This is a genomic window from Streptomyces sp. NPDC046349 (assembly GCF_055587885.1).
Window position 1 is genome coordinate 209,850 of record NZ_JBVJFK010000006.1, and the last position, 56,207, is coordinate 266,056.

53 protein-coding genes, 1 tRNA gene and 1 pseudogene are annotated in these 56,207 nt (G+C 69.4%); 26 read left to right on the top strand and 29 right to left on the bottom strand.

Annotated features, from left to right (window positions below):
- From ACZ6JS_RS16270 to ACZ6JS_RS16285, 4 genes are all read left to right on the top strand, one after another.
- A partial coding sequence (locus ACZ6JS_RS16270) for a D-alanyl-D-alanine carboxypeptidase family protein (RefSeq protein ID WP_469298416.1) occupies window positions 1-2,318 on the top strand: 2,318 nt, incomplete at its 5' end.
- 190 nt (window positions 2,319-2,508) lie between these two features.
- Entirely contained in the window at window positions 2,509-4,410 is a 1,902-nt protein-coding gene (locus ACZ6JS_RS16275; RefSeq protein WP_469298418.1) for an MFS transporter, read from the top strand.
- Window positions 4,411-4,504: 94 nt separating this feature from the next.
- Window positions 4,505-4,708 (top strand): hypothetical protein, encoded by a 204-nt coding sequence (locus ACZ6JS_RS16280; RefSeq protein ID WP_469298420.1) that lies wholly within the window; start codon window positions 4,505-4,507, stop codon window positions 4,706-4,708.
- A gap of 161 nt (window positions 4,709-4,869) precedes the next feature.
- Window positions 4,870-6,198, top strand: coding sequence for an ATP-binding protein (locus tag ACZ6JS_RS16285; RefSeq protein WP_469298421.1), 1,329 nt, complete (start codon window positions 4,870-4,872; stop codon window positions 6,196-6,198).
- Here ACZ6JS_RS16285 and ACZ6JS_RS16290 read toward each other — a convergent pair.
- The 6 genes from ACZ6JS_RS16290 to ACZ6JS_RS16315 all read right to left on the bottom strand — a co-directional run bounded on the left by ACZ6JS_RS16290 (window position 6,101) and on the right by ACZ6JS_RS16315 (window position 11,670).
- Entirely contained in the window at window positions 6,101-6,949 is an 849-nt protein-coding gene (locus ACZ6JS_RS16290; RefSeq protein WP_469298423.1) for a nitroreductase/quinone reductase family protein, read from the bottom strand. The two genes, ACZ6JS_RS16285 and ACZ6JS_RS16290, sit on opposite strands and share 98 nt — an antisense overlap.
- Before the next feature lie 233 nt (window positions 6,950-7,182).
- Window positions 7,183-7,255 (bottom strand) — tRNA-Arg (locus tag ACZ6JS_RS16295).
- Between the two features lie 396 nt (window positions 7,256-7,651).
- The gene (locus ACZ6JS_RS16300) at window positions 7,652-9,127 is read right to left on the bottom strand and encodes a hypothetical protein (protein WP_469298425.1); all 1,476 of its coding nucleotides are present in this window, start codon (window positions 9,125-9,127) and stop codon (window positions 7,652-7,654) included.
- On the bottom strand, window positions 9,120-10,058 hold the full coding sequence (locus tag ACZ6JS_RS16305) for a hypothetical protein (protein WP_392596005.1): 939 nt from the start codon (window positions 10,056-10,058) through the stop codon (window positions 9,120-9,122). The genes ACZ6JS_RS16300 and ACZ6JS_RS16305 overlap by 8 nt, the downstream gene beginning before the upstream one ends.
- 225 nt (window positions 10,059-10,283) lie before the next feature.
- Complete coding sequence (locus ACZ6JS_RS16310; protein ID WP_392596007.1) at window positions 10,284-10,946, bottom strand: hypothetical protein; 663 nt, start codon at window positions 10,944-10,946, stop codon at window positions 10,284-10,286.
- Window positions 10,947-11,208: 262 nt separating this feature from the next.
- Window positions 11,209-11,670 carry a hypothetical protein gene (locus ACZ6JS_RS16315; protein WP_469298427.1) on the bottom strand — a complete coding sequence of 154 codons (462 nt, stop codon included), beginning with the start codon at window positions 11,668-11,670 and terminating at the stop codon, window positions 11,209-11,211.
- Window positions 11,671-12,203: 533 nt separating this feature from the next.
- Here ACZ6JS_RS16315 and ACZ6JS_RS16320 point away from each other — a divergent pair.
- Both ACZ6JS_RS16320 and ACZ6JS_RS16325 read left to right on the top strand, forming a co-directional pair.
- Window positions 12,204-12,527 (top strand): helix-turn-helix domain-containing protein, encoded by a 324-nt coding sequence (locus ACZ6JS_RS16320; protein ID WP_063890625.1) that lies wholly within the window; start codon window positions 12,204-12,206, stop codon window positions 12,525-12,527.
- A 102-nt stretch (window positions 12,528-12,629) separates the two neighbouring features.
- The gene (locus ACZ6JS_RS16325) at window positions 12,630-13,025 is read left to right on the top strand and encodes a hypothetical protein (RefSeq protein ID WP_469298429.1); all 396 of its coding nucleotides are present in this window, start codon (window positions 12,630-12,632) and stop codon (window positions 13,023-13,025) included.
- Here the strand turns inward: ACZ6JS_RS16325 and ACZ6JS_RS16330 are convergent.
- Both ACZ6JS_RS16330 and ACZ6JS_RS16335 read right to left on the bottom strand, forming a co-directional pair.
- Window positions 13,003-14,241: an MFS transporter gene (locus ACZ6JS_RS16330; RefSeq protein WP_469298430.1), complete on the bottom strand. Its 1,239-nt coding sequence runs from the start codon at window positions 14,239-14,241 to the stop codon at window positions 13,003-13,005. The two genes, ACZ6JS_RS16325 and ACZ6JS_RS16330, sit on opposite strands and share 23 nt — an antisense overlap.
- Before the next feature lie 5 nt (window positions 14,242-14,246).
- Window positions 14,247-15,605: an NAD(P)-binding domain-containing protein gene (locus tag ACZ6JS_RS16335; RefSeq protein WP_469298432.1), complete on the bottom strand. Its 1,359-nt coding sequence runs from the start codon at window positions 15,603-15,605 to the stop codon at window positions 14,247-14,249.
- Between the two features lie 104 nt (window positions 15,606-15,709).
- On the opposite strand from ACZ6JS_RS16335, the gene ACZ6JS_RS16340 reads away from it, so the two are divergent.
- From ACZ6JS_RS16340 to ACZ6JS_RS16350, 3 genes are read left to right on the top strand one after another with little or no spacing between them, the layout of a single operon-like run.
- Entirely contained in the window at window positions 15,710-16,768 is a 1,059-nt protein-coding gene (locus ACZ6JS_RS16340) for a flavin-containing monooxygenase (protein ID WP_469298434.1), read from the top strand.
- A gap of 42 nt (window positions 16,769-16,810) precedes the next feature.
- Entirely contained in the window at window positions 16,811-17,182 is a 372-nt protein-coding gene (locus tag ACZ6JS_RS16345) for an ArsR/SmtB family transcription factor (RefSeq protein WP_469298435.1), read from the top strand.
- Between the two features lie 5 nt (window positions 17,183-17,187).
- A complete protein-coding gene (locus tag ACZ6JS_RS16350) occupies window positions 17,188-17,676 on the top strand; it encodes a GNAT family N-acetyltransferase (RefSeq protein ID WP_469298437.1) in 489 nt (162 codons plus the stop codon).
- A 4-nt stretch (window positions 17,677-17,680) separates the two neighbouring features.
- Here the strand turns inward: ACZ6JS_RS16350 and ACZ6JS_RS16355 are convergent, their stop codons facing one another.
- Genes ACZ6JS_RS16355 through ACZ6JS_RS16370 form a run of 4 tightly spaced genes read right to left on the bottom strand, consistent with a single transcriptional unit; the run spans window position 17,681 to window position 21,275 of the window.
- Window positions 17,681-19,045 (bottom strand): hypothetical protein, encoded by a 1,365-nt coding sequence (locus ACZ6JS_RS16355; RefSeq protein WP_469298439.1) that lies wholly within the window; start codon window positions 19,043-19,045, stop codon window positions 17,681-17,683.
- 51 nt (window positions 19,046-19,096) lie between these two features.
- The gene (locus ACZ6JS_RS16360; RefSeq protein ID WP_469298441.1) at window positions 19,097-20,134 is read right to left on the bottom strand and encodes an ArsO family NAD(P)H-dependent flavin-containing monooxygenase; all 1,038 of its coding nucleotides are present in this window, start codon (window positions 20,132-20,134) and stop codon (window positions 19,097-19,099) included.
- On the bottom strand, window positions 20,131-20,916 hold the full coding sequence (locus tag ACZ6JS_RS16365) for an aquaporin (RefSeq protein WP_469298443.1): 786 nt from the start codon (window positions 20,914-20,916) through the stop codon (window positions 20,131-20,133). Before ACZ6JS_RS16365 ends, ACZ6JS_RS16360 begins: the two co-directional genes overlap by 4 nt.
- Window positions 20,917-20,960: 44 nt before the next feature.
- The gene (locus ACZ6JS_RS16370) at window positions 20,961-21,275 is read right to left on the bottom strand and encodes an ArsR/SmtB family transcription factor (RefSeq protein WP_469298445.1); all 315 of its coding nucleotides are present in this window, start codon (window positions 21,273-21,275) and stop codon (window positions 20,961-20,963) included.
- Window positions 21,276-21,345: 70 nt separating this feature from the next.
- On the opposite strand from ACZ6JS_RS16370, the gene ACZ6JS_RS16375 reads away from it, so the two are divergent.
- From ACZ6JS_RS16375 to ACZ6JS_RS16390, 4 genes and pseudogenes are all read left to right on the top strand, one after another.
- Entirely contained in the window at window positions 21,346-21,777 is a 432-nt protein-coding gene (locus ACZ6JS_RS16375) for an arsenate reductase ArsC (protein WP_469298447.1), read from the top strand.
- Between the two features lie 7 nt (window positions 21,778-21,784).
- Complete coding sequence (gene trxB / locus ACZ6JS_RS16380; RefSeq protein WP_469298449.1) at window positions 21,785-22,768, top strand: thioredoxin-disulfide reductase; 984 nt, start codon at window positions 21,785-21,787, stop codon at window positions 22,766-22,768.
- A 115-nt stretch (window positions 22,769-22,883) separates the two neighbouring features.
- Window positions 22,884-23,078: pseudogene (locus tag ACZ6JS_RS16385) on the top strand (SCO4225 family membrane protein); the annotation flags it as partial.
- Between the two features lie 70 nt (window positions 23,079-23,148).
- Window positions 23,149-23,295 (top strand): hypothetical protein, encoded by a 147-nt coding sequence (locus ACZ6JS_RS16390; protein ID WP_469298807.1) that lies wholly within the window; start codon window positions 23,149-23,151, stop codon window positions 23,293-23,295.
- 231 nt (window positions 23,296-23,526) lie between these two features.
- On the opposite strand, the gene ACZ6JS_RS16395 is transcribed toward ACZ6JS_RS16390, so the two are convergent.
- From ACZ6JS_RS16395 to ACZ6JS_RS16405, 3 genes are read right to left on the bottom strand one after another with little or no spacing between them, the layout of a single operon-like run.
- The gene (locus ACZ6JS_RS16395) at window positions 23,527-24,216 is read right to left on the bottom strand and encodes an ATP-binding cassette domain-containing protein (RefSeq protein WP_469298450.1); all 690 of its coding nucleotides are present in this window, start codon (window positions 24,214-24,216) and stop codon (window positions 23,527-23,529) included.
- Entirely contained in the window at window positions 24,204-26,039 is a 1,836-nt protein-coding gene (gene pstC, locus ACZ6JS_RS16400; protein ID WP_469298452.1) for a phosphate ABC transporter permease subunit PstC, read from the bottom strand. Before pstC ends, ACZ6JS_RS16395 begins: the two co-directional genes overlap by 13 nt.
- A gap of 2 nt (window positions 26,040-26,041) precedes the next feature.
- The gene (locus ACZ6JS_RS16405) at window positions 26,042-26,950 is read right to left on the bottom strand and encodes a phosphate ABC transporter substrate-binding protein (RefSeq protein WP_469298454.1); all 909 of its coding nucleotides are present in this window, start codon (window positions 26,948-26,950) and stop codon (window positions 26,042-26,044) included.
- A 263-nt stretch (window positions 26,951-27,213) separates the two neighbouring features.
- Between ACZ6JS_RS16405 and ACZ6JS_RS16410 the strand changes: the two genes are divergently transcribed.
- Window positions 27,214-27,639, top strand: a complete 426-nt coding sequence (locus ACZ6JS_RS16410) for an ArsR/SmtB family transcription factor (protein ID WP_469298455.1) — start codon at window positions 27,214-27,216, stop codon at window positions 27,637-27,639.
- A gap of 22 nt (window positions 27,640-27,661) precedes the next feature.
- Here the strand turns inward: ACZ6JS_RS16410 and ACZ6JS_RS16415 are convergent, their stop codons facing one another.
- The 5 genes from ACZ6JS_RS16415 to ACZ6JS_RS16435 are packed head-to-tail and all read right to left on the bottom strand — an operon-like array spanning window position 27,662 to window position 31,901.
- Complete coding sequence (locus ACZ6JS_RS16415) at window positions 27,662-28,369, bottom strand: glutamine amidotransferase-related protein (protein WP_469298457.1); 708 nt, start codon at window positions 28,367-28,369, stop codon at window positions 27,662-27,664.
- A complete protein-coding gene (locus ACZ6JS_RS16420) occupies window positions 28,366-28,713 on the bottom strand; it encodes a hypothetical protein (protein WP_469298459.1) in 348 nt (115 codons plus the stop codon). Before ACZ6JS_RS16420 ends, ACZ6JS_RS16415 begins: the two co-directional genes overlap by 4 nt.
- The gene (gpmI, locus tag ACZ6JS_RS16425; protein WP_469298460.1) at window positions 28,710-30,239 is read right to left on the bottom strand and encodes a 2,3-bisphosphoglycerate-independent phosphoglycerate mutase; all 1,530 of its coding nucleotides are present in this window, start codon (window positions 30,237-30,239) and stop codon (window positions 28,710-28,712) included. The genes ACZ6JS_RS16420 and gpmI overlap by 4 nt, the downstream gene beginning before the upstream one ends.
- Entirely contained in the window at window positions 30,236-31,546 is a 1,311-nt protein-coding gene (aroA, locus tag ACZ6JS_RS16430) for a 3-phosphoshikimate 1-carboxyvinyltransferase (protein WP_469298462.1), read from the bottom strand. The genes gpmI and aroA overlap by 4 nt, the downstream gene beginning before the upstream one ends.
- Window positions 31,547-31,583: 37 nt before the next feature.
- Window positions 31,584-31,901: a hypothetical protein gene (locus tag ACZ6JS_RS16435; protein WP_469298464.1), complete on the bottom strand. Its 318-nt coding sequence runs from the start codon at window positions 31,899-31,901 to the stop codon at window positions 31,584-31,586.
- A 617-nt stretch (window positions 31,902-32,518) separates the two neighbouring features.
- On the opposite strand from ACZ6JS_RS16435, the gene ACZ6JS_RS16440 reads away from it, so the two are divergent.
- On the top strand, window positions 32,519-33,427 hold the full coding sequence (locus ACZ6JS_RS16440) for a LuxR C-terminal-related transcriptional regulator (RefSeq protein ID WP_469298466.1): 909 nt from the start codon (window positions 32,519-32,521) through the stop codon (window positions 33,425-33,427).
- Between the two features lie 112 nt (window positions 33,428-33,539).
- Here the strand turns inward: ACZ6JS_RS16440 and ACZ6JS_RS16445 are convergent, their stop codons facing one another.
- From ACZ6JS_RS16445 to ACZ6JS_RS16455, 3 genes are all read right to left on the bottom strand, one after another.
- Window positions 33,540-35,087 (bottom strand): GNAT family N-acetyltransferase, encoded by a 1,548-nt coding sequence (locus ACZ6JS_RS16445; protein ID WP_469298468.1) that lies wholly within the window; start codon window positions 35,085-35,087, stop codon window positions 33,540-33,542.
- Window positions 35,088-35,162: 75 nt separating this feature from the next.
- Entirely contained in the window at window positions 35,163-35,360 is a 198-nt protein-coding gene (locus ACZ6JS_RS16450) for a hypothetical protein (RefSeq protein ID WP_469298470.1), read from the bottom strand.
- A gap of 261 nt (window positions 35,361-35,621) precedes the next feature.
- The gene (locus ACZ6JS_RS16455) at window positions 35,622-35,972 is read right to left on the bottom strand and encodes an ArsR/SmtB family transcription factor (RefSeq protein ID WP_469298472.1); all 351 of its coding nucleotides are present in this window, start codon (window positions 35,970-35,972) and stop codon (window positions 35,622-35,624) included.
- Window positions 35,973-36,083: 111 nt separating this feature from the next.
- Here ACZ6JS_RS16455 and ACZ6JS_RS16460 point away from each other — a divergent pair, with 111 nt between their 5' ends.
- Entirely contained in the window at window positions 36,084-37,136 is a 1,053-nt protein-coding gene (locus tag ACZ6JS_RS16460; RefSeq protein ID WP_469298473.1) for a permease, read from the top strand.
- Window positions 37,137-37,236: 100 nt separating this feature from the next.
- On the opposite strand, the gene ACZ6JS_RS16465 is transcribed toward ACZ6JS_RS16460, so the two are convergent.
- Entirely contained in the window at window positions 37,237-37,542 is a 306-nt protein-coding gene (locus ACZ6JS_RS16465) for an ArsR/SmtB family transcription factor (RefSeq protein WP_469298475.1), read from the bottom strand.
- A 191-nt stretch (window positions 37,543-37,733) separates the two neighbouring features.
- Here ACZ6JS_RS16465 and ACZ6JS_RS16470 point away from each other — a divergent pair, with 191 nt between their 5' ends.
- Together ACZ6JS_RS16470 and ACZ6JS_RS16475 are read left to right on the top strand one after the other, a co-directional pair.
- Window positions 37,734-37,907, top strand: coding sequence for a hypothetical protein (locus ACZ6JS_RS16470; RefSeq protein WP_469298476.1), 174 nt, complete (start codon window positions 37,734-37,736; stop codon window positions 37,905-37,907).
- Between the two features lie 42 nt (window positions 37,908-37,949).
- Entirely contained in the window at window positions 37,950-39,203 is a 1,254-nt protein-coding gene (locus tag ACZ6JS_RS16475) for a pyridoxal phosphate-dependent aminotransferase (protein WP_469298478.1), read from the top strand.
- A gap of 7 nt (window positions 39,204-39,210) precedes the next feature.
- Here the strand turns inward: ACZ6JS_RS16475 and ACZ6JS_RS16480 are convergent, their stop codons facing one another.
- Window positions 39,211-40,290 (bottom strand): hypothetical protein, encoded by a 1,080-nt coding sequence (locus tag ACZ6JS_RS16480; RefSeq protein WP_469298783.1) that lies wholly within the window; start codon window positions 40,288-40,290, stop codon window positions 39,211-39,213.
- A 793-nt stretch (window positions 40,291-41,083) separates the two neighbouring features.
- Between ACZ6JS_RS16480 and ACZ6JS_RS16485 the strand changes: the two genes are divergently transcribed.
- Window positions 41,084-45,238, top strand: coding sequence for an NACHT domain-containing protein (locus ACZ6JS_RS16485; RefSeq protein WP_469298479.1), 4,155 nt, complete (start codon window positions 41,084-41,086; stop codon window positions 45,236-45,238).
- 43 nt (window positions 45,239-45,281) lie between these two features.
- Here the strand turns inward: ACZ6JS_RS16485 and ACZ6JS_RS16490 are convergent, their stop codons facing one another.
- Together ACZ6JS_RS16490 and ACZ6JS_RS16495 are read right to left on the bottom strand one after the other, a co-directional pair.
- On the bottom strand, window positions 45,282-45,809 hold the full coding sequence (locus ACZ6JS_RS16490; protein ID WP_469298480.1) for an NUDIX domain-containing protein: 528 nt from the start codon (window positions 45,807-45,809) through the stop codon (window positions 45,282-45,284).
- A 1-nt stretch (window position 45,810) separates the two neighbouring features.
- Window positions 45,811-47,166, bottom strand: coding sequence for a tetratricopeptide repeat protein (locus ACZ6JS_RS16495; RefSeq protein WP_469298482.1), 1,356 nt, complete (start codon window positions 47,164-47,166; stop codon window positions 45,811-45,813).
- 192 nt (window positions 47,167-47,358) lie between these two features.
- Here ACZ6JS_RS16495 and ACZ6JS_RS16500 point away from each other — a divergent pair, with 192 nt between their 5' ends.
- The 7 genes from ACZ6JS_RS16500 (at window position 47,359) to ACZ6JS_RS16530 (ending at window position 54,047) form a co-directional block, all read left to right on the top strand.
- On the top strand, window positions 47,359-48,108 hold the full coding sequence (locus tag ACZ6JS_RS16500) for a hypothetical protein (protein WP_469298483.1): 750 nt from the start codon (window positions 47,359-47,361) through the stop codon (window positions 48,106-48,108).
- Between the two features lie 77 nt (window positions 48,109-48,185).
- Entirely contained in the window at window positions 48,186-49,097 is a 912-nt protein-coding gene (locus ACZ6JS_RS16505; protein ID WP_469298485.1) for a phosphotransferase family protein, read from the top strand.
- Window positions 49,098-49,790, top strand: a complete 693-nt coding sequence (locus tag ACZ6JS_RS16510) for a class I SAM-dependent methyltransferase (protein ID WP_469298486.1) — start codon at window positions 49,098-49,100, stop codon at window positions 49,788-49,790. It abuts the gene before it with no gap.
- 14 nt (window positions 49,791-49,804) lie between these two features.
- Window positions 49,805-50,383: an HAD domain-containing protein gene (locus tag ACZ6JS_RS16515; protein ID WP_469298488.1), complete on the top strand. Its 579-nt coding sequence runs from the start codon at window positions 49,805-49,807 to the stop codon at window positions 50,381-50,383.
- Window positions 50,384-50,458: 75 nt separating this feature from the next.
- Entirely contained in the window at window positions 50,459-51,115 is a 657-nt protein-coding gene (locus ACZ6JS_RS16520) for a hypothetical protein (RefSeq protein WP_469298489.1), read from the top strand.
- 72 nt (window positions 51,116-51,187) lie between these two features.
- The gene (locus tag ACZ6JS_RS16525) at window positions 51,188-52,276 is read left to right on the top strand and encodes a helix-turn-helix domain-containing protein (protein WP_469298490.1); all 1,089 of its coding nucleotides are present in this window, start codon (window positions 51,188-51,190) and stop codon (window positions 52,274-52,276) included.
- Between the two features lie 394 nt (window positions 52,277-52,670).
- Window positions 52,671-54,047 carry an acyltransferase family protein gene (locus tag ACZ6JS_RS16530; RefSeq protein WP_469298492.1) on the top strand — a complete coding sequence of 459 codons (1,377 nt, stop codon included), beginning with the start codon at window positions 52,671-52,673 and terminating at the stop codon, window positions 54,045-54,047.
- A 66-nt stretch (window positions 54,048-54,113) separates the two neighbouring features.
- Here ACZ6JS_RS16530 and ACZ6JS_RS16535 read toward each other — a convergent pair whose 3' ends face one another.
- Both ACZ6JS_RS16535 and ACZ6JS_RS16540 read right to left on the bottom strand, forming a co-directional pair.
- Window positions 54,114-54,260, bottom strand: a complete 147-nt coding sequence (locus ACZ6JS_RS16535) for a hypothetical protein (protein WP_469298493.1) — start codon at window positions 54,258-54,260, stop codon at window positions 54,114-54,116.
- Window positions 54,261-54,369: 109 nt separating this feature from the next.
- Complete coding sequence (locus tag ACZ6JS_RS16540) at window positions 54,370-56,010, bottom strand: hypothetical protein (protein WP_469298494.1); 1,641 nt, start codon at window positions 56,008-56,010, stop codon at window positions 54,370-54,372.
- Between the last annotated feature and the right edge of the window lie 197 nt (window positions 56,011-56,207).

Consider the following 56,207-nt stretch of genomic DNA (forward strand, 5'->3'; position numbering starts at 1 on the left):
CGTCCGAGGCGAAGGCCGAGGCCGCGAAGCCGTCGGCTGCGGCCGGGGATGCGGAGCCCGAGCGGGCGGACAGTGAGCGTACGGCCGTGTTCCGGGCGGCGAAGCCCGGTTCCGCCGGTGCGGGCAAGCCGTCGGCGGAGGCCGAGGAGCGCCCGGCCGCGTCCGGTTCTGTGGCCGGTGGGTCGAAGCCGTCGGCCGGGGCCGCCGAGGCCGCCTCCGGTGGGTCGGCGTCCGAGGCGAAGGCCGAGGCCGCGAAGCCGTCGGCTGCGGCCGGGGATGCGGAGCCCGAGCGGGCGGACAGTGAGCGTACGGCCGTGTTCCGGGCGGTGAAGCCGGGCTCCGCCGGTGCGGGCAAGTCGTCGGCGGAGGCCGAGGAGCGCCCGGCCGCGTCCGGTTCTGTGGCCGGCGGGTCGGCGTCCGCCCCGAAGCCGTCGGCTGCGGCCGACGAGCCCGTGGACAGTGAGCGTACGGCCGTGTTCCGGGCGGTGAAGCCCGGTTCCGCCGCGCCGGCGGCGGGCAAGCCGACAGGCGATTCCGGCCAGCGGTCGACTGCGCCGCGTGAGGCCGCTTCCGGTTCCGGTTCCGGCGAGGCGAAGCCTGGGGCCGTGGAGAAGCCGAAGCCGTCGGCTGCGGCAGGCGAGCCGGCGGACAGTGAGCGCACCGCCGTGTTCCGGGTGCCGAAGGTGGACGCGTTGAAGCCCGATGGCGGGCAGAAGTCGAAGCCCGCCGCCGTGAAGCCGGGCTCCGCTTCTCCTTCCGCTTCGGCCCAGGCGCCGGCCGCGGCCGCCGCCCCGGCCGAGGACAGCGAGCGCACCGCCGTCTTCCGCGCGCCGAAGCCGGCGGCGCCGGGGCCCGACGCCCCCGAGGCCAGCACCTTCGTGCCGCTGCGCACCGACGGTGACGTCACGACGGAGGCCAGGCCGAAGCCCCCGGTCCGGCCGACCCCGTCGGTCTCGGCGTCCGCCTCGACTGCCACCGAGCGCCTGGACCACGGCGACCGCAGCGAGCGGACCACCCAGCAGCCGCTGCCGCCCAAGCCGCCGCTCGACATGCTGGCGGACCTCACGAACAATCCGCCCCCGCCGCCGAGCCCGCTGCGCACCGCCGTCCGCCGGTTCAAGATCTACGCGCCGCTGGTCGTGCTCCTGGGGATCATCCTGGCCGTCGTGCAGCTCGTACGCCCGCTGCCCGAGCCGAAGCTCGTGATGACCGCGAAGTCCTCGTACACCTTCGAGGGCACGATGCCGCAGCTGCCCTGGCCCAGCGAGGGGCAGGCGTACATGGCGGCCGCGGGCCTCGGCACGCTCGGCCAGTCCGGCGAGCAGAAGCCGGTGCCGATCGCGAGCGTCACCAAGTCGATGACGGCCTACATCATCCTGCGCGACCACCCCATAAAAAAGGGTGAGCAGGGCGCGATGATCGACGTCGACAAGACGGCCGAGACCGAGGGCAAGAAGAACGACTCCGTCAACAACGAGTCCACCCTCGACACGGTGAAGGAGGGCGACAAGATCTCCGAGTACGACGCGATCGCCGCCCTCATGATCCCGTCGGCCAACAACATCGCGCGGCTCCTCGCGCGCTGGGACTCAGGTTCCCAGGAGGCGTTCGTCAAGAAGATGAACGACACCGCCAAGGAACTCGGCATGACCAACACCACGTACACGGACCCGTCGGGTCTGGACGCGACCACGGTCAGCACCGCCGAGGACCAGGTCAAGCTGGGCCTGAAGCTGGTCGAGATCGAGACGCTCCTCGACATCACCAAGAAGCCGAACTGGGTCGACCCGTCCGGCAAGAGCTGGCGCAACTGGAACGGCCTGACCGGATCCGGCGGAGCGCTCGGCATCAAGACCGGTACGACGACGAAGGCGGGCGGAAACCTCCTCTTCGCCGCGCAGAAGAAGATCGGCAACACCAACCAGCTGATCGTCGGTGCCGTCCTCGGCCAGCACAAGCCGTCGATCATCGACACCGTGCTCGCCGCGAGCAAGCAGCTGATGGTCGGGACCCAGAAGGCCCTCGAAGGCGCGACCGTCGTGAAGAAGGGCGACGTCGTGGGCTATGTCGACGACGGACTGGGCGGCCGGACGCCGGTCGTCGCCACCGCCGACGTGCAGGCGATCGGGTGGGCCTCACTGACCGTGACCGTGAAGCTCGCGGACGGCGGTGGCGCGATGCCGCAGACCGCGAAGGCCGGCACCGAGGTCGGCGTGCTGACCGTCGGCGAGGGTGCCAGCCAGGTCAAGGTGCCGGTGGCGCTGAAGAGCGACCTGGCCTCGCCCGGCATCGGCAGCAAGCTGACGCGCATCGGCTGACCGCCGTCCGCGTCCGTCCGCGTCCGTCCGCGGACGGCGCGGGTACGAGCGCTGATCCGGCGCCCCGGGCAACCCCGGGGCGCCGGTGCGCGTCTAGCGAATGTCCGCCCGGTCCCGCCGACCGGACGCGGCCAAGGGACCCGGGACGCCAGATGCGTGCCGGCGGGGATCCATGTTGGGGAGTGCGGCAGTGACCACCGCTGAGCAGCAGGGCCGGCCCAGGTCCGCCATCCCGTCGGCCGACGGTGACGGCGACGGCGACGGCCCGGGCCGTAGCGCCGTGCCGCCGCAGCAGGGGCCGCAGGGGCAGGCCCGGCGGCGCACACGCGCCCTCGACCCACTGCGCCAACACCCGGTGCTCGTCGCCACCCTGCTCGCCGCCGTCCTGCACGTCGTCTGGTTCTTCGCCTTCGCCAACAGCGGCGGCGACCTCGCCGCGCAGGACGCCTGGGCCGAGTTCGTGGGCCGGCATCCCGACTCGGCCTACAACCTCGCCTGGTACGGCGGCATGCACCCCGTCTCGTACAGCGTGGTCTCGCCGTACCTCATGCACATGCTCGGCGTGCGCACCACGATGATGATCGCGGGCACCGTCTCGGCCGGGCTGCTCGCCCTGATCCTGACCCGCTGCCGGGGGGCCGTACGCGAGCCGGTGTGGCCAGCCCTGGCCGGGGCGTACGGGCTGTTCTGCAACGCGCTCTCGGGGCGGGTCACCTTCGGGCTGGGCGCGATGTTCGCCCTCGGGGCGGTCGCCGCGGTCTTCTGCTGGCCCCGCAAATGGGCGCGGCGGCGCTGGGCCAAGGCCGCCGTGGCGGCCCCGCTGGCGGGGATCGCGACCGCCGCCAGCCCCGTCGCGGGCCTCTTCCTCGGGGTGATCGCGGCCGCGCTGTTCCTGAGCGGGCGGCGCCCGGGTGCGTACGCGCTGGGGCTGGCCCCGGTGGCCGTGGTGGGGCTGTCGGCCTGGCTCTTCCCGTTCTCCGGGACGCAGCCCATGAAGATCGGTTCGGCCGGGCTGCCGTTCCTGTTCGGGCTGCTGATCTTCTTCCTCGTACCGCGGCGCTGGAAGACGGTCCGGATCGCCTCCGCGGTCTACGCCCTCGGGGTCTTCCTGACCTGGGCCATCGACTCCCAGGTCGGATCGAACGTCACCAGGATGGTGATGCTGTTCGGCGGCGCCGTGCTGCTGGCGGCCCTCCCGTACGAGGTCCCGCGCTCGCGGCGCTGGTACGGGGTGCTGCTCGCCTTCATCGGGCTGAACGCCTGGATCACCACCAACAGCATCACGGACATCGTCCGCACCACCCCGGTCGCCGCCTGGAACCGGGAGCTCGCCCCGCTCGTGGACCAGCTCCAGAAGGCGGGCGCCGACCGCGGCCGGGTCGAGGTCGTCCCGGTCAGCAGCCACCGGGAGTCCTCCGCCTTCCCGTCCTACGTGAACCTCGCGCGCGGCTGGAACCGGCAGGCCGACCTGGAGCGCAACCCGCTCTTCTACGACGACACCCTCACCGCCGACAGCTACCGGGCATGGCTGGAGCGCTGGGCCGTGCACTACGTGGTGCTGCCGGCCGACAAACCCGACTCGGGCGGCGAGGACGAGGCGAAGCTGGTGCGCGCCGGGCTCCCGTACCTCCAGCAGGTGTGGGGCGACGCGAACTGGCAGCTCTTCAAGGTCGACGCGCCGACGAACCTGGTGACCGGGCCGGCGAGCGTCGTGCGGGCGGGCGCCGACCAGCTGGTCATCGACGCGAAGCAGGCCGGCCGGGTGCTGGTGCGGATCCCGCACTCGCCGTGGCTGGGGCTGGTGGATGGGGCGGGCAGGCCGGTGCCGCCGCCGCAGGAGACCGCCGAGTCGAAGGCGCGCGGGGCCGTGCCGAAGGAGTTCGCGAACACGGCCGGATGTCTGTTCAAGGCGCTCCCGGACAGCGAGGGCGACGTGTGGACGGAGCTGCTGGTTCCGGCGCCGGGGGAGTACCGGGTGGCGGCGAAGTACCAGCTGCCGCGGGGCACGCCCTGCCCGGAGGAGGTCGTCCGGTCGACGCCGGGCACTCCGCAGGGTTCGGCCTCGCCACCGGCGTCCGGCTCGACTCCTTGATTTCTTTACGCTCCGGTCCGGGTGCGTTGCTCCGTATATATGCATACGATCCCAGTAGTCCGATTGGGTGCTTCCTGAGGGAGTTGACGACGGGATGAACAAAGAGCAGAAGCGGGACGTCCGGGCGGCCATCGCCAAGGCGCAGGAGGCTTCGCAGCCGCCGCGCTCCCCGGGTCACGGCTTCGACGGTCCTGTACGGAGCAAGGTCAAGGGCGGACTGCACACGAAGGCCGCCCTCAAGCGGGCCGGCACTCCGCAGGGCGACCGCATCGGCGAACGCACCAGTGGCCTGAGCTGACCTACGGGGGAGGCATCGGTGGTGGCGCAGCCCTTCCGGCCCCGGCCGGGAGGGCTTCGAGCGTCCCGGGGGGCGATATGGCCGGATCTTGCGGGATCAGGCCGGATCCCGCCGCTCGCCCGCCCGGGCGGGCGCATTACCGTGACCTGACCATGAACGAAATGCAGCGCAGAGCGCGGCTGCGGCCGCGCCTGCGGCTGCCGGCCTGGACCTCGACCCTGACCTGGAAGGCCACGGTCTTCATCTCCCTGATGTGCTGCGGGCTCGCAGCGCTGCTCGGCTGCCTGGTGCACGGCGCCATGACCCGCCAGACCGTGGGCACGGCGCGCGAGAAGGCCCTCACCAAGCTGGAGCGGACCGTCCAGGCGTACGAGACCGGTGCGCGCCTGCCCCGGGGGGAGGGCATCGACCCCGCCGGCCTGCCACCCCGGCTGCACGCCCTGGCCCTCGGCGGGAAGCGCGGCACGGCGGTCGGCAGCTACCGGGGGCGGCCGGTGATGTGGGCGGCCGCGCCCGCCGAGGACGGCACCGCGATCGCCGTGTCCGTGGACTTCCGCGGCGCCGAGCGCACCATCGCCAACCTCGACCGGGCCATCCTCGGCTCCTCGGGCCTGGCCATCGGCGTCACCCTCCTCATCGGCGCGGTCGGCGTCACGCGGATCACCCGGCGCCTGCACGTGACCGCGCAGGTGGCCCGCCGGATCAGCGCCGGCGACCTGGATGCCCGGGTCGGCGACAAGGCCAGCACCAAGGACGAGGTGGCGGCGGTCTCCCGGGCCCTCGACACCATGGCCTCGTCCCTCCAGCGCAAGCTGGAGGCGGAGCAGCGGTTCACGGCGGACGTCGCCCACGAGCTCCGCACCCCGCTGACCGGCCTGAACGCGGCCGCCGAGCTCCTTCCGCCGGGCCGCCCGGCCGAGCTCGTACGGGACCGGGTGCAGGCGATGCGCTCGCTGACCGAGGACCTGCTGGAGATCTCCCGACTGGACACGCGCAGCGAACGCGTGGAGCTGGACTCGCACGACCTCGCCGACCTGGCGGCCCGCACGATCCGCGCGTCCGGCACCGACACGGCCCTGACCGTGGTCGCCTCCCCGAGGGTGGAGACGGACCGGCGCCGCCTGGAGCGGATCCTGGGCAACCTCGTGGCCAACGCGCACAGCCACGGCACCGCCCCCGTCACGGTCACGGTGGACGGGCCCACCGTGACGGTGACCGACGCGGGGCCGGGCTATCCGGAGTACCTGATCGAGGCCGGCCCGCAGCGGTTCCGTACGGAGGGCACGAGCAAGGGCCACGGGCTGGGCCTGACCATCGCAGTCGGCCAGGCGCGGGTCCTCGGCGCCACCCTCGCCTTCCGCAACCGGGAGGAGGGCGGCGCCGAGGCCCGCGTCACCCTCCCAGAGCCCGCAGTACCGGCAGCAACTGCTCCTCTTCCCGGTCGAGATGGGACTCCAACTCCCGGCTCATGCGCTCGACGCGGTCGCTGAAGCCTTCGCCGGAGCCTTCGCCGGGCGCGTCCAGGGCGCGCACCAGCTCCTCCTGGAGGCGCGCGATGACGGCGTGTTCCGCGCCGACGCGGCGGAAGAACTCCCCCATGTGCGGATGCTGTTGCTCCAGGTAGGGGAAGAGCCCCGCGTCCTCGCTGCGGTGGTGGAACTCCAGGGTGTGGCAGAAAGCCAGGCAGTGCTGGCGCAGTTGCAGCCCGAGCGAGGCCGCCCCGCCCTCCCGCAGGCCCTCCACCGAGAGCTCCCGTACGTGGGCGAGCTGCGCCCGCAGCCAGCCGTGCACGGCGAGCAGCTTGCCGGCGATCCCGCCCTCCGCGTCGGGGACCTCGTGCGTGCGCTGAAGGGCCACGACGGGTATCACCCGCGCGGTGCGCTCCTGGTACTCCCCGTAGCCGGGCTCCGCGCGGACGACCCGCGCGAACAGCTCGTCGCGCCGGGCGCCCACGGCGGGCACGGCGACGGCCTCGTACTCCTCGTTCCCGGTCTCGACCTGTACGAGGGGGCGGGCGAGGAGGTTGTGGTACCAGGCGGGGTGCCGGTCGGCCCCGGCGGCGGACGCGACGACGAGCGGCGTACCGCCGTCGCGCACGAAACCGAGGGGGACGGTGTGCGGCTTCCCGGACCTGGCGCCGGTGGTGGTGAGAAGGAGCAGTTCGGCCCCTTCGAAGGGCCCGCCGACCTTGCCGGCGTTGGCCCGGAACTCTTCGATGACACTCTGATTGAAAGATGACACGGAGTGTGAATTTCCTCACGGTGTGTGTGCGTGCGACGGCAGCGTTACAAACCGAGGGAGATCACCCGTAGCCGGTGGCGTATGTGCCCATGGGCCCGGTCCTTCACAAGCGGGTGCCTGCCCAACCACCGCCCGGCCCACATCTCAGTAGGCGGCGTCACGCGACACGGGCGCCATACAACCACAAAGCGAAGAGGACCCCCAGCCGTTTTGCGGCGGAAGGTCCTCGACTGTGCCCTCGGCAGGATTCGAACCTGCGACACCGGCTTTAGGAGAGCCGTGCTCTATCCCCTGAGCTACGAAGGCGGGGGCTTGTCGGAAACGTTGCCGGAAACCCCAGAGGGATCGCCCGAGCCGCTTCGGCAAGCGTGCTGGTCAGATGACGTGCGCCCGCCCGGGTGGAGCTGCCCTCGCGGACACTTTCCCCGGCACACGCCTGGTAGTCGTCTGACCGCTGACAGCCTAGCGGATCGTGCTGGGAGTGGTCGCATGGATTGCCGTGGGAGTGGGCCTGAGGTGAAGGCATCGTCGTGACCTGGGGTTTCTGAGCGTCTGGGGTGGTGGGTGGGGAGGCCGGGGGTGCTGCACGGGTGTGGGCAGGCTGCTGGAGCGTCCGTTCTGTTCCGCTTGCCATGGATGGGGCCTTAACGGAGCGACGGCCGCGCCCTGGGGTGGGCGCGGCCGTCGTGGGGTCGAGGGGTGTCAGGCGATGCGGAGGACCTGTTGGGCGTTGCTGCGGGCCTGGAGGTGGATCTGGTGGCTGGTGGCGTTCTGAGAGAGGGCGAAGCCGAGGACGAAGATCTTCTGGCGATCCACGCCGTAGGCGATCATGCGGCGATTCCAGAGGCTCTGGTCGAATTGGCTGTGTACGGACTCGGAGTCGGCACGGTAGGGGTAGAGGAGCTGGTGGGTGAGGCTGGCCTCGGGGATCTGCTGAAGGTATTCGGCTCGGTGGAAGCCGCGTTCGCTGTCGCTCTTGATGCGCTTGCCGGTGTCGACGCAGCGCAGGGTCCGGTCGGCAGGGGTGGTGGTGATGCCGACGGGGACGCGGTAGTCGTGGTCGCCGTGGCGGCAGGGGATCTTGAGGACGTGGTACCAGCGGCTCTTGGCGGCTCCGGCACGGTGCTCGAGCTTGGTGATGGGGAGGGGTTCGAGGATGCGGGTGCCGTCGTCGATGCGGATGCTCTCGGCGATGCGGCCTTGGTCGCACCAGAGCTCGTGACCGCTTCGGCAGGGGCTGATGCGTTCGTAGAAGACGGGGGCGACGGATCCGTGCTGCTTGTTGATGGCCAATAGGCCGGCCCGGGCGAGGGCGTCGCGGTGGACACCGCGGAAGGCTCCGTCGTAGACGACGCCCATGCAGTGGGGCAGTGCGTCCTTCAGCATGCGGAACTGGCGTACGGCGATGGCTGCTTCGTCTTCGTACTCGCCGCCGGCGACGTGGGCGAAGCTGAGGATGACGCGGGTCCAGTAGCCGGTGTCGCGGCCGGAGGCGAAGAACCACTTGGTGCCGCGTACCCGCCGCTTCTCCTTCTCTCCGTTCTCGTAGTAGATGCGGGCGGCCGGGTCGACGCGGTGGTTTCGGATCAGGCCGGTGTCCTCGTCCGCGATCTCCACGGCGCGCGCTTTGGAGGGCGCCTTGGGGACGGTGGCGTCGCCGACGAGGAGCTGCCGGCGTTCGGGGCGACTCCATACCTTGGGCGTGTCCGACGGGAACAGCCCTTGGCTCAGGGCTTGCTGGGCGGCATACCTGCGGAACGCTTCCTCGAGTGCGTCAGCGGCCGGTACGAGGAGGTTGTTCAGGGCGTCCTGGTACTGCCCGCGGGAAGGTGCGGTGAGGGGCAGGGCTGCCGCTGCCCTGCGGCCCAGGTGGCGGCGGATACTCGCCCGTACGCTGCGCCAGTCCTGGGGAGACGCGAGGAGTCCTGTGGTGGAACGCTTGGACTTCGTCACCGGGGTGAGGGCGGCCATGATCAGGTAGACGATGCCCGGGTACTCGCGGGGGCAGCCGACGACGTTCGGAGGGGGCAGGAGTTCCGCCATCTCGTAGAGGAGCGGGTAGTCGAGGCAGTCGCGGACGCGCTCCGCGATGCTGCGCTGGTCTTGGTCGGTCAGCTGGCGTTTGCGGTTCGGGCGTTCGGGCTGGGGCTTGGGGGTTCCGAAGACGTCGTCAGGCACGGGCCGGACCCCCGTCGGTGTAGGCGGGGTCGGTCTGCCAGTCATAGCCGACGATGGAGGCGGCCCTGTCCAGGGATCGGATCCCGAGCCTTCGGGCGGATTCCTCGATGCGGCCGGTCACTTCGAAGGTCTCGACGGCGGCACGGGTGGTGACGGAAGCCGGGGTGACGTCGGGTTCCCCGTCAAGGCCGATCCTGCGCAGCAGATCGCGGAGCGCGACACACGTGCGCGACTGCAGGGCCGGATCGGGTGCCGGGGTACAGGACACCGCTAGGCGCGCGGTGGTCTTGTCCGGGTGCTGAGCGAGGACGTGGCGGGCTCGATCGGCCAGTACGTGGCGGCTCCAGGCGTCCAGCCGGCACCAGCGGGGGTCGTATTTGCGCGCTCCGTGCATCCAGACGCGGCTGCGCGGCAGGTCGAGGTCGGCCACGACGCTGTGCCCGATCTCGCCGCTGTGCCCGCCGGCCAGGGCGAGGGCGGCCGCGGCTGCGTGCCGGGTCGGCCGGGCCGCGTATGCGGCGTGGTGGCGCAGCAGTACGGCCTCGTCTTCGGTGAGAGGGCGGGAACCTTCGTAGGTGCGGGCGGGCAGGACGATGTTGCGTGTCGGATCCTGGTCGCTCAGCCCGAGCTCGTGCAGTGTGCGGAAGGCGGTCCGCAAGACGCTTCGGCGGCCCCGGCGGGTAGCCACCGCCGAGTCCGAGACGTGGCCGTGGCGGCTTCGGCCCTTGGCGTTCACGAAGTCCTCGGCGATGCCATCGGTGACGTCCGAGAGAAGCAGTACGCCTCGTGCAGTGGCGTTCCGGCCGAACCTCTTGATGAGGAGACCGAACTTGTCGAAGGTCTGCTCGGACATCTCGTCGAGGGCGGTCATCTCCCGCCATGCGTCGATGATGAGGTCGATGGCATGGATGAGAGACAGGTCGCTTCCCATGATGACGGTCCTCCGGAGGGTCGGGGAGAGCAGTTCGACCCCTCCCCCGACCCTCTGACTGGGAAGATTCGAATGATTCATCGTGTTCCGTACTTGCACCATTACGGTGGGCATGTGTGATCTCCGCTGCAACCCGGCGTGGGCGAATGGATGAGGGCGCGCCGAAGAGACCCCGGGCAGGACGGCCCGGGGCGTCACTCGGTGCGGCGGGGCGAGCCGGCCTGGCTAGGCGCGGGTCGCGGGCCCTCGGAGTGAGCTCACGAGGGTCCCGTAAGCCCGCATGGCCGCTACGAAGGTGTCGTCTGGTAGCGCCATGGTCTCTTCGACGGAGCTGAGGAACAGGCCTGATGCCGGAGCGGCGGGGGTGGGGGCGGGTGTGGGGATGGAGCCCGGGAGGTTGACCAGTCCGTCCTTGGCGACGTGGACGATCAGGGCGTAGTCGAGCCAGTCCACCAGATAGAGCCCGCGTTCGGGCGCCGATGCGGGCAGCCCTTGGCCGAGCTCTTCGGCGAGTGTGGTCCTCTGCCGCGGCCCTTGTCGCAGGAGGCGCTTGGCGGCCTTGGTGAACCAGGCGGACTGCCAGTGGTCATGCAGGAAGAGGCGAGCGCGGGCGGAGTCCTCCGCTCGGAGCCGCGTCAGCTGAAAGCCGGCAGCGGTGACGGAAAGGGCTCCGTGGTGCGTCTCCAGCAGGCCGGCTTGACGAAGAAAGCCCTGCGAGGAGGAGATGTTGGAGGCGCTGAGCCCCACCTTGGTGGCGATCTCTGTGACCGGGATGGCCAGGCGGTCGTCGCCGCCCAGTTCGGCGACGGCGTCGACCACCTTCAGCTGTCGCAGGGTGGCCATTCCGCCGGTGGGCATGATGTTGCGGACTTTGTCTGCGGCACTCATCGAACACCCCCGTGGGGGTACTGGGGCGTCTGACTGCTGCTGGCATGTAGGGGCCAGTGGTGCATGAATGCGTCAGATGGCATGGTGTGGGCCCTCATTTATGATCAAGTGCTGAATGCACAAAATTCCCGAGGGCCGGGTGGGCCGCTACTCCATGGCCTAGCCTGGAGGCGGCGCGTGGGCCCTCAGCTGACGTGTCACGGCGTCGCCAGGGTCTTGACCACCCAGGCGGCGCCTTTTTCTGTTTGAAAGATGGCGATCTCTACGTGCGCGGCTCCTTGCTGACCAGTCGGTAGAGTCCGCGGCCGACAATGAGGACCTTCCCCTTGGCCCGCATGTGGCTGGCGCAGTTGGTGATCTGCCGAGGTGTCGCGTCCGGACGCTCCAGCTGGGCATGGGCGACGATCTTGGAGGTCGGTGTATCCAGGCCGTCCGCGAGCGCTTCGAGGACCAGATCTGTGAGGGACTTCTGCTCCGTGTCGACGCCGGAGGCCGGCCGCCCCGCCGCCTGATGTGGCACACCGGAATCGCGGGCGTCGGAGCCGGAGCTCTGCGGGTCCGCGGGATTCGGGCGTTCACCTGGATCCGTCGGTGGGTGTGAGGGCTGCTTCGCCCCCAAGAACTCCTCGGCCTGGCGAACCGTGTCGCTCACGGCCGACAGTCGTACGTCGGCCGCCAGGAAGGATCGCTCCGCTTCTTCGAAGCGACGTTGGAGGTCGGCCATCTCTTGTCGCACCTCGGCCAACACGCCGGTCGCGATGACCCATTTGGCGTGTTCCCCGGCCTGGATCTCGCGAAGGTGTTCAACGAGAGGGTGCGCGGACCCCGCTCCTGTTGTGGTCATGCTCCGCTCCCCTCGGATGATCCACCCACAAGCTAGCGAGCCTTCGCCCGCTCCGCAGGCAAATGCATAGATGCGAGCGTGCAGATTCTCTGGGGTTGGGTGCAACTCCGCTGTAAGTGAGTCGTGTTGGAGGCCATGCCTCTTATGACTTGCATGATGTCTCCGGTCTCGGTGCATCTGAGAACGCTTGCCGGAGTGGCGCATCGGGCGCGCGCAGTAGCCGAGCGGCGCGTGAGGGGCCGGGTGGTGTCGTCGCCCGCCACCACGGAGCGCTGCCGAAACCCTGGAATGTGCCGCACGGACGGCTCGTGGACCTTTACGCTGTTCCGTACTTGCAACACATGAGAGGTCTCCGTTGCGGGATCCGAGACAAGGGAAGGGTCGGCCCCATGGGTACGTGGGATGATCTCGGCATGCCCCGGAGCAGCAACGACAAGCAGCCGCGCGACTACGTCGTGGACGGCGCTTGGCCCAATGCCGCTCTCGCTCCTGATGCTCCGGTCAGTGCCTACTACGGCCAGTCCCTCTCCCGGAACCTCGCGCGGGCCATGTCCTCCACCGGGCATACGCTGCGCAGCCTCGCGGCAGCGACCGGCCTGACCCATTCGACGATCAGCAGGGTGCTCAACGGCAGGGTCATGCCGGACTCGGGCACGCTCGCCCGCTTGGAAGCGTCCTTCGGTTTCCAGATCTGGCCCGGGCCGGCGGCGCTGCCGCCCGCGCCGCCCGAGTCCTGAGATCGCCGACTACCCACCCGTTCGGTCCGCCCGGAGTGCATCGCGCTCCCGACGGGCCATTCTTTTCTTGTGGGTATGTATGCACCAGAGGTGCGGCGGCGTGTGGTGTATCTCGTGTGCTTCGACGACCTTCACCGGATGGGCCTTGTCCAGTACTCGCCGGGGCTCATGAGCCTCCCCATAGGCGCGTGTGCCCCGGGTGAGTCGTACAGAGCGGCTGCATGCCGACTCGCTGCCGGCTTGGCTTTCCGGTTCGGCGGCACGGTGGCCCGGCTGGATGGCGTGTCGCCCGGTGACGGCGCACATCGGAAGGCACGTCTGTTCACGATGCACGTCGAAGGCGGCCCCTGGCCATCACAGTTGTGGCTTCCGTGGCGCCAGGCGCTCGGGGAAGTGGCGCACCTCGGAATCCCGGAGTTCGAGCCGTTCCTGGAGGGCTACCTCGAAGGCTGGATCCCGGACGGCTGGATCACGCTCACCTCGGATCAGCGGAACTGACCGGGTGGGGCTTCCTCGCCGCTGATGCCACGGCGAGCACCGTCGCGAGCAACGAGGTGGCGACGAGGGCTGCGAAGAGCGGGGAGTACCCGCCGAACTGCGTGGCGACGGCGGCTCCGGCCCAGGGAGCGAGGGCTGCGGCGATGTGGGTGGGTGCGCCGAGAAGCCCTGAGAGGCGGCCGTAGTGCGTGGTGCCCCAGCGGTCGGTGACCGCGGTGGCCTGTAGGAGCGTGAGGTTGCCGCGGACGACTCCGGCGAGGATCGCGAGGGCGATCAGGAGCGGCATGGGGCCTGGGGTGAAGGCCAGTGATGCCGTGGTCGCACCGCCGAGGGCGATCAGGGTGGCGGTGCGGGTCGTGACCGAGGTGCGGGTCGCGAGGGCCGAGTAGAGGGTGCGGCCGAGGGTCTGGCCTGCCCCGCCGAGCCCCAGAGCCCAGGCGGCTTGCGTGGCTGTGGCTCCTCGTTCGGTGAGGAGCGGGATGAGGCCCATCACGACGGCGTACATGGCGAAGCCCGAGAGGGTGAAGGCCACGGCCAGCAGGATGAAGGGGCGGCTGCGGGGTATGGGTGTGGTGCCGTCAGTGGTGGGAGGTTGCGGCGGGGCGGCCGGCCAGGGGGCGCGCAGGGCCAGGGCGTGGGCGGGGATCGTGACGGCGGCGAGGATCACCGCGAGGACGGCGTACGTGGCGCGCCAGCTCAGGTGCTCCGCGATGACTGCCGTGAGCGGTGCGAAGACGGTGGAGGCGAGGCCGCCGGCGAGGGTGACGATGGTCAGGGCGCGGATGCGGTCCGGGCCCCACCAGCGGGTGAGGGCGGCGAAGGCGGGCGGGTAGAAGGTGGCGGCCATGGTCAAGCCGGCGAGCACCCAACCCAGTGTGAAGACGGCCAGGTTGGGGGCGGTCGCGATCACGAGGAGTGCGAGGGTGCCGAGGACGGAGCCCGCGGTCATCACCGCGCGCGGCCCTCGGCGGTCGAGGATGCGGCCGATGGGGATGCCAGCGACCGCCGAGACGAGGAGCGCGAGGGAGAAGGCGGCTGTCGCGGCGTTGACGGACCAGCCGGTGTCGGCCGTCAGGCGCGGGAGCAGGACGGGGAAGGCGTAGTAGACGATGCCCCAGCTGGTGATCTGTGTGGCGCACAGGGCAGGCAGGGCTGCGCGCGGCCGCGACCGGACCCCCGTCCCGGTAGCGGCCGCGTCGGCCTGGGTGTGTGGCACGGACGTCAGCAGCCGCCGGAGGAGGCCGGGGCGCCGATGGTGAGGGTGGCCGGGGCCGCGCAGCAGCCTCCGCCGCTGGTCTCCTCGGCTGCCTGGGGCTGGTCGAAGAGGCCGGCTCCGCCGCAGACTCCGGTCTCGGGGAGGGTCAACTCGACGCGTTCGGCGGCCTCATGGTCGCCCGCGAGGGCGGCGGCGATGGAGCGCACCTGCTCGTAACCGGTCATGGCGAGGAAGGCTGTGGAACGCCCGTAGCTCTTCATACCGACGAGGTAGACGTCCTTCTCCGGGTGGGAGAGCTCCTTCACGCCGTGCGGGTAAACCGTCCCGCAGGAGTGCTGGTTGGGGTCGATCAGCGGGGCCAGCTCGGTGGGCGCCTGGAGACGCTCATCGAGGCCGAGGCGCAGTTCGGAGACGAAGGAGAGGTCGGGGCGCAGGCCGGTGAGGACGATGACCTCGTCGACGGGCTCCAGGCGCTGGCCGTCCTCCGAGACCAGGACCACCCGGTCGCCGTCGCGCTCGATGGCGCCGGTGCGGAAGCCGGTGACGGCGTCGGCGTAGCCGTTGTCCACGGCGGCCTTGGCGGCGAGGCCGAGCGCGCCGCGGGCCGGCAGCTGGTCGGCGGCTCCGCCCCCGAAGGTCGAACCGCTGATACCGCGGCGCAGGATCCAGAGGGAGTGGGTGCCCGGCTCGTCCTTGGCGAGGTCGGCCAGATAGGCCAGCGCGGTGAAGGCGGAGGCGCCGGAGCCGATGACCGCGGTGCGCTTGCCCGCGTACCGGGCGCGGACGGCAGGGTCCCTCAGGTCCGGGACGCGGTAGGTGATGCGGTCGGCCGCGGCCTTCTCGCCGAGGGCTGCAAGTCCGCTGCCGCCGGCCGGGCCCGGGGTGGTCCACGTTCCGGAGGCGTCGATGACGGCTCGCGCCCGGACCCGCTGCTCGGCTCCGTCGGCGGTCTCGTAGTTGACGACGAAGGGCTGGGTGTCGCGGTCGGCGTCGACGATGCGGTCCCGTCCGGTACGGGAGACGCCGGTGACCCGGGCGCCGTAGCGGACCTGCTCGCCGAGGACGTTTGCGAGGGGCTGGAGGTAGAGCTCGGCCCAGTCGCCGCCGGACGGGTAGGTGGCCGGGTCGGGCTTGGCCCAGCCGGTGGGGGCGAGGAGCTTCTCGGCGGCCGGGTCGACGACCTCGCCCCAGGTGGAGAACAGCCGCACGTGCGCCCACTCGCGTACGGCGGCGCCGGCTGCGGGTCCGGCCTCCAGGACGAGGGGTTCGATGCCACGGTCGACGAGGTGGGCGGCGGCCGCGAGTCCGGCGGGTCCGGCTCCGATGACGACGACAGGCAGCTCGGTGGTGGCAGGCGCGTTCACGGCAGGCTCCTCATTTGTTTCGACATCCATCAATGCTTGCGCTTCCAGCATGACACCTGCTTCGATGAGCGTCAACATAGACATGCATCAAATTGAAGGTTTTTGTGGAGCACGTGGATGTCGCGGTCATAGGAGGCGGCCAGTCGGGCCTGGCGGCCGCGCAGGCACTCGCCCGGCGGGGTCGCACGCCGGTGGTCCTGGAAGCGTCGGATCGCGCGGCCGGATCCTGGCCGCGCTACTACGACAGCCTGACCCTGTTCTCCCCGGCCCGATTCAGCGCACTGTCGGGCATGCCGTTCGGCGGCGATCCGGACCGGTACCCGCACCGCGACGAGGTCGTCGCCTACCTGACCGCCTGCGCCGAGCGGCTCCAGGTCGACATCCGCACCGGCCGTCGGGTGGCCGCGGTCGCGGCGACCGGCGACGGCTTCACCGTCGAGCTGGAGGGTGGCGGGCGCCTCGCGACGCGCGCGGTCGTCGCGGCGACCGGCAGCTTCGGCCACCCCCTCCGTCCGGCGCTGCCGGGCCTGGAATCCTTCACCGGCCGGGTGCTCCACGCCGCCGAGTACCGAGCCCCGTCCTCCTTCGCCGAGCAGCGGGTCGTGGTGGTCGGGGCCGGCAACTCGGCGGTCCAGATCGCGGCCGAGCTCGCCCGGGTGAGCCGCACGACGCTGGCGACCCGGGCGCCGGTGAAGTTCGCCCGCCAGCACCTGCTGGGCCGGGACCTGCACTTCTGGCTGACCCGCACCGGGCTGGACGCCGCACCACTGGGACGCCTGCTGCGTACCCCGCCCGCCCAGCCCGTTCTCGACGACGGCCGCTACCGCGTCGCCCTGGACGCCGGCGCCCCGGACCGCCGCCCCATGTTCCTCGGCCTGGAGGGCGAGAAGATCACTTGGGGTGACGGATCGGTGGAAACGGTGGACGCCTTGATCCTGGCCACGGGCTACCGCCCTGACCTGCCCTACCTCGTCGGCCTCGACGGCACCCTGGACGCATCCGGCCGACCTCGCCACCAGGGCGGAGCCTCCCTCGCGTACCCCGGCCTGACCTTCGTGGGCCTGGAATGGCAGCGCAGTCTGTCCTCTAACTCTCTGCGTGGAGTGGGGCGCGATGCCGCGCGGGCGGCCCGCCGCCTGGCGGCCTGCCTGGGTCGTACCTGAGGGCCTCCGCCGATCTAGTTCGATGTGTGTCAACATAGACGCATGTCGAACGCGAAGGTTCTGCCGCTCCTGGACGCCGATCAAGCCGTCGTGCCGTGCTGCCCGCCGCTGACCGAGCGCGCCATCTCCGCGGGCGAGGCGGAAGTGGCGGCGAAGATGTTCAAGGCGTTGGGCGACCCCGTACGCCTGCGTCTGTTCTCCGCCGTCGCCTCCCATGAGGGCGGAGAGGCGTGCGTATGCGACATCTCCGATGTCGGGGTCTCCCAGCCGACCGTCTCCCACCACCTGAAGAAGCTGAAGGAAGCCGGGCTGCTGACCTCCCAACGACGTGGGACCTGGGTGTACTACCGCGTCGAGCCCTCCGTGCTCGCCGCCATGAGCGCCCTGCTGGCCGACGCGGCGAAGGCGGCCTGACCGGCATGCGCATCACCGCACTGCTGGCCGAGCACGCCGACGCGGCGCTGGCGATCTACCAGGCAGGGATCGACGAGGGCAACGCCACCTTCGAGACCACCGCCCCGACCTGGGACGCATTCGACGCCGCCAAACTGCCGGACCACCGCTTCGCCGCAGTGGACGAGGACGGCAAGCTCCTCGGTTGGGTCGCCGCGACCGCGGTCTCGGACCGTTGCGCCTACGCGGGCGTCGTCGAGCATTCCGTGTACGTCGACCCGGCCGCACGTGGCCGGGGAGTCGCCCGCGCCCTGCTCGAGGCACTGATCGCCTCGACCGAGGCGGCGGGCATCTGGACGATCCAGTCCGGAATCTTCCCGGAGAACACCGCCAGCCTCGTCCTGCACGAGCGCGCCGGTTTCCGGGTCATCGGCACCCGCGAACGGATCGGCCGCCATCAAGGCACCTGGCGCGACGTGGTCCTGCTGGAGCGCCGCAGTCCCGGCGCCATGTGAGAGCTCACGGACTGGCTGGCGCTGGAGGCTGTTCGGCTCGACCGTGATCGATTACGGCGCCCTCGTCTACGGTGCGGTTCCATGCGTCGCTGTAGATTTGCAGGTCCTCTGGTGACAGTGCCAGATCTCCGTCCACGCGCACTGTGGTGGTGTCCCAGGGACGGTGCCCGTCGTGGCGGGGCGTGAGCAGGACGCCGAGGGTCGATGATCCGTCCGTCCGGCCGGTGCGAGTGGTGACTTCATGGTGGCGAAGCTGCACGTAGGCGGTGAAGGCTGCCTGGGCTTCGGGATCGAATCGGGATGCGGCGCCAACGATGAGCTGGTGCGCCCTGTCCGCGTCGAGCAGGCGCCGGAAGCGCCACTTGCAGTGATCCTCGGGCACTTTCGGAACATCGCGGAGCATGTCCAATAGCAGATGACCCCACTCCGCCCTGGCTGATACAGGGAGCCGATCGAGGTCGGAGAGCACGGTGAAGCGGTTGAGTTCTGTCATCGGCTCGGCGAGCGGAGTGAGAGCGATGTCCTCGAGCATGATGCGAAGGACACGGTGGACGTTGGTGCCGTCGCTTCCGGCCGGGGCCTGCGGCAGCAGCGGGGCGGAGAACAGCGTGCCGCCGGCTCCCACCAACTCGGTGTCAATTTCGCCAGGAGACGCCTCAGCGTCCGCAGCAGCAAGTTCGTAGTAGCGCACCGGTTCATCGCCGAGGGGAACAGCTGGCTCGGCAGCTGCTCTGAAGAGGTAATCGAGTACCGCAGTGGTAGAACGCAACTGGTCGAAGAGGAAGTCCCAGTCACGGCGTGTGAGGGCGATGGCGGGTATACCGAGCGGCTGCCAGGTGACTATGGCGTTCTGGGGTACGTGCGGGTGATCAAGCAGGAACACCGCGATCCATTCAAACGCGTTGCCGTTTACTCGCAAGGTCCGGTCTCGGCCGTTGACCATGTCGGCAGGCAGCATGCGCAACTGCCGCACGGTGCCCTTGGCCTGACTCATGGCCTTGGCCGCCACCTTCTGAATCCAGACGATCTCCTGAGCGTCGGACTTGGGAGTGATGGTGCGTGCCTTGACCTGAACGACCGCACCGCGTTGACCCGCCAGAAGAAGCCTGTCGCCCAGCTCTCGCTGGCCTGACCCCTTGGCGGCATGGGCCACCTGCTGAAAAACGAAGTCGGGCAATCCCCACGCGGCTGCTGCCGTGTGGGTTGCCTCTTCAGCACCGGGACCGTGGTCGATGTGTGTGGGCAGGGGTAGGGCTGGCGGTACACGGCGTATGTAAGTGCCGTTGGGGGTGTCCACGATGAGCGTGAGTTCTTCGGGGGCATCGTTCTGCGTGGGAAGCCACATGTCGGAAGAAAGAGGTCTCGTCACACCGGCCATTAGACGCGAAATTCAGCCAGCCTGTCCTGATGTTTATGTTCCTCAGTGCAGGAGATCGGCGATCTCACGCGTTGCGTTGCGCGCCGTGCGGCCTACGCCGATGAGGGTGGCGGAGGCTGGACCGGTCCAGTCGCCGTAGCCGAGGAGGTGGATGCGCGGGTCCGCGATGGCGCGTGTGCCTTCGGTGGGGATACGGCCGCCCTCGGCGCGCAGGCCCAGTGGAGTCAGGTGCGAGAGGCTCGGGCGGAAGCCGGTGCACCAGATGATCGCGTCGCAGGGCCAGACGCTGCCGTCGGGCCACCGGGCTCCGCCGGCCGTCAGGCTGTCGAACATCCTGTGGTCCGGGATGAGCCCGGCGTCGCGAGCGGTGCGTACGGGAGGCACCGCGACGATGTCGCCCAGGTCGGAGATGCGGGGGCCGCCGGACTGGACGCGCTGGGTGGCAAGTTCGAACAGGGCGCGGCCGTCGATCTCGTCAGGTAGGTAGCGCGCCGGTCGCTGGGTGACCCAGCGCACCGTGGCGTGCGGGGCCAGGTCGGCCGCGATCTGGGCGCCGGAGTTGCCGCCACCCACGACGATCACGCGCTGACCGGCGTAGTCCCAGGGGCTGCGGTACTCCACGGTGTGGTGCTGACGGCCTTTGAAGTCCGACCGGCCGGGTACGGCGGGCATGAACGGCCGCCACCAGTTGCCGGTGGCGCTGATGACCGCCCGGGCGGTCCATGCCCCCGTGTCCGTCTCGACGCGCAAGAGTGGTGTGTCGTCGTGGACGGCCGTGACGCGGACGCCGCGCTCGATCGGGAGCTCGTACCGCTTCTCGTAGTCGGCGAGGTACTCCAGCACGTGCGCCACGTCCGGGAACGGCTTGCCTTCCTGCTGCGGCATGAGGCGCCCGGGCAGCGAGGAGTAGGCGGCCGGCGAGAACAGGTGCAGCGAGTCCCAGCCGTGCTGCCAGGCCCCGCCCGGAGTGGACTGGGCGTCGAGGACGGTGAAGTCGATGCCCGCCCGGCGCAGGTAGTAGCCGGCGGCGAGCCCTGCCTGGCCGCCGCCGATCACCACGACATCCGTGTGCCGGGTCATGCGGCGGGCTCGTGCTTTCCGCGCATGAAGATGACCGCGACCAGAGCCAGGCCCACGACTGCACCGGCCAGTTGCGCGCCGACGAACCCGGGCACCGAGGCGGGAGCGATGCCCGCGAAGGTGTCGGTGAAGGCGCGGCCGACGGTGACGGCAGGGTTGGCGAAGGAGGTCGAGGAGGTGAACCAGTACGCCGCGCCGATGTACGAGGCGACCGCGACGGGCGCGAAGCGCAGGCGGTCGGTCTTGGCCAGACCGAAGATCAGCAGGATCAGTCCGGCGGTGGCGACGACCTCGCCGAGGAGCAGGTTCCCTGCGGAGCGGTCGTGCGTGGACCACTTCACCAACGGCTCGCCGAACATCGCGTCCGCGAGGATCGCTCCCGCGATCGCGCCCGCGATCTGGGAGGGCACGTACACGGCGAGTTCGCGGGCAGTGACCCCGGCGCCGCCGCGGCGGGCGGTCCACCACTCGGCCAGGGTGACGGCCGGGTTGAAGTGAGCGCCGGACACCGGGCCGAGGAGGGCAATCAGTACGCCGAGGCCGAACACCGTGGCCGTGGAGTTGGCCAGCAGCTGCAGGCCTACGTCCTGCGTCAGCTCGGTGGCCTGGATGCCGGAGCCGACCACGACCGCCACGAGCGCGGCGGTGCCGACCAGCTCGGAAGCCGCCCGGGCGATGAGCGGGGTGCGGGGCGGCGTCGCGCCGGGCGCGGGCTGGGGCGCGTCGGCGGCTATGTCGGCCTCCGCTGCGGGTGAGGTGCCGACGGGCTCGGTGACGGACAAGGCAGGTTCTCCTCGGGCAGGTGAGGTCAAGAAGGCGCTACGGGTTACGGGCAGGACCGCTTGAGGTTTGCCTCGGCGGTGGCGCGTGCGGTCTCGGCGAGGCCGGCGAACTGACCGGCCAGCGACTCGATGACTTCTGGACGCAGCCGGTAGTAGGTGAACCTGCCGCACGGCTCGGTCTCCAGGACTCCGGCCTCGCGCAGCACCTTCAGGTGGTTGGAGAGGTTGGTCTGCTTGGCGCCCGTCTCCTCGATGAGGTGGGTGGAGCAGAGCGTTTCCTTGGCCAGGAGGTTCACGATCTGGAGCCTGAGCGGGTCGGCCAGAACCCGGAGCAGATCACTATCGACTGACATCAACATGTGCTGATACTGTCACATCATCCGGGGCTGATACCAGCCCGGACTGAGTCATTGATTGAAGGAAGAGACGATGTCCTCCACCCCGCTCGCATCCGTGCTGTTCGTCTGCATCCACAACGCAGGCCGATCCCAGATGGCCGCCGGATTCCTGCGCCACCTCGCGGGCGACCGGGTGGAGGTCCGCTCTGCCGGCTCCGTACCCGGAGACCAGGTCAACCCCTCCGCCGTCGCCGCGATGGCCGAGCTGGGGATCGACATCTCCGACCAGAAGCCGAAGGTCCTCACCCCCGAGGCCGCCCAGGCGTCCGACTACATCATCACGATGGGCTGCGGGGACGCCTGCCCGTACTTCCCCGGCAAGACCTACCTGGACTGGCAGCTCGAGGACCCGGCCGGCCAGGGCGTGGAGGCCGTCCGCCCCATCCGCGACGAGATCAAGGGCCTCATCGAAGGTCTCATCGCCGAGATCGACACCAAGAACGCGAAGAAGCAGGAGAGCTGACCGCATCATGACGAACGACGACGTACGCGAGGTCATCATCATCGGCTCCGGCCCGGCCGGTTACACCGCCGCGCTGTACACGGCCCGCGCACAGCTGAAGCCCCTGCTCTTCGGCAGCTCCATATTCGTCGGCGGCTCGCTCACCACGACGACCGAGGTCGAGAACTTCCCCGGCTTCCCCAGCGGCATCGACGGCCCGGACCTCATGGACAGCATGCGCGCCCAGGCGGAGAAGTTCGGCGCCGAGATGATCGACGACGACATCGTCTCCGTCGACCTCACCGGAGACATCAAGCTGCTGACGGACTCCGAGGGTACGGTCCACCGTGCGAAGGCCGTGATCATCGCGACCGGCTCCGGCTACCGCAAGCTCGGCCTGCCGAACGAGGACGCGCTCTCCGGCCGCGGGGTCTCCTGGTGCGCCACCTGCGACGGGTTCTTCTTCCGCGACCGCGACATCGTCGTGGTCGGCGGCGGCGACACCGCCATGGAAGAGGCCACCTTCCTCACCCGCTTCGCCCGCTCGGTCACCATCGTCCACCGCCGCTCCACCCTGCGCGCCTCCAAGGCCATGCAGGACCGGGCGTTCGCCGACGAGAAGATCTCCTTCGCGTTCGACAGCGAGGTCGCCGAGATCAAGGAGACCGGCGGCATGCTTTCCGGCGTCGTCCTGCGCGACGTGGTGACCGGCGAGACCCGCGACCTGGACGTGACGGGCCTGTTCGTCGCCATCGGCCACGACCCGCGTACGGAACTCTTCGCCGACCAGCTCGAACTGGACGCGGAGGGCTACCTCAAGACCCAGGCACCCACGACCCGGACGAGCATCCCCGGTGTCTTCGGTGCGGGCGACGTGGTGGACCACATCTACCGCCAGGCCATCACCGCGGCCGGCTCCGGATGCGCCGCAGCGCTGGACGCAGAGCGGTACCTGGCGGCCCTCGGCGACGCTGCCCCGGTCGGCGAAACCGAGCTCGTAGCGGCAGGCTGAGCGCCGAAGTCCGCTCCGTCGGCCGCGCCCGAGCCCACCGGCGCCTCGGCAGCGTAGGCAGGTGCGCCCGTGCGCCTGAGTAGCCTTACTCAGGCGCACGGGTCCCGCCGTTCCGATGCTGGCTGTCGGGCGAACGGGCGAAGTCGTGAGGCGGCGTCGGTCACGACTTGAAGTGTGGGTTTCCGCTGGCTACTTGACCGTGGTGGTCGGGCTGTTGGTCTGGGTGGGCGTGCTCGTCCGGACGGGGGACGCTGGATTCGCCGGCATCTGGCCGATGCTGGCCACCGCACCGCTCAGCCTCCTGGCCTTGGGGCTGATCGTGACCGATCACCGAGTCGCTCGGCGTGCCGGAGGTCACCCCGCCCGTCCACACGGGCCCCATGCCGCCCCAGCCCCCGCCCCTGCCCGGGGAGACGCCCGAGCCCGTGCCCGTGCCCGAGGGGCCGCCCCCGACCGACTCGGGAGTGCACGACCTGCCCGACGTCGAACTGTTCGACACGTGGCTGGGTTCGGGTTCTACGGTGTGATCCTGGCCTGCGCCATGGTCAACGCCACGGCGCTCTGGGCGCTGGTACGCGGCCTGACCGGTCTCCTCGCACGCCGTCGGCGGGACCCCGGACAGGCATGGCCAGTACTGAGGCGGAAGCGTTCGTCCCGGTGAAAGACCCCGGGCCCGGGCCGTCGTGATGGCGTCACGACGGGCCGGGCCCGGTTCTTCTTCCCTGCTGCGGATCTCGGCCCGCGCTGTGCTCAGACGCTCAAGCCACTGCCGAGGAGAGCGCCAGGGTTTCCGGCAGCTCCAGACGTACCGTGCGGTCACAGAGTCGCTCCACCTGCGCGGGATCGTGGGAGACGAGGAGGACCGTGCGGTTGCCGCGGAGGGCGGCCACCGACTCCTCGACCGTGTCCCGACTCCGCTCGTCCAGGGCGCTGGTGGGTTCGTCCAGCAGCAGGGCCGCCGGTTCCAGGGCCAGGGCACGGGCCAGGCAGAGCCGTTGGCGCTGCCCGTTGGAAAGTGCCTGAGCCGGGGAGTCCAGGCGGTTGCGGACCTCGTTCCACAGGCCCGCTTCCTTCAAGGCCTGCTCCACACGGTCATGCATGTCCGCCCGGGACGCACGGACCAGGTGCCGGAGGCCGAAGAGGGCGTTGTCCAGGATGCTGCCTCCGAAGACCACGGGCGTCTGCGGCACCAGGACGACCGTGCTGCGCAGGCCGGAGTCGCCCTTGCCGTAACGGACGGGCTGTCCCAGCACCTCCAGGTGGCCGTCGCGGGTGAGGCCGTGGGGCAGCAGGTCGACCAGGGCGCGCAGCACCGTGGACTTGCCGGCGCCGGAGGGGCCGCACAGGCCGGTGGTCGATCCGGCTGTCAGCTCGAAGGTGACCGGTCCCACCAGAGTCTTCTTGCCGTCGAGAACCCGCAGGTCGCGGACGGATATCACGTGGTCCATCGTGCTCCTTCGAAGCGGTTGCGCAGCGCCACCGCCAGGCTGAGAAGTACTGCGGTGATCAGGACCAGGACCAGAGCGCTGCCCCATGCCTGGGTGATCGCCTCCGGGGCACCCGAGTCCTGGGAAAGGGTGAAGATGTGCGTCGGCAGTGCCTGCACCGGGGAGTCGACGATCCCGCTCGGCAGGGCAGGTGCCCCGAAGAACACCGTGGCGGTGAAGATCAGAGGAGCCGTCTCGCCCGCCGCCCGGGCCAGGCCGAGAAGCAGGCCCGTGAGGGTGGCCGGCCAGGTGTACGGGATGACCACGGAGCGGATGTACTGCGCGCGGGTCAGGCCGAGTGCCAGGGCGCTCTCCGTGAGTTCGCCCGGCATGCTGCGGATGCGGCCCGCGGTGGTCAGGGCGATGACCGGCACGACCACGGGAACGAGCACGATGGCCCCGGCCAGCCAGGACCGGCCCCATCCCATGGCGGTGGAGAAGAGGACGTACCCGGCCAGGCCCAGCAGGATGGTCGGGGTTCCGCCGATGGTCACGGTGAGGGTCTCCAGCAGGCGTGCCGTCCTCGCAGAGGCCAGGGTGCCGATCAGAACACCCGCCCCGTAGCCGAGGGGCAGCGCGATCAGGGCCGTGGTGGCCATCAGCAGGAGGGTGCCGAGGATCTGGTCGCTCACACCGCCCCCGGCCGCGCCGGTGGAGGAGGTGAACCAGAAGGCCGGGTTGAGTGCGGAGTTGCCTCGCGTCACCAGAATGGCCAGCATCCCGACGAGCAGCGTTCCCGGCAGCAGCAGGGCTCCCAGTCGCAGCAGCGTCGCAAGCCGGTCCCGAGGAATGCGCATCCGGGCGGTGGCCCGGTGGGAGCGCAGCCCGCGCTTCACGGAACGGTCCGGGGAAGACCTGCGGGTGCCCCACACCGTGGCCGCGGCCACCAGGACGAGCAGGAGGATGCCCAGGGCGCACAGCGCGGCGAAGTAGGGACCGGATGTGCCCGCGAGCATCGGCTCCGGGCCGGCCAACTTGGTGGTCAGGGTCTGCCCGGGGCGTACCAGGGAGGAGAAGAAGCCCCCGAGCGACTCCGGAAGCCTTCCGTCGGCCCGTCCCACGACGAGGAAGACCGCGATCGCCTCGCCGAGTCCTCGGGCCAGACCGAGCAGGACACCGGCGCGCATGCCTGCCCGTGCCTGGGGCAGCACGGCCGACCGTACGACCTCACGACGGGTCAGACCGAGGGAGTAGGCGGCCTCCCGGTAGCGGCCGGGGACGGCGGACAGGGCGTCCACGCTGACGGCCACGATCGTCGGCATGATCATCACGGCAAGGACGATGCCGGCGGCGAGCAGGCTGTCGCCGCCCGGTACGTCACCCAGCCCCGAGACGAACGGCCGGATCACCATGATGCCGATGAGGCCGTAGACGATGGAGGGGACCGCCGCCAGCAGTTCGATGCTCAGCCGCAAGGGACGGGCGAAGCGCGGCGGCAGGTACTCCGACAGGGCGATGGCCGCGGACCAGCCGACCGGAACGGCCAGCACCAGCGCCAGGACACAGACGACGGCCGAACCGTAGATCATGGAGAGGGCACCGAAGGCCCCGTTCACCGGGCTCCACGCGCGGTCGCCGATCAGGGCGAGCCAGTCGACGTCACCGCTCGCGATGCCGGTGGCGAGGTATCCGATCAGCACCAGCAGGACGAGGGCCACCGAGGACATCCCGGTGTACACCCATCCCCAGACCCATCTCGCCCGGCCGGGGCGGCCGCCCTGGGCGGGCGGCCGGTTCACGGCGGTTCCGGGCGCCTTGAGAGGGCGCTCCAGAGTGACGCTCACCGTCAAAGCCCCATCTGCTGGCGGGTCAGGTAGCCGTGCACAGGGAGCAGCTTCTGGCCTTCGGGCGAGAGGACGTAGTCGATGTACTCCTTGACGGCGCCCTTCGGCTGACCATCGGTGATCATGAACAGCGGTCGGGTCATCGGGTACTTGTTGGACGCCACGTTCTCCGGGGTCGGAGCGACGCCCTCCAGGGCCACGGCCACCAGGTCGTCGTGGCCCTCGATGAAGCCGGTCGACAGCGGGGCGATGGAACCCTTGGTGGACTTCAGCTTGTTGCGGGTCTCCAGGTTGCCGCCGACGACGGCGTAGTTGTCGGACTGCGGCGGGAGCGGGGGCTTCTCCTTGCCGTAGACGAACTTGTCCAGCACCTCGCGGGTGCCGCGACCGGGCTCCTTGTCGTAGACGAAGACCTTCAGGTCCGGGCCGCCGACCTCGGACCAGTTGGTGATCTTCCCCTCGAAGAGGCCCTTCACCTGCTCCTTGGTGAGGCTCTTGACTCCGCCGTCGGCGACCTCCTTGGTGATGATGATGCCGACCGCGTCCGCACCGATCTGCGTCGGGACGAAGTCAGTGTTGGGGTAGGTCTTTCGGTCCTCGTCGGACATGGGCTTCGAGCTCAGCGCCACCTTGATCTGCTTCGAGCCGAGCTGGGAGATGCCGCCGGCCGAACCGCCCTGGGTGGCCACGGTGATCTTCAGGCCGCGGGCCTTGAGGGCCTCGGCGGCGTCCGATGCGACCGGTGCGACGGTGGTCGATCCGCTGGCCTGCAGTGCGGCCGAGTCGGCCTTGGCGGAGCCTGCGCAGCCCGTCAGCGCCGTCGCGAGGAGCAGCGCGGCGGAAGTGGCGAAGCCGATCTGCTTCCGCTTTCCGACGCGGAGTGACGGCGTCTGGTGGGGCTCAGTAGTCATGACAGACATGGCGGTGCCTTTGCTGGTGGACAGTGAGTTGACTGAGAGTTGAGGGCGGGTGAACAACCCTGACGATCAAGAGTCTGCTCATCGGCAGGCTTGCGGAGAAGGGGTTCCCGGTGGCATGAACTGCGCGCGGCACCCACCTGCCTTGCGTGGCCTCCGGAGCCCGATCCGGTTCGCTTAAACGGCAGGCAAATAATGGGTGAATAGGGTGATCCCGCGACGCCGGACGCTCTGCCGGCGGACGTAGGGTGATCCACATGTCCGCAGAACAGGTGACCGGCCGCCCCTCGGAACTCCTGCCCTTCCTCGACGACGATCCGACCTGTGAGCCGCACCTCGACGTGGATCCACTGCCCCGGGAACGGGCGGAAGCGCTCGCTCGGCATCTGAAGGGCACGGCCGATCCGACACGGCTTCAGATCCTCAGCGTCCTGCTGGCGGCCCCGGAGGGCGAGGCGTGCGTATGCGATCTGACGCCGCTTCTGGAACTGGCCCAGCCCACCATCAGCTACCACATGAAGATTCTTGTGGACGCGGGGCTGGTGAGCCGCAGAAAGCGCGGTACGTGGGCCTGGTACGCGGTCAGTCCCGAACGGCGTGCCGTACTCGATGCTCTGATCTGGGGCGACGAGGAGACAGCCGGGGGAACGCAGAAGCCCGGGCGGATCATGGTGGAGACATGACCCGCCCGGGGCGGTAGGAGTGTCAGGCCGCGACGGACGCGTGGGCGGCGACTTCGGCGGTGAACGCCCAGATCAGCGGGTGGATGTTGCCGGGGGCGGAGACCAGCTCCGGCTGGAAGAGCGTGCCGATGAAGAAGGGGTGCCCGGGGACCTCGGCGGCGCGCGGGGCGCCTTCGGTGTCCCAGCCGCTGAAGACGACGCCCGCCTCGGTGAGCCGCTCCACGAACTCCCCGTTCAGGCCGTACTTGCAGTGGTACGTCTCCGTGGTCTGCTCGGCGTTGTCGTAGACGGCCGCCAGTCGGCTGCCCTCCGTGAGGAGGAGCGGCGCCTGCTCACCCGCCAGGCAGCAGCTGAGCGGCACGATCAGCGGCGTCGGCGCCTCCGGGTCGTACTGCACGTCGTCGGCGTCCGTGAGCCCGACAACGGTGCGGGCGTACTCGATCAGCGCGTGCTGGAAGCCGCCGCAGGTCCCCAGGTAAGGGATGCCGGTCTCGCGGGCGAGGCGGATGACGGCGAGCACGCCGTCCTTGCTCTCGTACGGGGAGCCCGGGACGACCCAGATGCCGTGGAAGCCGGCCACGGACTCCGGACCGGTGATGGTCTCGGTGGGTACCCACTCCGTCTCGACGTCGAGCTCGCCGCGGAAGGCATCGAGCCGTGCGTGGGCCGGGGACTTGCCGTGGTCACCGATCAGCGCGATGCGCGGCCGGGGCCCGGTGGCGGTGGTCATGCGTGCTCCTGCTGTGTGTCGAGGATCCGTCCGAGCCGGACGAAGCCGTGGGGCGCGAGGCGGGCGACGAGACGGCCGCCCTGGTCCTCGGTGGTGGAGGCGCCGCCGAGGAAGAGAAGAGGGCCGTCACCCTGCGGAAGCTGGGCTTCAGGGAAGAACTCCTGGCTCTCACCAGTGGTGTTGCGGACGGTCAGCAGGTGAACGGTGCCGGCCGGGTTGGTGCGTAGATCGGCAAAGAGAGCCGGGCCGAGGTCCAGTTCGCGGACGGTGGCCTCGTCGGTGAGGGCGGTGGCGAAGGCGGCTCCGCCGGGCGTGGTGGGTGCAATGAGCTGGGCTGTGGTCACAGAAGGCTCCGGCCGGTCATGGCGGGGCCGCTCGGGCGGCCCAGCAGGTGAAGGACGGTGGGTGCGATGTCGGCGAGGCTGCCGCCATCGGCGAGCTGCTCCGGGAGGAGCTGTCCCGGGGCGGGGACGACGACGGCCGGTACGGGGTTGGTCGTGTGACCGCCGTACGGGAGCGGGGTGCCGTCGGGGCCGGGCTTGGACATGCGCTCGGCGTTGCCGTGGTCGCCGACGAGCAGGACCCAGCGCCCGGTGGCGGCCGCGGCGGCCAGGATTTTTTCGACCTCGCGGTCGGTGTGCTCGGCGGCCTTGACGGTGGCGTCGTGGTCGCCGGTGTGGCCGACCACGTCGATATTGGCCAGGTTGGCGACCACCAGTGCCACGTCGTCACGCCGGGCGGCGGCGGTGATGGCTTCGGTGACCTGCGCGAGGTTCATCTCGGGGCGGGCGACGTAGTCGGGGGCCGTGTCCGCGGTGATGCGGACGTGCTCCTCGACGTCCCGTCGGCGGTCGTCGCGGCCGTTGATGTAGTAGGTGACGTGCTCGAACTTCTCCTGTTCGGCGATGCGTACGGAACGCAGCCCGTGGGCTTCCAGTGCGTCGGCCAGGCCGCCGGAGGCGTCCGCCCGGCCGACCAGGGCGGGGATGGCCGCCCAGGTGTCGTACTGGGTCAGCGACAGGACCTCCACGTCCGCGTCCGTGAGGATCTTGACGAGGTCGTCAGCCAGCTGCTGGATGCGGTCGCTGCGGAAGTTGGCGAACAGGATCGTGTCGCCGTCGCGTACGGCGGCGAGCGGCTCGCCGCCGGCGTCGGTGAGGACGGTCGGAGTGATCCACACGTCCCCGTTCTCGGCTCCGGCCAGGACCTGGCCGTAGTCGCGGGCGGTGGCGCCCTTGCCGTCGGTGATGGCCTCGCTGACCTTGGCGGTCAGCTCCAGGTCGCCGCTCTTGTCGAGGCCGTAGCCACGGCCGGAGACGGTGGCCAGCGCTCCCACCCCGGTGGCGGCGAAGAACTCCTCGACGCGGGCCAGGTAGTGGCCGGCGGTGCGGTCGGCGACGTCCCGGCCGTCGGTGATGGCGTGCACCCACACGTGCTTCACACCGCGGGACGCCGCGATGGACAGGAGCTCGTGCAGGTGGTCGACGTGGGCGTGGATCATCCCGTCGGAGACCAGCCCGATCAGGTGCAGCGCGCCGCCCTTGGCCGTGAGCTGGTCGAGGGCTTGGGTCAGGCGCGGATTGTCGCGGAGCGCTCCGCTGTCGATCTGCCGCTGGACCAGGACGCTGTCGTAGTCGAGCGGGCGGCCGGCCCCGATGACCATGTGGCCGATCTCGGAGTTCCCGACGGTTCCGGGCAGCAGGCCGACGTGCTCGCCGGACGCTTCCACGAAGGTGGAGGGGTGCTTGGCGGCGATGGAGTCGAGGACGGGGGTGTGGGCGTTGGTGAGCGCGTTGCCGGGTCCGGGGGCGGCGTGGCCCCAGCCGTCGAGGACGAGCAGGATCCCGTTGGCAGGTCCGTCGCTGGTCACCGCAGGGTGTCCAGGGCGTTCCAGAAGGCGGGGAAGGACTTGGCAACACAGCCGGGGTCGTTGATGACGACGCCGGGGGTGCGCAGGCCCATGATCGCGAAGGTCATGGCGATGCGGTGGTCGTCGTAGGTGTCGATGACCGCGCCGTGCGGGGTGCCGCCGTGGATGGTCATGGCGTCGTCGTACTCGTCGACGGTGATGCCCATCTTGCGCAGCTCGGTGGTGACGGCCGCGATGCGGTCGCACTCCTTGACGCGCAGGCTGGCGATGTTGGTGATGTGGGTCTTGCCCGTGGCGAAGGCTGCGACGGCGGCGAGGGACGGGACGACGTCGGGCATGGCGTCCATGTCGACCTCGATGCCGTGCAGGTCGCCGCCCTTGACGGTGATCGAGTTCTCGGTGATCTCGACGTGGGCGCCCATCCGGCCCAGGACCTCTGCGAGGCCGACGTCGCCCTGGTGGGAGGTGGAGCCGATGCCGGGGATGGTGACCCGGCCGCCGAGGATCGCGGCCGCGGCGATGAAGTACGACAGGCCCGAGGCGTCCGGCTCGACGACGGCGTGGCCGCCCTTGAAGGACTGGCCGGCCGCGATCTTGAAGCGGCGGTAGCCGTCGCGCTCGACGGTGATGCCGTGCTCGGCGAGGGTGGCCAGCGTCATCTCGACGTACGGCTTGGAGACCAGTTCGTCGACGATCTCGATCTCGGTGTCCTGCTGGGCGAGGACCGAGCTGATCAGGATCGAGGACGTGTACTGGGAGGAGATGGCGCCGGAGATCTTCGTCTTGCCGCCGACGAAGTTGCCGCCGGTGACCTGGATCGGCGGGGAGCCGTTGCCGCGCACCGCGACCGCTTCGACGCCGAGGCCGGGGAGAGCGGCGAGCAGGTCGCCGAAGGGGCGCTCCTGCATACGGCTGTTGCCCGTGATGGTGGTGATGCCCTCGGCGAGGCCGGCCATCGAGACCAGGAAGCGCAGCGGGGTGCCGGCGCCGCCGACGAAGATGTCATCCTCGGGGGCGACCATCGGCTTGCCGGTCGGGGTGAGGGTGAAGCGGTAGTTTTCGTGGTCGACCTCGACGCTGACGTGCCCGAAGGAGGCGACGGCGTCGGCGAAGTAGATGGTGTCGTCGGAGACCAGGGCGCCGTCGATCACGCCGGTCTTGCCGTCGAGGGCGGCCAGGGCCGCGATGGCGATCTGCCGGTTCGTGTAGGACTTCGAGCCGAGGACCTTCACCTCGTGGTCGATCGAGGCGATCGTCTCGACGGTGAGCTGCTCGGCCTTCAGGCGCGGGTCGTTGATACCGCTCATGGGGTGAGACTCCTTGCAGTGAGGTGTGTGATCTGCATCACGCGAATGCGGGGCCCGAGCCGGGCAGGGCATCGGGAAGTTGAGGGGTGACCGCAATGCGCCATTGGGCCAGGGCCGGACTCGAATTCAGTGCGCGGCGGCAAATCTGGCCCGCTGCGGACAATGCGTCGGCGAGGCTGCCGGTGCGGTGGAAGAACGTCAGCTCGATGCGTCCCGAAGTCGTCTTCGCGTGGACGTGTTCGAGGTCGTCATCCGGCATTGCCGCCGCCCAGACGATGTCGGTGACCACGGCCGATTCCAGCTTGGTGGCCTCGGCTGCACTGGCCGCGACGAGCGTGGCGGTGGCCATGAACATGGGTCCTCCCGGCCGGGCGGTAAGTCCTGGTACGGACCACACGTGCTGGTCGGCTTTGGCTTGGGTGACGGCGCTGTAGAGCTCCGTGTGACGGCACTTGGGGCCGCAGCCGTGCCCGCCGGCGGGAGAAAAGCCCAGCGCGACCGCAGCGGCTCTGTTCATCAGGCGCAGGGCTTTCCGCGCAGCAGACATGGCTGTCCTCCGTGTGGTGGGGAATCGATTTCGCTCAGGTCAGGGGGCGTTCTCGACGCGCTGCGGATTCCGTTTCCGAGGACTTCCGCTGCCCTGTGATCACTAGTTTGCTGAGCATTCCGAGGGGGCGGAAGACTTTCCGACTGGCATGAAGCGCGACCGGCAGGCACCTGCCTGGGAACGGCTCGAATGCGCCATGCCGCCATGCCGAGCCGCATCGACCTGAGAAGCGATGATGATCAATCTTTGGACAACCCCTTGTCCGTGACCACTCTGGCCTGCAAACATCGGCGCCCGCCGATGTATTGACGGGTCGTCTCGATGATTGAGACGCCAAGCGGGGGGTCGCTGTGCTGGCGAGTTTGGGACTGGACACTGAAGCGGAGTCGGTCTACCGGCTGATGCTCACTCAGCAGGACTGGGGAGTGTCAGAGATTGCTGTGCACTTGGCCTGCCCTGAAGACTCCGTACGGAGCGCGCTGGACCGGCTGGCGGAGCTGAACCTGCTACGCCGTTCCATGCAGGCGCCCGGCGGCCTGCGGCCGGTCAGCCCGGACCTGGGGTTCCAGCTGCTGCTCCAGCGCCAGCAGGCCCATCTGCTCGCTCAGCAGCAGCAGTTCGCCGAGAGCCAGGCCGCCATCAGCAAGCTCCTTGACGAGTACTCGGAGCTGCGCACCGGCGAACGGCACGGTGTCGAGTACCTCCAGGGCATCGACGCCATCCAGACCCGCCTCGAAGAACTCGCGCACCGCTCGACCAGCGAGTGCCTGTCGTTCATGCCCGGCGGTGCGCAGTCCGCGGCGAGCCTCGACGCCAGCCGGCCGCTGGACGAGGACCTGATGCGCCGGGGGGTGAGGGTGCTGACCGTCTACCTGGACAGCGTCCGCAATGACACCCCGACGGTCGAATACGCGCAGTGGCTGCACGGCAACGGCGGTGAGGTGCGCACCGTACCGGCGCTGCCGCTGCGGATGGTCCTGTTCGACCGTGAGGTGGCCCTGCTGCCGGTGGACCCGACCAACACCAAGAAGGGCGCCGTCCAGCTCACCGGCCCCGGCGTGCTCACCGCCCTCGCGGCCCTGTTCGAGCAGGTGTGGGAGGGCGCGGCACCGATCGGATGCAGCCGCGGTCGCGACGAGGCGGGCCTCACCGCTCAGGAACGCGAACTGCTGCGCCAGCTCACGCAGGGGTCCACCGACGAGATCGCGGCGAAGAAGCTCGGCATCGGCCTGCGCACCGCGCGCCGCATGATGTCGGAAATAATGGCCCGCCTCGGCGCCCGAAGCCGCTTCGAGGCCGGCGTCCTGGCAAACAAGGCAGGCTGGACCGACTGATCCCCCTCTCCCTTCCCCTCCTCTCTTACGGCCGGTCCGAGGAACGCCCGCAGGCCCGGCGCGCATCGCGCACCGGGCCTGCTTCTGGGGGGAGAGAGATGTGGATCAGCGGTCAGCCGCAGCAGCCGCCCTCCGGCTGGAGGGGCTTGATCGGCTCGTAAGCGGAGCCGCCGAGCAGCTTGGCCTTCAGGCGGCCGATCGCCGTGCTCGGCTCCTCCTCCGCGCCGAGGCCCAACGCCTCGCGGCGGGCCTCGCCGTACGCGGCGTGGAGCTTGGCGACCTCGGGGCGAAGAGCGGTGTCCGTGACGAGGATCGCCGAGCGGAGCTGGTGCGGCTTGAAGCCGCGCAGCCGCTTGGCATCGTCCGCGCCGGGACCTGCCTCGATCGTGGTGACGCCTTCGGCGTACGCGTCGCGCAGGGGGCGATCCAGGACGATCTCGAAGTAGACGCCGCTGCGCTCGCCGAGGGCTTCGTAGTCGAAGCCGGCCCACTTCACGAACAGGCGCTTGCCCTGGCGGACGGTCACCGAGGCGGCGGCGACCTGGTCGTCCTTGTAGGCGAGGTAGGCCCGGACATCGGCGCCGCCGTCGACGAGAGCGCTGATCAGGGCGTGGATGTGGGTCACGTCCTCCCCACCGCTGTACTTCTGCCGGTTCTGGGTGATCAGCTCGGAGATCCGGCCGACCAGCGGGCGCAGCTCCTCGCGGTCCTTGCGCTCGATACGGGTGCCGGAGTTCGTGGCGCGGTCGCTGTCCTCCTTGACGCGGCGCCGCTTACGGGCCGGGAGGGAGGCGAGGTAGGCCTCATAGCTGTCGTGCTGGAGGCTGAGCAGGTTGTTCTCGCCATGGAAGGCGATGTCGCCGCCGTACGCCTGGAGGGCGAGCGCGAGCACCTCACTGTGCGGGCTGTCATGCAGCCACGGGGCGGTGATCGAGTGGACGCCTGCCTCGATCGCGGCCGGCACGATGCGGTCGATCAGGTCCGCCACCAGCAGCGGGTCCTCGACGGAGGCGGAAGCCTCGGAGCGGTAGCCAAGCGGGGAACCGAGGAGCAGAGCCGGGAAGAACGCCTCCTCACCCAGGGCCTCGACGGTGTCGGTGGCGCTGCAGCAGGACGTGGAGCAGCAAGATGAGGAGGAGGTGGCGGAGCAGCAGGCCACCGCGCCGGACTTGGGCTGCCAGCCGAGGTAGGTGCGCGGGTCGGCTTCTACGATCGGGTCGGCGTCGAAGAGGAAGCCGGGAAGGAAGGCGAGTTCGCCCTCGCCGCGGTCGGCGACCGTGTGCCAGGGCTTGGCGCCGGTCAGGCTGGTCTCGGTCGCCCTGAGCCAGTCGGGCAGTACGTAGGGCGCGGGGTCGGTGGCCTGCGGGACGCTGCCGCCGAGGGCCGCGACCGCGTCGTCGAGCGAGAGGCCGGTCCGTACGTCGGCCGGGTCCTCCTGCTCGGTGCTGCCGCAGCAGGAGACCGGTTCGGGCTCGGGCTTGGCGGGGCCGCAGCAGCCGGTGGCGGGGACGGGTTCCGGTTCGACCTTGGCCTCGGGGGTCCCGCAGCAGGAGGACTCTTCGGCCTCCACCTTCTCGGGGGTTTCGCAGCAGGAGTCTTCCAACACCACGAGCGCCGGGGCCGGCTCCTCAGTGGTGGCGCTGCAGCAGGTGGTGCTCATCTCTCGTACTCCTTGGATCGCAGGTGCGGTGCGTCTCGGATGAGGGGGTGAGGGGGTGAGGCGACGGGTTGTGGATCAGTCCCAGCCCGCACCGTCAGCGGTCGCGGGGGCGACGTCCCAGCCGGCGCCGTCGGTGCCCGTGGGGGCGACGTCCCAGCCGGCTCCGGCCACGGTGTTGCGGGCGGGAGCGTCGAGGGCGGCGGCGGAGCCGAGTCCGATGACGGTGACCAGGACGGTGGCGGCAAGGCTCATCGAGGTACGCGAAACAGACATGGCTCTCCCCAGGAAATGACTACGGATTTTTGGTGACCGGCGGCCCTTTGGCCGGTTCCGGTGTTCCCGGGGGTGGTCGCCCTCCCGGTGCTCATGAGTCTGTCCGAGGTCACCCAGGGTGTGGAAGAGATCACTGCTGGCAGGAAGCGCGCTAGGCACCCTCATGCCTAAACATGCCAACGGGCCGGTTGCCTGCGCGTGGCTTGAAGGCAACGGACCCTTGGCCGAAAGGAGTTGGAGGGCGCTTGGATCGCCTGCAGTTCAGGCGGGGAGCGGCTCCGGTGAGGGGTCCAGCGCCTGGCACAACACGGTCATGCTGCCGACCGCGATCCGGTAGTACGTCTGACGTCCACGCCGCTCCCGCTCCAGGAAGCCGGCCTCGAAGAGGACCTTCAAGTGGTGCGAGACCGTTGGCTGGGTCAACCCCAGCGGCTCGGTGAGATCGCAGGTGCACGCCTCGCCTCCCGGCTGGGTCCGGATCAGCCCGAGCAGGCGCAGCCGGGTGGAGTCCGCGACGACCTTCAACGCGGCCGCGAGGTCATCAGCCGCCTCCGGAGTGAGGGGGCCGGCGAGCACGGGGGAGCAGCAGAGCTCCGAGATGGGCGTAGGCATACCCGATCCAACGACAGCCATCTATGGATTGTTCCCGGAACGCATTGACACTCATCTATGAATCCGGCAGAGTTCAACCCATCGACAGCCGTCTATGAGTTGGAGCTCTCCGTGCTTGACACCGTCCTCGGCATCCTGGGTCAGACGGCCCAGGATGTCGGCCGCACCCTGGCCACGAACTGGCCGTTCCTGCTGATCAGCGTCCTCGTGGCGTCGGCCATCCCGGTGTACATCGGAGCGGAGCGGCTCTCGTCGTGGCTGCGCCGCAAGACGCTCTACGCGGTTCTCGGAGCCGTCGTCCTGGCGACGCTCACTCCGTTCTGCTCCTGCGGAACCACGGCAGTGGTCCTGGGCGCTCTCGCCTCATCGGTTCCCTGGGCCCCCGTCGTCACCTTCATGGTCGCCTCGCCGCTGACCAGCCCGGAAGAACTCGTACTCTCCATAGGCTTGTTCGGCGCCGACTTCGCCTTGACCTTCTTCGTGGCGGCGATCGTCATCGGCCTCTTCGCCGGCCTTGTGACCTGGCTGATCGAGAAGACGGGCTGGCTCGACGGCCAGGCCCGCCTGACCTCCACCGAGGCCGAGAAGAAGGCCGAGGAGAGCTGCTGCAGCGACGACGCACAGGACGACGTCTCGGGTGGGGGCGTCAGCGCCCCGGCCGGCGGCGGCAGTGGTGGCGGTCTGGCCCGTACGGCTCTGCTCAACCGGCCCATCGCTCCGGCCCCCGCGCCGGTCGAGGTCAGCCTGGTCAAGCGCTGGAAGCTCGACGAGTTCGGCCGTGAGCTCCGGATCACCAGCAAGCGCCTCGCGATCTACTTCCTGGCCTTCGCGACGCTGGGCTACCTGCTCATCAACTCGATCCCGACCGCCTTCCTCACGGACTACCTCGGCGGGGACAACCTCTTCGCCGTCCCGCTCGCCGCCCTGATCGGCATCCCCGTCTACCTCAACACCGACGGCTCGCTCCCCCTGGTGGCCACCCTGATGCAGGGCGGCATGGGCCCCGGCCCGGCTCTCGCCTTCCTGATGACCGGCGCGGGTACCAGCGTCGGCGCCATCAGCGGCATGCTCCTCATCGCCCGCTGGCGCGTGGTCGCCCTGGTCGTCGGCATCCTCTTCACCGGTGCGATCGTCCTCGGTTACACGGCCCCCATGTGGCTCTAAAGCTCCTGGCCTGAGCGCCAGCGCATCAGACGGCAACGGCCCGCCCCCTGCTCCGGGGCGGGCTGCAGCCGTATGTAGGGGCACATGGGGCGGGCCCCGCTCAGAGTGCTTGTGCCGCCGCCGGCTTCATTGCCGTCAGCAGGCCGATCAGTGAATCCAGTCGGTCCCAGCGCACCTGGTAGTACACCTCGTTCGCGCGCCGCTCGGAGGACAGGACCCCAGCTTCCCGCAGCTTCTTCAGGTGGTGACTGATGGTCGGGCCCGAAACCGAGAACTCGGCGGCGATCTCGCCCACGCACACCTCGCCGGTCGGGCAGCAGGCCACGATGCTCGCGATCCTCAGCCGCACCGGGTCGGCCAGCGCCTTGAACGCGGCCGCCAGATCGGTTGCCTCTACGGCAGTCATGGGCCCAGGGCAGCAGTCGGCGGATATTCCGGTGGGTGATGGCGTGATCATGCGCCCAATCTGACGGATCCGGCCCCCGCTCGTCCAGGTCCGCCCGGGAGACGGGATAACACGCTCCAATGTATTGACGGTCATCTATGGGTACTGGCATGCTCAAACGCATAGACACTCGCCTATGAATCGAGACTGTCATGCCGTCCATCCGTCGCTCCATCCGCAACTTCCGCCGCGCCCGCAACGCCGCCTTCGTCTCCGGAGTCCGCTTCTGCGACGGCTGCGCCGAAGTCAGCCACTCCGCGAGCCGCTACGCCGAGACCCGCCGCACCCAGGCGTCCACGCTCGCGCTCTACGGCCCGCGCGCCTGAAGCCCAGCGCCACCCGCACCTAATCCCACCCTGAGGAATGCCGTGAGCACTGCAACGTCCGCCCCCGCCCCCAAGGCGATCAGCCGAATCCGCCTGGCCCTGCGTGCGGCGCAGGTCCCGCCGTCCGCGACCGCCGCGCTGGACGCCCAGGCGAAGGCGCTGATCGCGCAGGGGGTGGACGTCATCAACCTCACCAGCGGTGAGCCGGCCTTCCCGACCGTCGAACCGGCCGCGCACGCTGCCCTCGACGCCATCGCCACCGACTTCACCCGCTATACCCCCGCCGCCGGCATCCCGGAACTCCGCGCGGCCACCGCGAAGTTCCTGGGCCGGCATGGGGCGGCGTACGAGGCCGGGCAGGTGGTCATCACAGCCGGCGCCAAGCAGGCCCTGCACTACGCCTTCACCGCCCTGGTCGAACCCGGCGACGAGATCCTGATCCCCGCGCCCTACTGGGTCAGCTACCCCCACCTCGCCGCCCTGGCCGGAGGCACCCTCGTACCCGTCCAGCCCGCTCAGGGCTCGGGACTGAAGGTGACCGCTGACCAGCTGCGCGCCGCCGTCACCGACCGGACCCGGGTCCTGCTGCTCAACAACCCGGCCAACCCCTCCGGCGTCGTCTACGACCGGACCGAACTGGCAGCTCTCGTCCAGGTGGCGATCGACCACGACCTGGCCATCATCAGCGACGAGATCTGCGACCACTGGGTCTTCGGCGACGCCGAACACGTCTCGGTCGCCGCCCTGGGCCCGGAGGCCGCGGAGCGCACCCTCACCGTCGGCGGCGTCTCGAAGACCTTCGCCATGACCGGCTGGCGCATCGGCTGGGTCGCCGCCCCCACCCCGGTGGCCCAGGCCATCACGGCGATCCAGAGCCACACCGCCTCCGCGCCGTCCTCCATCTCCCAGAAGGCTGCCCTCGGCGCCCTGACCGCAGACCTCACCACCGAGCTGGAACGCCGGCTACTGGAGCTGGACGACCGCCGCCTGACTACCATCAAGGCCCTCGCGGACATCCCCGGCATCGAGGTCGACGGCAACCCGACCGGGGCGTTCTTCCTCCTCGCCGATGTCTCCGGCACCTACGGCCTGACGCTGGCGGGCCAGACCATCACCTCCGCCGAGGTCTTCGCGGAACTCCTCCTCACGGAGGCCAACGTCGCGGTCGTCCCCGGCGCCGACTTCGCGGCCCCGAACCACGTCCGCATCTCCTACACGGTTCCGCCGGACCGCCTGGCGGAGGCGCTGACCCGCGTCGCGGACTTCGTGGCGAGACTCGGCAAGGGCTGCGCGTAGGCCCGGGTCAGGGCCAGGGAGTGTCTTCGACCTCGCCTGCCATGCCGCGAATCCTCGACAGGTTCTGATGTGGTCCGCGATAGCCCAGCGACTCGAGGACCAGCAGGGACAGGTAGTGCCGAGTGAGCAGCCACGCCTCTGTGACGAGGCCGGGTATCCGGTAAAGCTCCTTCTGGTCCTCCTCTGGGTGGACCATGTAGTTGCGGATCTTCGTCACCACAGAGGGGCCGTCCCACACCTGTCCAGTGCGTCGCTGCATTTCGTCGGCGAAGGCCGCCATGGCCGGCAGATGGTTGCAGTCTATGGAGACTGCGACGTTGATCTCCCGGAGGACCTTTCGCAGCTTTTCGTGAGCCGGCCACAGGCGGGTGTTCTTGTACTCCGCGCGGGTGAGGATGCCGCGGACGAACAGCCTCTGCCACATGGCGTGCTCGAGCCCGGCAGCGGCGATCATCACGCGCTGCTCCACGAATCCCTGGTCGCGGATGGCTGTGATCGCGTAGCTGATCTGCAGTCTCAGCGACTCCCTGCCCGCGGGATCGGCAATCCCCGGGAGGAGTCCGTCAAGAAACGTGCCGAGTGCGTCAACGTCCCAGGAGTCCCACCAGCCGGAAGAGTGTCTCCGCGCCGGATCGCAGTGCAGGGCTCCCCAGGACTCCCAGACGACCTGTCCGTCACACCCTAGGCCGACTGGGAGAAGCGGAGCGGTCCAGCGACCAAGCGAGAACGACATACCGAGGTGTAGGGCTGTGAGGAGGTGGGCAGCCTCAGCGGCGGTGAACTGCAGCCCGTCCGCACGGCTGATCTCCATCACGTGCGTCATCGCGTAGAGCCGGGTCTTGAGGAGTTCTTCCCAGACAGTGCGGTGGTCAGGGCGCACGTCCAGCACGATCTTCCAGCCGCCGACCTCGTGAGACCAGCGACCCCGGTCCCAGTACCGATCCGCACCCTCGATCCGATCGGTCAGGTGATGCTGCCCCCTGAACCGGGGCAGGTTGAACCAGTGCGCCACGATCCGGGCGAGAGGAGCCTCGCTATCTCCGAGGGTGGCTCCATTGATCCAGCCCTGTCGAAGTTCCGGACCCAGGCGTGCACTTCGGCCTCGCCATGAGGCCGTTGGAGTCGCAGGATGGCCGTGTCACGGGTGTACGGATGCGAGTGCGGCTTGGGAGTGACGCTCCAGTCGAGGCTGAGGATTGGCGAACACTGAAGACTGACCTCCCCCGGCACCTCGGTGTCCTGCACACCACCGATCTCACCGTGATGCAGACCGACCGGTTCGCCAACGTTATTGAAGGGGTGGAACGACTTGATCGGCGGAAGAGCAGAATCCCAAGGCGAATCGGACATGGCGCCCCTGTCTGAGGTTGGAGCCACCCGTTGAGCGATACCTGCGGGCCGTCGGTGAGGAAGGAGAGCAAGGCGCTACGGGTCGTGGAGACAAACTGGCCGAGCAGATCACCGGCGTCTACCCATCGGACCTGGGGGTTTCGCGGGTTTCCCGGGTTTCCGGTCCATGCGTGGGTTGCGAAGGCGACGATGAGAAAGCCGTCGAGAGCTTCGATTCCCAGGCGCCGTAGCTGATTTGGGTGACCCGATCCAGGCCCAGCGCTTCAGTTCCTGCGACGACCACGGCCAGAAGTACGTTCGGCCGACGGCGGCAGGCCCGACCGTCGCCACTGCCTGGCGCCCCTATCGATCACGGAACCCAACGGGCCTTTGGATCGCTGGGTCCAGGCCCTCTGCTCCGGTATATCGTCATGGCCTACGTGCCGGCGGAACGGGATCCCCGCCTGCCACCTGCAAGGCTGTAATGACGCAGGTTGGTTCTGCGCTCAGCTGCGGCGCAGGTCGTACGTCGCATCAAGGGGGTGGCGGGAATGCATCTTCCCGATATCAACTTCACCCGCCTCCGCACCCTGGGTGCCGGCGGCCAGAGGGACGGGTTCGAGCAGTTCATCTGCGAACTGGCGGCGGAGGACTCGCCGCATCCTGACGCCACCTTCGTCAGCCTCAACGGCTCCGGAGGAGACGGCGGCGTCGAGTGCTTCTGGACACTGCCTGACGGTAGCGAGGTCGGCTGGCAGGCCAAGTTCTGGGTGGATCAGGACGACGTGGACGAGAAGCAGCTCAGCAAATCCGTGACAGCTGCGCTGAAGACCCATCCACGTCTCGTGCAGTACACGATCGCCATTCCCGTGGATCCGACGGGTCCCACAGCGCGCAAGGGCAAGTCCTTGCAGCAGAAGGTCTATGGAGAAGGAGGTTGGTTGAGCCACTGGCGGAAGGAGGCCGCACAGCTGGGCGTGCCGGTCAAGTTCCAGGTCGAGTGGTACACCCACCTCGTCACGCGGCTGCGGAAGATCGATCAGTCAGGCGCCCGAACTCGCTATTGGTTCGACGCAGATGTCCTTCCGGAGAACTGGTGGCACAACCGCCGGGACGAGGCGGTCCGGGCTGCGCGTCCTCGGTACGTTCCGGAGCTCACCGTGGACGTGCCAGCCCGAGACGCCATCGCCGCACTGTGCGGAGATCCGGAGTGGCATGCGGCGTTGGATAGTCAGGTCTCTCGGCTTTGGCAGCTGACTGATCAGGTCCGTGATGCAGAGAGCAGCGGAGGTATCCAGCCTGTCGACCTGAGTAGCGTTCGCGATGGGGTCAACAAGGTGGCCAGCGCGCTGCAGAAGTGGCGGGAAGAGCCCTCCGGCGATTCCCGCGCTGTTCTGGACAGCACGCTTCAGAATGCTCACGCCACAGTGTCCGACGCCGAGCAAGCCGAAAGCGCGGCGCTGACTGCTGAACATGGTCCCGACTGGGACTCGCCCACGTGGCGACAGCACCAGGCCGAGTACATGGTGAGATTCCCCGCAGCGCGGGTGGACGGATTGCGGAGCCTCGAAAAAGGTCTCCAGGAGCTGATCTCGTCCATGACCGGCCCGTTCGAACGATTGCCCGGGGCACATTCGATGCTCCTGTCCGGTGATGCCGGCCGCGGCAAGACGTTCGTCACGCTCGATGCCGTTGTTCGGCGTTTGTCCCACGGTCGTCCCAGTCTGTTCGTCCACGGCCGTTGGTTCCGCCAAGGCGATCTCCTGGCGCAGCTTCGTGAGCGCTTGCAACTGCCGACCGACCTCACAGGTGAGGATGCTCTTGCACTGCTGGACCAAGTAGGGCGAACTTCGGGCAGTCCGGTGCTGCTCGTTGTCGATGCGTTGAACGAAACCCGCCCTCGAACCCTGTGGCGAGACGAGCTGGACCATCTGGTCGCCGTCATCAGCCGCTTCGAGAACCTGCGCGTCGTATTCACCTTGCGGTCTCATTACGCTGAACAGATCGTCCCCTCGGGACTGGACATGCCGACCTTCGTCCACCGCGGTTTCCAGGGCGTCGAGTTCGAGGCTGTGACGGAGTACGCCGACTACTACGGCCTGGAGCCCCCGACCGCCCCGCCAATCCACGGCGAGTTCGACAACCCCCTCTTTCTGCGACTGCTGTGCGACGCGCTGAAGCGGGGCTCCCAGCTCGCTCTGGATCAGGCATCGATGGGCATCGATGAACTCGTCCGCCTCCTGCTCGATGCGGCGAACGAGCGGATCAGTGACCAACTCGACGCCCCTCGCGCCGACCGGATCGTTCATGGGGCCATGTACGCATTCGCCGGTGCGGTCGGTGCAACGCCAACCGCCTGGCTGACACGTCCGGATGCTTCAGCGCTCCTCCGCGGGCTCTGGCCAGACCCCACCGTCCAGAATTCGCTGCTCGAGGCACTGATCGGCGAGGGGCTGCTCGCCGAGGACATCGATCCTCTTGACTCCACCAACGGCGGCCACATCGTCGTTGTCGCGTTCGAACGCCTCGGCCACCACCTGGTGGTATCCCAAGCCCTCAGGGACATGGATACCCCGGAAGCCGTAGGCGAGGCACTGCTGAACGGGAATCTCAGGCAGCTCCTTGGCCTGGATTCGGCACCGGATGCTGGCCTACTCGAGGCCATGTCCGTCGCCCTCAGCCACCAGTTCGGTGTCGAACTCACTGACTTCCGGGGCGCTTGCGGCGACAACGCCGCGTTGACCGCAGTCATCGCGGGCTTGCCGTGGCGCTCCGTAGCGAACCTCACCCACGAGACTCGCGCATGTGTCGTCCAGGCCCTGCGCTCCGAGGCCGTCTCCCACGAGGCGATGGACATGCTCTTCCGCCTCGCCCCGCGCCCCGACCACCCATTGAACGCCGGTTTCCTTCACGATCTGCTGTCCCCAGCCCCGATGGCGAAACGAGATGCCTTCGTCATCCCTTGGCTCCACTACACCCACGAGAGCCAGGGCGCTGTGGACCGGCTGATCACATGGGGCCGCGATAAGGACATCGAAGCCGTCGGTCGGCAAACCTGCCAGCTGTGGGTCACCGCTCTCCTGTGGTGCACGGGCTGCTCGGACCGGCGTGTCCGGGACGGCGCTACCCTCGCGGCAGCCCGGCTCCTCACACGCCATCCCGACCAAGCCCCCGGTGTGCTAGCGAAGTTCCTAGCCATCGACGACGAATGGATCAAAGAGCGAGCCTGCTACGCCGCCTACGCGGCACTCCTGCGGGGTGGTAGCAGCAGCGACTGGACAAGCTCCGCGGAAGCGGTATGGAATGCGGTCTTCGCTGGTCAGCAAGTCGTGAACGCTGCCCTGCGCGACGAGGCAAGGAGCATCATTAGCGGGGCAGCCGACCGAGGTGTTCTGCCGGAACTAATCGACCAGTCGTGTACCGAGCCCCCTTACGAAACTTCGTGGCCAATCGAGTGGCCAAGCTCCGATGACGTAGAGGCGTACAAAGGTGCCCACTACCCGAAGCTTCACTTCAGCTGCATCCATGACGACTTCTTCAGGTATCAAGTCGAACACGCGTTCCAGGGCTTTCCCGATATCGAGCCGGAGGCGGCGGCTCGCCATATTCTTCATGAGGCCGTTGGTCTCGGTTACGCGCCGCACCTGCACGCCGCATTCGACAGGCACGTGCTTGATAGGTACGGCGCCGGGCGTAGCAAGCCCAAGTGGATCGAGCGAATTGGTAAGAAGTACCAGTGGATCGCCCTGTCCCGCCTCGTCGGGCAGGTCAGTGACCACGCCTCGCGAACCGTCAGCAAATGGGATCCTCCTGCGCCAGCTACGCCGCACCCGCAGTCGGACGGTCTGCGCCAGATGGACCCAACCATGTGCGAGCCGTCAGCCACCCTGCAGGCAGTCAGGCCTGGCGTTCCCGTGTACGACTGGGCACGCTTTGTCGATTCCGTTGCTGAGCAGTGGGTTGCCGATGACAGTGACTTCCCCGATGTACCAGTCGACTTCTCCGCCTCCGACACGAGGCAGCGCGTCGTACTCACGGGCAGTTACGAGTGGAAGCCCCCGCAGGCAGCTGACGGCAACCGCCCGAGTATCTGGACCCGTATCACTGCTCTAATCGTTGCCACCAGTGACCTGGACGCCCTGCTGGAGGATCTGAAGGGTAGAAACCTTGCTGGGCACGACCTGTTCAGGGGGCCGATCTTTCTGAAGGGATTCGTCGGCGAGTACCCGCATGGTCTGCACTACGCCAGCGACGCCCACACGATGAACCACGAATACCGGCAGCCGTTTGCGGTGCCCACTGAACGGGCGTCGTACGAGATCCTGGGTGAGTACGAGTACGCGGGCACCATGGAGACGATTTCACTGGACGCGCCAGCGCCAGCGATCTTTGGACCGTCTCCGGGCTCGCTACGGTGGGACGGGCAGGCGAACTGGACCGATGCAGGTGGATGCAAGGTCGCCTCGGTGCGCAAGGTCACCAGTGGCGGACAGGACGAGCTGGTCATGGACCGCGAGTGGCTCGACGACTGGCTGCGCACCGCCGGTATGACGCTGGTGTGGGCCGAAACGAGCGGAAAGGACGTCTACACCGGAAACCTCGACTATTCGCCCGGCCGGTTGCTCCGTACGCGCGTACGTTTTCGCTACGCCGGCGCCGGTCAGCTCGATCCCGTTCACGAACGTGTGCCGCCGCGCACTAGGTGACGGTATCGATCAACTCCGCGGCGCCGTGAAACGGTCCACGCCGTCACCAGCCATCCAGCGACACCTGTCGCCCCTTGTTGAGGTAGTGCTGGAGGGCACTGGCGGTAGTGTCGACGAAGGCTTCGGGAATGGTGTCGGCGTCGACCCAGCGGACCTGCGAGTGCTTTCCGGGTTCGCGGTTTTCGGGTTCGCCAGTCCATTCGTGGGCGGCGAAGACGACGGTGAGGAAGCCGTTGGGGGCTTCGACGCCCCAGGCGCCGTGGATGATGTGGGCGACCTTGAGGGACTCGGGCTTCACGGTGAGGCCGGTCTCCTCGTAGAGCTCGCGGACTGCGGTTTCGGTGATGGGCTCGCCCGGTTCGTTCTTGCCGACGGGGAGGTCCCAGAGTCCCGGGGCGAACTTGGCGTTCTTGCTGCGCTGGAGGAGCACGACTCGGTTGGTGGCCTTGTCGTGGACGATGACGGCCGCGACCAGCAGGGTCATCGATTCGAGCGCCGGCTTGAGGGCTTGGGAGCGGTCGTCGGTCTGCTGGGCCACGGTGTTCCCTTCGTCGGGCGGGTTGTTGGGCATGTTAGGCGAGGGCCTCGCGGGCGCGGCGGGCGAGATCGGCGGCGCCGGGGACGCGGCGGCGCTGGTAGACCGCGAGGGTGGAGCGGATCGAAGTGATGGCCTTGCGGGTGCGGTCGGATGTCATGCCTTCCATGAGGACGAGGGCCTGGGTCCAGGCGGCGACGGCTTCGTCGGCGCGGGCCTGGGCGGCGAGGCTGTCGCCGAGGTCGGCGTGGGTGAGGGCGTGGACGCGCTTGTACTTCTCCGGGTCCCAGCGGGTGAGGGCGTCGCGGTGTTGTTGCTCGGTGCCGATGTGATCAGCGAGGTCGGTCAGGGTGCGTGCGGTATGGCTGGCCACGGTGCCGGCTGCTGGGCCGCTGACGCGAGAGAAGCTGGGTTGGGGCCCGTCCTCGCGTAGGAGGGCGTCTTCGGCGGCGAGGAGGGCGCGTACGGCCGAGGGGTTCTCGCCGACGGCTGCGTAGGCGCGGGCGTGGGTGATGTGGAGGAGGGCTTCGGTCTGGCCGTCGACGTGGCCGAGGCCGCGTCGCAGGGCGCCTTCGACGAGGTCGACGCAGTGGTGGGGTTGTTTGAGGCTGAGAGCCTGGTGGGCGAGGGCGCGCATCATCCAGGCGGCGTGGCCGTGGGGGTCGGCTTCGCAGGCGAGCTGGTAGCCGACCTGGTAGTAGCGCTGGGCGGCGCCTTTGTGGCCGAGGTCGTGGTGTTTCCAGCCGGCGAGGTAGGCGAGTTCGGCGACGGCACCGAAGGCGGCCCGGCGTAAGGGTTCCGAGGGGAACCGTCCGCGCAGCATGGGGGCTGCGGTGTCGGCGAGGTAGGCAGTGACGGTGGTCAGGCCGTGGCCGCCGCCGAGGCGTTCGTCGGCGGCGCTGAAGGCTGCGGTGATCTGCCGTACGACGTCGATGTCGTCGCTACCGACGAGGGAGCGGGCCGTGCGGGCGCGGAGCATGCGGGAGGTGGCTTCGTGGTCGTGCAAGAGCGGCATGGCTACGCCGGCCGTGGTGAAGGCGGCAATGGCGAGGAAGCGGCGGCGCTCGACATCCGCGCGGCCGAGGTCCGTGACCGTGGTGACCGGGTCGGTGTCCGGCGAGGACTCCGTATCGGGTGAGTGGAGGCCGATCTCGGTCTGGGTGACGACACGACCCAGCCGACGGGAGAGGGCTTCGGCGAGGTACGGGCCTGCCTGGCCGGAGGGCGTGCGGGTGCCGTTCGCCCAGTGGGAGATTGCCGATTTGTTGGTCTGGAGCAGCTCGCCGTTCTCGGCGGCGATGCGGCGTACGTCCTTGGCGAGTGCCTCGTACGTGCACCCGGCAGAGCTGATCGTTTCGCGCAGGCGGGAGTTGGGGTTGGTCGGCGCTGGCACGATCTCCTCCGCTCCGGAGCTGTAAACCGCGTATACCGCTTGGCCTCGGTCACACCGTACCCACTCTGCGTAGTGGACGGTTCACTTATCGACAGCCGCCCACTCTCGGGCCGGGCGGCCCCAAGTTCCGTACGCCCCACCGGGCTCGGGCATTCCTATGCCCCGGCCCGGCCGATCAGAGACGGAGAACCGGTGACCACCATCGACACCGCGACCATCACGGTCGAGCTGCCCGACGCCTTCGACCCGCGCTGGAGCCGCCTGCCCGGCATTCACGTGGACGGCCGGCACATCACCATCGACCCGGCCGAGTACTTCTTCCGCTTCGAGTCCAACACCTGGCTCGTCGCCGACTGGGAGCTGGTCAAGGCCCAGCTCCTCGACGTGGACGAGACGACGGAGAGCGCGGTCGAGCAGCTCGCGCTCGACTTCATCAAGAACCACGGCGAGTCCACGTCGGATGCCGCCCGCGTGCTGGCTACCGCGTACGGGGTCTACTCGCACCTGTTCCGCGAGGAGCACCTGGCCGGCCTCGGCCTGCCGCAGATCACCGCCGAGCACCTGCGCATGCTGCGCGAGGCGGCCACGCTGATGGCGCTCAACAAGGTGGAGCTGGACGGGCACATCTCCAACGTCGGCCCGTGCTGGTTCTTCCCCGCCGCCACCTCCGTCGTCTTCGACCTGGACGACGAGACGGGCGGAATGCTGGACGAGGTCTACCACGGCGGCTGGTTCAACGAGCACCGCCGGATCGAGTCCATCAAGGCCCACGCCGCGCTCGGCGGCCGGCTCGTGCACGGCTGCCAGTCGGTGCCGGACCAGTCCGGCGGAGTCGTCGCGCCATACGGTGCCTCGATGGCGAACTTCCGTGACGACCTGGCCGAGTTCAAGGCGGGCTGGATCGAGCAGGTCTACGCCCACCGCGTGACCGCGGCCGAGTAACCCCCAACCCCCGTACGGCTCCGAGGCGGGCTGACCCGCCCGCCCGCCCCGGAGCACACCAGCCCCTGGAGACCCCCATGGACCAGAGCCTGACCGCCGCCCTGCTGGACGACCTGTGCACTCTCGTCGGCAAGCCCATCCCCGAACGTGCCGAGATCCGCGTCTGGGGCATGTCCGGAGTCGAACGCGTCACCTTCCCCGACGGCACCACGGCCGTCTTCAAGTACGCCAAGGAGCCCTTCGACCGCGAGGCCCAGGCCCTGCGGGTGGCACACCAGCGCGGGCTGCCCGTCCCCGAGCTCCACGCCATCGCCATGCAGGACAAGTGGCTCGGGATGCTCATGGACGACCTCGGCACCCCCGTACGGGATGCCGACGACCTCGATGGCGCCGCCGCCGCCGTGATGCTCCACACCGCCCGCCCGGCCGGAGGCCTGCCCCTCCTCGACGGCGCAGGCCTCGCGGCCCTGCCCGGCCGAGCCCTCGATCACCTCCAGAGGCTGCGGAAGTCCGACCGGTGGACGGACTGCGACGACATCGAGACCGCTCTGGGGAAGATCTCCGCATCGGCTGAGGCCCGCGCCCAGGGGGCGACGCTCGACCCGTTCGGCTGGGTCCACTCCGAGTTCCACCCCACGAGCGTCCACATCGGGGAGAACTGCTGGCACCTCCTCGACTTCGCCCGCGCCTTCACCGGCCCCGGCCTGATCGACCTCGCCTCGTACCACGGCACCACCGAGGCGCCGAGCCCCATCCGACTGCGGGTGTTCCTGGAGCAGTACGTCACGGCAGGAGGCCACGAAGACGCTCTCGCTGCCCGGGGCGGCCTGCCTGCCGAGGCATGGGCCCTGGGCTGGCACCGCATGTGGGCCGTGGAGTGGTTCATGGAGCAGGCGATCCGCTGGATCAACGACCCCGCCAAGGACCCCGCGTACATCCCCGTCGTCCGCCGCCACCTGAACGACGTGGTCCAACTCCTGGAGGTCTAGGTGCTCGCCCAGGTCTCCCCCTGGTACGCCCACGCTGCCCAGCGGATAGCCGCTAGCCCCGCCCACGCGCTCACCGCACCGGCCCGGATGGAATGGAGCACCCACGCGGGCCTCGGCCCCGGAGCTGAGATTCTGGGACGGGACCTGCGCGGCAAGCGCCTCCTGGAGCTGGGCTGCGGCCCCGGCCACAACGTCGCCCACCTCGCCAAGCACCATCAGGCCCGTGTCACCGGCGTAGACCTGGTCGGACTCCAGATACGCCGTGCCCGCTCCCACTACGGGCACATCGACGGCGCCGCGTACGCCGCCGGCCACGCCCTGCACCACCTCCAGGCCACCGGCCAGACCTTCGACGCGATCTACTCCGTCTTCGGCGCGGTCGGCCTCGTCGCCCCCGAGCTCCTGCTCGCCGCGATCTCCCGCCACCTCAAGCCGGGCGGTGTCCTGGCCTTCTCCATCCCGCACCCGGCACGGGCCGGAAGACATCCATCCACGGACGACCGCCCGCGCGAGGACTACGTCACCATGCCCGACCACACCCGACTGCCCGTCGCGCGATGGGAGTTCGATGCCCGCCGCTGGGGCGCACACCTCGCCCGCACCGGCCTGCGCACCACCTCGGCACTGGAGCTCTGCCACCCTCGCCGCGACCCGTGGCCCACCACTCTCCTGATCACCGCCCGCAAACGCTGACCCCGGAGGCACTGATGACCCTGCCCTACCTGCTTCTGGACATTGACGGCGTCCTCATACCGTTCCCGGCCGCAGACGGCACCACCCCGCCCACCCACGTCCGCCACACCGTCCTGCCCACTGGCCGGCACCCCGACGACCCCGTCCCCATCTGGCTCGACCCCAGCCATGGCCCACTGCTCACCGAGTTCTTAGCCAGCGACCTCGTCACCCCGGTGTGGTGCACGAGCTGGCGCAAGGACGCCACCACGATCATCGGGCCACTCCTGGGCCTGCCGGACTTCCCCTACCTCGACCTCCCCCGCCCACAGATCACCACCAGCCATCCCGACGGCTACCTGTGGAAGCGCGACCACGTCGACGCGTGGCTCGGCAGAGCACCTGTCGTCTGGATCGACGACGACTTCACCGCTCTCGATCACGCCTGGGCCGCCGAACGCACCGCCCGCGGCCACTCCACCCTCCTCGTTCAGCCCGATCCGTACGTCGGACTCCGGTCGCAGCACGTCGCGGCTGCCGCGAGTTGGGCGGCATGCAGGGTGTTGTCTGAGGTGCATGAATCCGTGAACTCCCCTTCAGGGCGCGGACGATAGGGGCAATCTTATAAATCTGACGCCGCGTCTGCGGTAGCCTTCTTATAACTTCTTCCGTCGCTCACCGGAGGCTCCATGGCCATGTCCCTCGTCGCGCCCGTTCCCGATGAAATCCGAGCCAAGCTGGCGGCTCTCGGAACGAAGTGGGAGTACCTGCACCCGGCCCTGTATGCCGGTGAAGCGGCGCGACGGACGGCCACCCCCAACCACCCGGCGAACACAGCCGGGACCCGGGCGTACCAGGAGCACGTGCGGCTCCTTCGGGAGGAACACATCCGGCACGAGGGGTGGAAGCGGCTCCTGCACGACCATCTCGAAACCGTCTGCAACCCGCAGAAGACGCTCGCGATCGGCACGATGGTCGGGGACTCGGCCACGGGCATACAGACCCTTCATCCCACCAACCTCCACAAGCGGGGTGCCGCCACCGAGCGAGCGGCCGAGGCGAACTTGCAGCCCGGCCTCTTCCCCACCCCCGTCGGGCCGCATGAGGCCGTCCTCGACGCGGATGAGGCACGGGCGCTGAAGACCTGGTTCCTCGTCTCCTACCGGGTGGAGATCGAGGACGCTGTGCGGATCCACAGTGAGCTGTCGCTGCCAGTCCAGGTCGAGCGCGGATTCGTGGAGAAGTGGGCCCGGCGGATACCGCTGCCCGTCATCAAGATGGACGGAATCGAACGACCTGACGAAGATGGACCCGACGAGATCGACATCCCCGTCGAGTTTCGCTGAGGCCCGTCCTGTGGGGTGGCCGCGATACTGGCCGCCCCACCCGCACCACCCAGATCCTGAGGCAGTCCCACCATGGTCACCCCGTCCCGCATCACGCTGGCCCGCAAGCGCAGGGGCCTGACGCTCGCGGAGCTTTCCGAGCTCGCGGGAGTCTCCCTGCAGAGCCTGTCCAACTACGAGACGGGCCGGACCACGCCGCGCCGCACCACCGTGGGTCGCCTCGCCGAGGCCCTCGACTTCCCCGAGCACTTCTTCGAAGGCCCGGAGGTTGACGAACTCCCGGTGGAAGGGATCTCGTGGAGGGCACGAAGCAAGACCTCGGCCCGCACACTGGATGCCGCCCGCGCCGCCGGCACGCTCGCAGCCCTGCTGTACGACTGGATCGACGAGCGCTTCCGGCTGCCGGCGGCCGACATCCCCTCCCTGGGAAAGCCCGATCCGGAGACCGCGGCCGAGATGGTCCGCACTCGCTGGGGCCTGGGCAGCGCGCCGGCACCCAACATGGTCCATCTTCTTGAAGCGCACGGTGTCCGGGTGTTCTCCCTCGCGCCCGAGTACGCCGAAGTCGATGCCTTCGCGCTTTGGCGGGGGCGAAATCCCTTCGTCTTCCTGAACACGATGAAGTCCGTCGAGCGCGGCCGCTTCGACGCGGCGCACGAGCTCGGCCATCTCGTCATGCACGGCAGCGACCGCGAGTGCTCCGGACCCGAGGCAGAGCGGCAGGCGAACGACTTCGCCAGCGCTTTCCTCATGCCCTCAGCGAGCGTGATCGGCCACATGCCGGCCGGAGCCCATGTCGACCAGATCCTCAAGGGCAAGACGATCTGGAAGGTCTCCGCGATGGCGCTGACCTACCGGATGCACGATCTCGGACTCCTCACCGACTGGCAGTACCGTTCCGTCTGCACCGAGCTCAGTACGCGGGGCTACCGCAAGGCCGAACCCGAGGGTATGAAGAAGCGGGAGACCTCCCAGGTCCTGACCAAGGTCTTCCAGGGGCTGAGGTCCACCGGCGTGAAGCCGGCCGCGGTAGCCGCCGAGCTGGGTCTCACCTCGGACGAGATGAACAAGATGCTCTTCGGACTCACCATCACGATGGTCGACGGCGGTGGTCAGCGTTCCGCCACAGAGTCGCGGCGGGCCTTGTCGCTGGTTCCCTGACCGGCGGCATCGGAGTTCATCGCTGCTCCAGGGGGCGTCTGACGGGTGCCGCAGCAGTGAATTCCGGTGCTGCGGGATCCCGGCCTCGCCGTGGAGTGCCAGGAGGCCTTTGACCTGCAGTGATGGGCTGAACGTTCCAGGAATGGCCGACGGGCGTTTCGTGGGCCTTCACAGAGAGGCCTCTGACCTGCGGTTCTAGGGTTTCCCTCAAGCCCCACGAAGGCGCGAAGGCGAAAGGCGGGGCCTGGGGCGGAGACCGCCCCGTGACCGTTGACAGCCTAGCGGATCAGCCTGCCGGTGGTCGCCCCGATTCCCGTGCCGTTGGGCGGGTCCTGTGACCTGCGGTCGGTCAGCGGGCGGGGCCGGGCACCGGGCGTCGGATATCGTCCCTGCGGTGAAGCTCATACCCAAACTCACCCGGCGGACGTCCGACGCGTCCGATGCGCAGCGGGCCGCCACGCCGGGTGCCCGGCTCGGCTGGCTGGACGCGCTGCGCGGCATCGCCGCCCTGATCGTGGCACTTCACCACTTCGACGTGCTGCGGATGCTTCCCTTCGGGGGCGCGGTCTGGCGGAACTTCGACATGGGCCTGTTCGGGGTCATGCTCTTCTTCATCGTCAGCGGCTACATCATCCCCGCCTCGCTGGAACGGCGGGGGGATGTGCGTGCCTTCTGGATCGGCCGGATCTTCCGGATCTACCCGGCTCTGATCGCCGCGTTCGTCCTGTCGATGCTGATGCTGCCGGCCGGGGACGGCTCGATCGCGCTGCTGCGCACCGGGGACGACCTGGCCTCGCTGGTCGCGAACGGCCTGATGCTGCAGGACCTCCTGGGCGTGATCAACGGCATGAACGTCACCTGGACGCTCTGCTACGAGATGGTCTTCTACTTCCTCGTCACCGCCCTGTTCACCCGCGGCCTGCACCGGCACAGCGCGCCGATCGCGGTGGGCCTGGCCGGCGTGGCGCTGGTGACCGGTACGGCCGTCGGAACCCAGCTGCTGAACGCGGAAATCGGTTCGACCCGCACGCTCCTGCTGATCGTCACGCCGATCGTCCTCGTGGGCCTCGCCGGCGTGCTCAGCGGCAACCGCACGCTGACCGGGGCGGGCGCCCTGCTGCTCGGCGGCGTCGGCCTGGTCCTGGTCACGCTCAACAGCCGGGCCCCCGCCTTCGAGACCTGGATGATCTTCTCGACGATGTTCGCCGGCACGGTCGTCTACCGGGCGCAGCACGGGCAGCTCGGCCGCGTTCCGGCCCTGCTCGCCTGCGGGTTCGTCGTCGTCGCGGGTGTGCTGGTCGGACGGCTCTACAACCATGGCAAGGTCCTCGACCTGACGTGGTCCTCCGGCTGGAAGGCCTGGTCGGTCGCCTACCTGGCGGCGTGGGTGCTCTTCGCCGTCGGCTTCCTCCTGCGCAAGCGCCGGTTCCCGAAGGTGCTGACCTGGCTCGGCGCGATCAGCTTCTCCGTGTACCTGCTGCACATCCCGCTGCTGCGCACCATCGAACCGCTGCTGGGCATTCCGCCGCAGCCGTCCTCGACGCTCGGCCGGATCGCCTGGACGGCGATCTTCCTCGGCGTCGTCGTCGCCGTCAGCCACCTGATGTACCAGCTGGTCGAGATGCCGATGCAGCGCCTGGGCCGGCGCGTGCAGAAGGCGGCGGACCGCCGCCGTCCGGCGGCCGTGCCCGCGACCGTGCCCGCGGCTGCCGCTCCGTCCCCGGCCGGCGCCGAGTCCGAGCCCGTGCTGTCCGGGCCCCGGCGGGACTGAGCCGGCTCGGATACGAGATCCCGCCCCGACCCCGTGAAGGGGGCCGGGGCGGAGTCGTTACCGGAGTCAGCCGAAGGGGCCGCGGCGGGCCAGCGGGGGGATGGTGATCGGCACGGCGATCTCGTCCTCCGCGGCGCCGCTGTCCTGGCGCAGTGCCGACATGACCATCAGCTGCGGGTCCTGGAGCAGCAGCCGCGCGCCGGCGGAGATCACCCTGCTGGAGCTGCGCCCGCCGCTGCCCGGGTGACGGATCGTGCCCCGGGACCAGCCTGTGCGGCTGTTCCCGGGGCACGGCCGCGGGGCCCCGGACGGGCCCGGCGGATCAGTCCTTCTCGTAGAAGCCGAACATGTCCACCACGAGGTGCGTGCGCTCCCAGCCGCGGTTCCAGAAGTCGATGACGCCGGTCGTGCCGGTGCTCGCCTGGACCAGGTTCGGGACGGTCTCGCCCTTCGTCCAGTTCAGGTTGGAGGAGTTCGGCGGAGTCGGGTTGGGCGCGGTCCCGCTCTCGCGCTGGGCCCAGGTGTACGGGTCCGGGGCGACCGTGAGGTGCCCGCTGCCCTGGGTGTCGGTGACCGTGGTGTTCAGGACGAACGCCGTGACCGTCGGATTGCCGTCCGCGAGCGGCAGCCAGCGGAAGTCCTGCCCGTCGACCGGGAAGTCGTAGTCGCGCGAGTCGTGCAGACGCGTCGGCGGCGTCGGGATGTAGGACGCCTTGCTGCCGGGGCTGTAGTAGCCGACGACGTCCACGATGACGTCGGCCGGGTCCCAGGCGCCGTTGCGGATGTTGATCCTGCCGTCGGGACCCACCGGGACGATCACCGAGTTCGCGATGGTCTGACCGGCCTTGAAGTTCACGTTCGACGTGTCCGGTGCCGGCTGCCCGGTCGGGAACACGGTCAGGTGCCCCGCGCCGCGGGGGGCCGTGACGGTGACGTTGAGGGCCACCGCGGTGACCCCGCTCGCCGGGACCGCGCCGTTGCCGGCGACCTGGAGTCCGAACGTGCTCTGCCCGGCGACCTGGCCCCAGGTGCCCTGGCCGGTGCGGCTGTCGGCGATGCGGAACGGGTCCAGCGAGGTGTAGCCGCCGGCGGTACCGGAGGGGCTGAAGTAGCCGGTGACGTCCGCGAGCAGGTCGACGTCGCCGTAACTGCGATTGACGAGCTCGACGTAGCCGTCCGCACCGACCCGCACGATCGTCATGTTCGGCACGGTCTGGCCCGCGACGAAGTTGACGTTCGAGGTGGTCGGCTGCTCCGTGCCCGACGGGTAGGCGGTGATGTGGCCGCCGGAACGGGGGCTGACGACGGTGACGTTGAGCGCCACGGCGGTCGCGTCGGCCGGGATGCCGCTGTTGCCGCCGACCTTCACGCGGGCCACGCCGTACGGGGTGACCGGGCGGTTGGTGCCGCCGATTCCGGACCGGGTGTCGAGCAGCCGGGTCGGTGCGTGCGGGGTGAACTTCGAGCCGAGCGACTGCACGTCCACGCTGTTGGTGGCCGTCACGTTGTTGTCCTGGTCGGTCAGCGTGACCGTGACCTTGTGCTTGCCCACCTCGGCGAAGGTGTGCTTCGAGGTCAGGAGCTTCGCCCCGGTGACGTGCTCGGTGTCGGTCTTCCCGTCGCCCCAGTCGATGTCGACCCTGAGGGGGGCGTCGGCGCTGGTGGTGATCCGGGACGCCAGGCTGAAGCCGCGCCCCGACGTGGCCGATGCCCGCAGGTCGACGGCGAGGCCGGCGTTGCCCTGCGCGGCCCCCGCGGCCTGCGGAGCGGCCGCCTTGCCGGACCCGGACGTGCGGACCGTACGTTCCGCCGGGCTGTGGAAGACGGCGGACTTCGCCGCGGCGGCCTTGGCGGAACCCATGGCCGCGGCCGCGCTCCCCTGGCGCTGCGCGGGCTGGTCTGCGGCCTGGGCCGCGGTCGGCACGAAGCCGATGGCCGCCGCTACGACGGCAGCCGAAATCATGACGCGGTGACGCTGCACCGGTCCCCCCTTTTTATTGAACCAGTTCAGAAAGTGAAGCGCGCTCAGGGTATGCGTACAGCTCGGTCGAAACGAACGCATTTCCGAAAGGCGCGAACATCTTGTCGATGGGGACGACGGGGCGTGCGTGGCGGTTGCACCGGATGTGATCGAGTTCCGCGGGCGGCGATCCCCGAAAG

Coding starts and splice junctions, on each gene's coding strand:
- ACZ6JS_RS16280 (WP_469298420.1), top strand. CDS start 4,505: ATGAACAAAGAGCAGAAGCGGGACGTCCGGGCGGCCATCGCCAAGGCG.
- ACZ6JS_RS16285 (WP_469298421.1), top strand. CDS start 4,870: ATGCAGCGCAGAGCGCGGCTGCGGCCGCGCCTGCGGCTGCCGGCCTGG.
- ACZ6JS_RS16305 (WP_392596005.1), bottom strand. CDS start 10,058: ATGGGAAGCGACCTGTCTCTCATCCATGCCATCGACCTCATCATCGAC.
- ACZ6JS_RS16310 (WP_392596007.1), bottom strand. CDS start 10,946: ATGAGTGCCGCAGACAAAGTCCGCAACATCATGCCCACCGGCGGAATG.
- ACZ6JS_RS16315 (WP_469298427.1), bottom strand. CDS start 11,670: ATGGCCGACCTCCAACGTCGCTTCGAAGAAGCGGAGCGATCCTTCCTG.
- ACZ6JS_RS16320 (WP_063890625.1), top strand. CDS start 12,204: ATGCCCCGGAGCAGCAACGACAAGCAGCCGCGCGACTACGTCGTGGAC.
- ACZ6JS_RS16345 (WP_469298435.1), top strand. CDS start 16,811: ATGTCGAACGCGAAGGTTCTGCCGCTCCTGGACGCCGATCAAGCCGTC.
- ACZ6JS_RS16350 (WP_469298437.1), top strand. CDS start 17,188: ATGCGCATCACCGCACTGCTGGCCGAGCACGCCGACGCGGCGCTGGCG.
- ACZ6JS_RS16360 (WP_469298441.1), bottom strand. CDS start 20,134: ATGACCCGGCACACGGATGTCGTGGTGATCGGCGGCGGCCAGGCAGGG.
- ACZ6JS_RS16370 (WP_469298445.1), bottom strand. CDS start 21,275: ATGTTGATGTCAGTCGATAGTGATCTGCTCCGGGTTCTGGCCGACCCG.
- ACZ6JS_RS16375 (WP_469298447.1), top strand. CDS start 21,346: ATGTCCTCCACCCCGCTCGCATCCGTGCTGTTCGTCTGCATCCACAAC.
- trxB (WP_469298449.1), top strand. CDS start 21,785: ATGACGAACGACGACGTACGCGAGGTCATCATCATCGGCTCCGGCCCG.
- ACZ6JS_RS16390 (WP_469298807.1), top strand. CDS start 23,149: ATGCCGCCCCAGCCCCCGCCCCTGCCCGGGGAGACGCCCGAGCCCGTG.
- ACZ6JS_RS16395 (WP_469298450.1), bottom strand. CDS start 24,216: ATGGACCACGTGATATCCGTCCGCGACCTGCGGGTTCTCGACGGCAAG.
- ACZ6JS_RS16405 (WP_469298454.1), bottom strand. CDS start 26,950: ATGACTACTGAGCCCCACCAGACGCCGTCACTCCGCGTCGGAAAGCGG.
- ACZ6JS_RS16410 (WP_469298455.1), top strand. CDS start 27,214: ATGTCCGCAGAACAGGTGACCGGCCGCCCCTCGGAACTCCTGCCCTTC.
- ACZ6JS_RS16415 (WP_469298457.1), bottom strand. CDS start 28,369: ATGACCACCGCCACCGGGCCCCGGCCGCGCATCGCGCTGATCGGTGAC.
- aroA (WP_469298462.1), bottom strand. CDS start 31,546: ATGAGCGGTATCAACGACCCGCGCCTGAAGGCCGAGCAGCTCACCGTC.
- ACZ6JS_RS16435 (WP_469298464.1), bottom strand. CDS start 31,901: ATGTTCATGGCCACCGCCACGCTCGTCGCGGCCAGTGCAGCCGAGGCC.
- ACZ6JS_RS16445 (WP_469298468.1), bottom strand. CDS start 35,087: ATGAGCACCACCTGCTGCAGCGCCACCACTGAGGAGCCGGCCCCGGCG.
- ACZ6JS_RS16450 (WP_469298470.1), bottom strand. CDS start 35,360: ATGTCTGTTTCGCGTACCTCGATGAGCCTTGCCGCCACCGTCCTGGTC.
- ACZ6JS_RS16455 (WP_469298472.1), bottom strand. CDS start 35,972: ATGCCTACGCCCATCTCGGAGCTCTGCTGCTCCCCCGTGCTCGCCGGC.
- ACZ6JS_RS16465 (WP_469298475.1), bottom strand. CDS start 37,542: ATGACTGCCGTAGAGGCAACCGATCTGGCGGCCGCGTTCAAGGCGCTG.
- ACZ6JS_RS16470 (WP_469298476.1), top strand. CDS start 37,734: ATGCCGTCCATCCGTCGCTCCATCCGCAACTTCCGCCGCGCCCGCAAC.
- ACZ6JS_RS16485 (WP_469298479.1), top strand. CDS start 41,084: ATGCATCTTCCCGATATCAACTTCACCCGCCTCCGCACCCTGGGTGCC.
- ACZ6JS_RS16490 (WP_469298480.1), bottom strand. CDS start 45,809: ATGCCCAACAACCCGCCCGACGAAGGGAACACCGTGGCCCAGCAGACC.
- ACZ6JS_RS16505 (WP_469298485.1), top strand. CDS start 48,186: ATGGACCAGAGCCTGACCGCCGCCCTGCTGGACGACCTGTGCACTCTC.
- ACZ6JS_RS16515 (WP_469298488.1), top strand. CDS start 49,805: ATGACCCTGCCCTACCTGCTTCTGGACATTGACGGCGTCCTCATACCG.
- ACZ6JS_RS16520 (WP_469298489.1), top strand. CDS start 50,459: ATGGCCATGTCCCTCGTCGCGCCCGTTCCCGATGAAATCCGAGCCAAG.
- ACZ6JS_RS16525 (WP_469298490.1), top strand. CDS start 51,188: ATGGTCACCCCGTCCCGCATCACGCTGGCCCGCAAGCGCAGGGGCCTG.
- ACZ6JS_RS16540 (WP_469298494.1), bottom strand. CDS start 56,010: ATGATTTCGGCTGCCGTCGTAGCGGCGGCCATCGGCTTCGTGCCGACC.